Annotated in this window: 73 protein-coding genes, 2 tRNA genes and 1 pseudogene (1 of these 76 cut by a window edge); 28 read left to right on the forward strand and 48 right to left on the reverse strand. The window is 40.1% G+C overall.

Annotated elements, in window-relative coordinates; genetic code table 11:
• Together FTU34_RS09985 and FTU34_RS09990 are read left to right on the forward strand one after the other, a co-directional pair.
• Positions 1-215, forward strand: partial view of an Arc family DNA-binding protein gene (locus FTU34_RS09985; RefSeq protein ID WP_180035596.1) — the 3' portion only. It extends 121 nt beyond the left edge of the window; 215 of the gene's 336 nt are visible here — the last part of the coding sequence; the start codon falls outside the window, past its left edge; its stop codon occupies positions 213-215.
• 107 nt (positions 216-322) lie between these two features.
• Positions 323-1,189, forward strand: a complete 867-nt coding sequence (locus FTU34_RS09990) for a hypothetical protein (protein ID WP_180035595.1) — start codon at positions 323-325, stop codon at positions 1,187-1,189.
• Positions 1,190-1,228: 39 nt separating this feature from the next.
• On the opposite strand, the gene FTU34_RS09995 is transcribed toward FTU34_RS09990, so the two are convergent.
• From FTU34_RS09995 to FTU34_RS10170, 37 genes are all read right to left on the reverse strand, one after another.
• Positions 1,229-1,879 (reverse strand): DUF4760 domain-containing protein, encoded by a 651-nt coding sequence (locus tag FTU34_RS09995; protein WP_180035594.1) that lies wholly within the window; start codon positions 1,877-1,879, stop codon positions 1,229-1,231.
• Between the two features lie 544 nt (positions 1,880-2,423).
• Complete coding sequence (locus tag FTU34_RS10000; protein WP_180035593.1) at positions 2,424-2,894, reverse strand: hypothetical protein; 471 nt, start codon at positions 2,892-2,894, stop codon at positions 2,424-2,426.
• 38 nt (positions 2,895-2,932) lie between these two features.
• Positions 2,933-3,868 carry a phage tail tube protein gene (locus FTU34_RS10005; RefSeq protein ID WP_180035592.1) on the reverse strand — a complete coding sequence of 312 codons (936 nt, stop codon included), beginning with the start codon at positions 3,866-3,868 and terminating at the stop codon, positions 2,933-2,935.
• A 65-nt stretch (positions 3,869-3,933) separates the two neighbouring features.
• Positions 3,934-4,347 (reverse strand): phage tail terminator-like protein, encoded by a 414-nt coding sequence (locus FTU34_RS10010; RefSeq protein ID WP_180035591.1) that lies wholly within the window; start codon positions 4,345-4,347, stop codon positions 3,934-3,936.
• Entirely contained in the window at positions 4,344-4,718 is a 375-nt protein-coding gene (locus FTU34_RS10015) for a hypothetical protein (protein WP_180035590.1), read from the reverse strand. Before FTU34_RS10015 ends, FTU34_RS10010 begins: the two co-directional genes overlap by 4 nt.
• Before the next feature lie 2 nt (positions 4,719-4,720).
• Entirely contained in the window at positions 4,721-4,978 is a 258-nt protein-coding gene (locus FTU34_RS10020) for a hypothetical protein (RefSeq protein ID WP_180035589.1), read from the reverse strand.
• Positions 4,965-5,351, reverse strand: coding sequence for a hypothetical protein (locus tag FTU34_RS10025; protein WP_180035588.1), 387 nt, complete (start codon positions 5,349-5,351; stop codon positions 4,965-4,967). The genes FTU34_RS10020 and FTU34_RS10025 overlap by 14 nt, the downstream gene beginning before the upstream one ends.
• The gene (locus tag FTU34_RS10030) at positions 5,348-5,725 is read right to left on the reverse strand and encodes a glutamate 5-kinase (protein WP_218950066.1); all 378 of its coding nucleotides are present in this window, start codon (positions 5,723-5,725) and stop codon (positions 5,348-5,350) included. Before FTU34_RS10030 ends, FTU34_RS10025 begins: the two co-directional genes overlap by 4 nt.
• Positions 5,722-6,096, reverse strand: coding sequence for a hypothetical protein (locus FTU34_RS10035; protein ID WP_180035587.1), 375 nt, complete (start codon positions 6,094-6,096; stop codon positions 5,722-5,724). Before FTU34_RS10035 ends, FTU34_RS10030 begins: the two co-directional genes overlap by 4 nt.
• 3 nt (positions 6,097-6,099) lie before the next feature.
• Positions 6,100-6,576 (reverse strand): hypothetical protein, encoded by a 477-nt coding sequence (locus FTU34_RS17880; protein ID WP_257226269.1) that lies wholly within the window; start codon positions 6,574-6,576, stop codon positions 6,100-6,102.
• Between the two features lie 50 nt (positions 6,577-6,626).
• Positions 6,627-7,583, reverse strand: coding sequence for a major capsid protein (locus FTU34_RS10045; protein ID WP_180035586.1), 957 nt, complete (start codon positions 7,581-7,583; stop codon positions 6,627-6,629).
• Between the two features lie 20 nt (positions 7,584-7,603).
• Complete coding sequence (locus FTU34_RS10050) at positions 7,604-8,356, reverse strand: DUF6651 domain-containing protein (RefSeq protein WP_180035585.1); 753 nt, start codon at positions 8,354-8,356, stop codon at positions 7,604-7,606.
• Between the two features lie 241 nt (positions 8,357-8,597).
• Positions 8,598-8,972, reverse strand: coding sequence for a hypothetical protein (locus tag FTU34_RS10055; protein WP_180035584.1), 375 nt, complete (start codon positions 8,970-8,972; stop codon positions 8,598-8,600).
• A gap of 41 nt (positions 8,973-9,013) precedes the next feature.
• Positions 9,014-10,138 carry a minor capsid protein gene (locus FTU34_RS10060; RefSeq protein ID WP_180035583.1) on the reverse strand — a complete coding sequence of 375 codons (1,125 nt, stop codon included), beginning with the start codon at positions 10,136-10,138 and terminating at the stop codon, positions 9,014-9,016.
• A 2-nt stretch (positions 10,139-10,140) separates the two neighbouring features.
• Positions 10,141-11,574, reverse strand: coding sequence for a DUF4055 domain-containing protein (locus FTU34_RS10065; RefSeq protein WP_180035582.1), 1,434 nt, complete (start codon positions 11,572-11,574; stop codon positions 10,141-10,143).
• Between the two features lies 1 nt (position 11,575).
• Positions 11,576-12,892, reverse strand: a complete 1,317-nt coding sequence (locus tag FTU34_RS10070; protein WP_180035581.1) for a terminase — start codon at positions 12,890-12,892, stop codon at positions 11,576-11,578.
• Entirely contained in the window at positions 12,876-13,403 is a 528-nt protein-coding gene (locus FTU34_RS10075; protein WP_180035580.1) for a DUF2280 domain-containing protein, read from the reverse strand. The genes FTU34_RS10070 and FTU34_RS10075 overlap by 17 nt, the downstream gene beginning before the upstream one ends.
• Positions 13,404-13,447: 44 nt before the next feature.
• Positions 13,448-14,071: a putative metallopeptidase gene (locus tag FTU34_RS10080; protein ID WP_180035579.1), complete on the reverse strand. Its 624-nt coding sequence runs from the start codon at positions 14,069-14,071 to the stop codon at positions 13,448-13,450.
• 52 nt (positions 14,072-14,123) lie between these two features.
• Positions 14,124-14,429, reverse strand: coding sequence for a hypothetical protein (locus FTU34_RS10085; RefSeq protein ID WP_180035578.1), 306 nt, complete (start codon positions 14,427-14,429; stop codon positions 14,124-14,126).
• 51 nt (positions 14,430-14,480) lie between these two features.
• Positions 14,481-14,990, reverse strand: a complete 510-nt coding sequence (locus FTU34_RS10090) for a hypothetical protein (protein ID WP_180035577.1) — start codon at positions 14,988-14,990, stop codon at positions 14,481-14,483.
• Positions 14,991-15,032: 42 nt separating this feature from the next.
• A complete protein-coding gene (locus tag FTU34_RS10095; protein ID WP_180035576.1) occupies positions 15,033-15,266 on the reverse strand; it encodes a hypothetical protein in 234 nt (77 codons plus the stop codon).
• A 65-nt stretch (positions 15,267-15,331) separates the two neighbouring features.
• A complete protein-coding gene (locus FTU34_RS17885; RefSeq protein ID WP_257226270.1) occupies positions 15,332-15,607 on the reverse strand; it encodes a hypothetical protein in 276 nt (91 codons plus the stop codon).
• Positions 15,600-15,773: a hypothetical protein gene (locus tag FTU34_RS10100; protein WP_180035575.1), complete on the reverse strand. Its 174-nt coding sequence runs from the start codon at positions 15,771-15,773 to the stop codon at positions 15,600-15,602. The genes FTU34_RS17885 and FTU34_RS10100 overlap by 8 nt, the downstream gene beginning before the upstream one ends.
• A gap of 385 nt (positions 15,774-16,158) precedes the next feature.
• Positions 16,159-16,234, reverse strand: a tRNA-Arg gene (locus FTU34_RS10105).
• Between the two features lie 362 nt (positions 16,235-16,596).
• Complete coding sequence (locus FTU34_RS10110; protein ID WP_180035574.1) at positions 16,597-16,770, reverse strand: hypothetical protein; 174 nt, start codon at positions 16,768-16,770, stop codon at positions 16,597-16,599.
• A 124-nt stretch (positions 16,771-16,894) separates the two neighbouring features.
• Complete coding sequence (locus FTU34_RS10115) at positions 16,895-17,590, reverse strand: hypothetical protein (RefSeq protein ID WP_180035573.1); 696 nt, start codon at positions 17,588-17,590, stop codon at positions 16,895-16,897.
• Between the two features lie 41 nt (positions 17,591-17,631).
• Positions 17,632-18,183 carry a hypothetical protein gene (locus FTU34_RS10120; RefSeq protein ID WP_180035572.1) on the reverse strand — a complete coding sequence of 184 codons (552 nt, stop codon included), beginning with the start codon at positions 18,181-18,183 and terminating at the stop codon, positions 17,632-17,634.
• A gap of 9 nt (positions 18,184-18,192) precedes the next feature.
• Positions 18,193-18,597 (reverse strand): DUF1064 domain-containing protein, encoded by a 405-nt coding sequence (locus FTU34_RS10125; protein ID WP_180035571.1) that lies wholly within the window; start codon positions 18,595-18,597, stop codon positions 18,193-18,195.
• Positions 18,575-18,892 carry a hypothetical protein gene (locus FTU34_RS10130; protein ID WP_180035570.1) on the reverse strand — a complete coding sequence of 106 codons (318 nt, stop codon included), beginning with the start codon at positions 18,890-18,892 and terminating at the stop codon, positions 18,575-18,577. Before FTU34_RS10130 ends, FTU34_RS10125 begins: the two co-directional genes overlap by 23 nt.
• Positions 18,885-19,283: an HNH endonuclease gene (locus tag FTU34_RS10135; protein ID WP_180035569.1), complete on the reverse strand. Its 399-nt coding sequence runs from the start codon at positions 19,281-19,283 to the stop codon at positions 18,885-18,887. The genes FTU34_RS10130 and FTU34_RS10135 overlap by 8 nt, the downstream gene beginning before the upstream one ends.
• A complete protein-coding gene (locus FTU34_RS10140; protein WP_180035568.1) occupies positions 19,280-19,525 on the reverse strand; it encodes a hypothetical protein in 246 nt (81 codons plus the stop codon). The genes FTU34_RS10135 and FTU34_RS10140 overlap by 4 nt, the downstream gene beginning before the upstream one ends.
• Positions 19,522-19,782 carry a hypothetical protein gene (locus tag FTU34_RS10145; RefSeq protein ID WP_180035567.1) on the reverse strand — a complete coding sequence of 87 codons (261 nt, stop codon included), beginning with the start codon at positions 19,780-19,782 and terminating at the stop codon, positions 19,522-19,524. The genes FTU34_RS10140 and FTU34_RS10145 overlap by 4 nt, the downstream gene beginning before the upstream one ends.
• Positions 19,779-20,414 carry a DNA cytosine methyltransferase gene (locus FTU34_RS10150; RefSeq protein ID WP_180035566.1) on the reverse strand — a complete coding sequence of 212 codons (636 nt, stop codon included), beginning with the start codon at positions 20,412-20,414 and terminating at the stop codon, positions 19,779-19,781. The genes FTU34_RS10145 and FTU34_RS10150 overlap by 4 nt, the downstream gene beginning before the upstream one ends.
• Positions 20,411-21,154, reverse strand: coding sequence for an ATP-binding protein (locus FTU34_RS10155; RefSeq protein ID WP_180035565.1), 744 nt, complete (start codon positions 21,152-21,154; stop codon positions 20,411-20,413). The genes FTU34_RS10150 and FTU34_RS10155 overlap by 4 nt, the downstream gene beginning before the upstream one ends.
• The gene (locus FTU34_RS10160; protein ID WP_180035564.1) at positions 21,151-22,044 is read right to left on the reverse strand and encodes a hypothetical protein; all 894 of its coding nucleotides are present in this window, start codon (positions 22,042-22,044) and stop codon (positions 21,151-21,153) included. The genes FTU34_RS10155 and FTU34_RS10160 overlap by 4 nt, the downstream gene beginning before the upstream one ends.
• Before the next feature lie 161 nt (positions 22,045-22,205).
• Positions 22,206-22,481, reverse strand: a complete 276-nt coding sequence (locus FTU34_RS10165) for a hypothetical protein (protein ID WP_078191951.1) — start codon at positions 22,479-22,481, stop codon at positions 22,206-22,208.
• Positions 22,478-22,666, reverse strand: a complete 189-nt coding sequence (locus FTU34_RS10170) for a Cro/CI family transcriptional regulator (protein ID WP_180004867.1) — start codon at positions 22,664-22,666, stop codon at positions 22,478-22,480. Before FTU34_RS10170 ends, FTU34_RS10165 begins: the two co-directional genes overlap by 4 nt.
• Positions 22,667-22,743: 77 nt before the next feature.
• Between FTU34_RS10170 and FTU34_RS10175 the strand changes: the two genes are divergently transcribed.
• From FTU34_RS10175 to FTU34_RS10285, 24 genes are all read left to right on the forward strand, one after another.
• The gene (locus tag FTU34_RS10175) at positions 22,744-23,412 is read left to right on the forward strand and encodes a LexA family transcriptional regulator (protein WP_180035563.1); all 669 of its coding nucleotides are present in this window, start codon (positions 22,744-22,746) and stop codon (positions 23,410-23,412) included.
• Positions 23,413-23,650: 238 nt separating this feature from the next.
• Positions 23,651-24,628, forward strand: a complete 978-nt coding sequence (locus FTU34_RS10180; RefSeq protein WP_180035562.1) for a hypothetical protein — start codon at positions 23,651-23,653, stop codon at positions 24,626-24,628.
• Between the two features lie 14 nt (positions 24,629-24,642).
• Positions 24,643-25,224, forward strand: a complete 582-nt coding sequence (locus FTU34_RS10185) for a hypothetical protein (protein ID WP_180035561.1) — start codon at positions 24,643-24,645, stop codon at positions 25,222-25,224.
• A 213-nt stretch (positions 25,225-25,437) separates the two neighbouring features.
• Positions 25,438-25,686: a hypothetical protein gene (locus FTU34_RS10190; protein WP_180035560.1), complete on the forward strand. Its 249-nt coding sequence runs from the start codon at positions 25,438-25,440 to the stop codon at positions 25,684-25,686.
• Entirely contained in the window at positions 25,686-26,237 is a 552-nt protein-coding gene (locus tag FTU34_RS10195) for an Nmad5 family putative nucleotide modification protein (protein ID WP_180035559.1), read from the forward strand. Before FTU34_RS10190 ends, FTU34_RS10195 begins: the two co-directional genes overlap by 1 nt.
• On the forward strand, positions 26,234-26,668 hold the full coding sequence (locus FTU34_RS10200; RefSeq protein ID WP_180035558.1) for a hypothetical protein: 435 nt from the start codon (positions 26,234-26,236) through the stop codon (positions 26,666-26,668). The genes FTU34_RS10195 and FTU34_RS10200 overlap by 4 nt, the downstream gene beginning before the upstream one ends.
• Positions 26,665-27,600, forward strand: coding sequence for a hypothetical protein (locus tag FTU34_RS10205; RefSeq protein WP_180035557.1), 936 nt, complete (start codon positions 26,665-26,667; stop codon positions 27,598-27,600). Before FTU34_RS10200 ends, FTU34_RS10205 begins: the two co-directional genes overlap by 4 nt.
• Positions 27,600-27,803 carry a hypothetical protein gene (locus tag FTU34_RS10210; protein ID WP_180035556.1) on the forward strand — a complete coding sequence of 68 codons (204 nt, stop codon included), beginning with the start codon at positions 27,600-27,602 and terminating at the stop codon, positions 27,801-27,803. The genes FTU34_RS10205 and FTU34_RS10210 overlap by 1 nt, the downstream gene beginning before the upstream one ends.
• Positions 27,800-28,585, forward strand: a complete 786-nt coding sequence (locus tag FTU34_RS10215) for a hypothetical protein (protein WP_218950064.1) — start codon at positions 27,800-27,802, stop codon at positions 28,583-28,585. The genes FTU34_RS10210 and FTU34_RS10215 overlap by 4 nt, the downstream gene beginning before the upstream one ends.
• A complete protein-coding gene (locus tag FTU34_RS10220) occupies positions 28,582-28,896 on the forward strand; it encodes a hypothetical protein (RefSeq protein WP_180035555.1) in 315 nt (104 codons plus the stop codon). Before FTU34_RS10215 ends, FTU34_RS10220 begins: the two co-directional genes overlap by 4 nt.
• On the forward strand, positions 28,896-29,339 hold the full coding sequence (locus tag FTU34_RS10225; protein ID WP_180035554.1) for a hypothetical protein: 444 nt from the start codon (positions 28,896-28,898) through the stop codon (positions 29,337-29,339). The genes FTU34_RS10220 and FTU34_RS10225 overlap by 1 nt, the downstream gene beginning before the upstream one ends.
• The gene (locus tag FTU34_RS10230; protein WP_180035553.1) at positions 29,339-29,785 is read left to right on the forward strand and encodes a hypothetical protein; all 447 of its coding nucleotides are present in this window, start codon (positions 29,339-29,341) and stop codon (positions 29,783-29,785) included. Before FTU34_RS10225 ends, FTU34_RS10230 begins: the two co-directional genes overlap by 1 nt.
• Complete coding sequence (locus FTU34_RS10235) at positions 29,778-30,092, forward strand: hypothetical protein (RefSeq protein WP_180035552.1); 315 nt, start codon at positions 29,778-29,780, stop codon at positions 30,090-30,092. The genes FTU34_RS10230 and FTU34_RS10235 overlap by 8 nt, the downstream gene beginning before the upstream one ends.
• Complete coding sequence (locus FTU34_RS10240) at positions 30,092-30,361, forward strand: hypothetical protein (protein ID WP_078191966.1); 270 nt, start codon at positions 30,092-30,094, stop codon at positions 30,359-30,361. The genes FTU34_RS10235 and FTU34_RS10240 overlap by 1 nt, the downstream gene beginning before the upstream one ends.
• A gap of 119 nt (positions 30,362-30,480) precedes the next feature.
• Complete coding sequence (locus FTU34_RS10245; RefSeq protein ID WP_218945341.1) at positions 30,481-31,065, forward strand: aminodeoxychorismate/anthranilate synthase component II; 585 nt, start codon at positions 30,481-30,483, stop codon at positions 31,063-31,065.
• An 18-nt stretch (positions 31,066-31,083) separates the two neighbouring features.
• Positions 31,084-32,130 carry an anthranilate phosphoribosyltransferase gene (gene trpD, locus FTU34_RS10250; RefSeq protein ID WP_168379163.1) on the forward strand — a complete coding sequence of 349 codons (1,047 nt, stop codon included), beginning with the start codon at positions 31,084-31,086 and terminating at the stop codon, positions 32,128-32,130.
• A gap of 16 nt (positions 32,131-32,146) precedes the next feature.
• Entirely contained in the window at positions 32,147-32,953 is an 807-nt protein-coding gene (gene trpC / locus FTU34_RS10255) for an indole-3-glycerol phosphate synthase TrpC (protein WP_180035551.1), read from the forward strand.
• Between the two features lie 106 nt (positions 32,954-33,059).
• A complete protein-coding gene (locus FTU34_RS10260) occupies positions 33,060-33,806 on the forward strand; it encodes a hypothetical protein (protein WP_257226271.1) in 747 nt (248 codons plus the stop codon).
• Complete coding sequence (locus FTU34_RS17890) at positions 33,784-34,044, forward strand: ankyrin repeat domain-containing protein (RefSeq protein ID WP_257226272.1); 261 nt, start codon at positions 33,784-33,786, stop codon at positions 34,042-34,044. The genes FTU34_RS10260 and FTU34_RS17890 overlap by 23 nt, the downstream gene beginning before the upstream one ends.
• Positions 34,045-34,155: 111 nt before the next feature.
• Complete coding sequence (locus FTU34_RS10265; RefSeq protein WP_078191970.1) at positions 34,156-34,845, forward strand: Smr/MutS family protein; 690 nt, start codon at positions 34,156-34,158, stop codon at positions 34,843-34,845.
• A gap of 95 nt (positions 34,846-34,940) precedes the next feature.
• Complete coding sequence (gene folE, locus FTU34_RS10270) at positions 34,941-35,489, forward strand: GTP cyclohydrolase I FolE (protein ID WP_180035634.1); 549 nt, start codon at positions 34,941-34,943, stop codon at positions 35,487-35,489.
• Between the two features lie 119 nt (positions 35,490-35,608).
• Positions 35,609-35,965 (forward strand): cupin domain-containing protein, encoded by a 357-nt coding sequence (locus FTU34_RS10275; protein ID WP_180035550.1) that lies wholly within the window; start codon positions 35,609-35,611, stop codon positions 35,963-35,965.
• Between the two features lie 248 nt (positions 35,966-36,213).
• Positions 36,214-36,663 (forward strand): hypothetical protein, encoded by a 450-nt coding sequence (locus FTU34_RS10280; protein WP_180035549.1) that lies wholly within the window; start codon positions 36,214-36,216, stop codon positions 36,661-36,663.
• A 70-nt stretch (positions 36,664-36,733) separates the two neighbouring features.
• On the forward strand, positions 36,734-37,282 hold the full coding sequence (locus FTU34_RS10285) for a DUF4385 domain-containing protein (protein ID WP_180035548.1): 549 nt from the start codon (positions 36,734-36,736) through the stop codon (positions 37,280-37,282).
• Between the two features lie 8 nt (positions 37,283-37,290).
• On the opposite strand, the gene FTU34_RS10290 is transcribed toward FTU34_RS10285, so the two are convergent.
• The 5 genes from FTU34_RS10290 to hemE form a co-directional block, all read right to left on the reverse strand.
• Positions 37,291-38,682 carry a diguanylate cyclase gene (locus FTU34_RS10290; RefSeq protein ID WP_180035547.1) on the reverse strand — a complete coding sequence of 464 codons (1,392 nt, stop codon included), beginning with the start codon at positions 38,680-38,682 and terminating at the stop codon, positions 37,291-37,293.
• A gap of 106 nt (positions 38,683-38,788) precedes the next feature.
• Entirely contained in the window at positions 38,789-40,663 is a 1,875-nt protein-coding gene (locus FTU34_RS10295; protein ID WP_373686494.1) for a DUF4105 domain-containing protein, read from the reverse strand.
• A 109-nt stretch (positions 40,664-40,772) separates the two neighbouring features.
• Entirely contained in the window at positions 40,773-41,243 is a 471-nt protein-coding gene (locus FTU34_RS10300; protein WP_180035545.1) for a DUF3015 family protein, read from the reverse strand.
• Between the two features lie 150 nt (positions 41,244-41,393).
• Positions 41,394-42,185, reverse strand: a complete 792-nt coding sequence (locus tag FTU34_RS10305; protein ID WP_373686495.1) for a DUF817 domain-containing protein — start codon at positions 42,183-42,185, stop codon at positions 41,394-41,396.
• Between the two features lie 40 nt (positions 42,186-42,225).
• Positions 42,226-43,296 carry a uroporphyrinogen decarboxylase gene (gene hemE, locus FTU34_RS10310; protein WP_180035543.1) on the reverse strand — a complete coding sequence of 357 codons (1,071 nt, stop codon included), beginning with the start codon at positions 43,294-43,296 and terminating at the stop codon, positions 42,226-42,228.
• 205 nt (positions 43,297-43,501) lie between these two features.
• Here hemE and FTU34_RS10315 point away from each other — a divergent pair, with 205 nt between their 5' ends.
• Both FTU34_RS10315 and FTU34_RS10320 read left to right on the forward strand, forming a co-directional pair.
• On the forward strand, positions 43,502-44,722 hold the full coding sequence (locus FTU34_RS10315; protein WP_180035542.1) for a L,D-transpeptidase: 1,221 nt from the start codon (positions 43,502-43,504) through the stop codon (positions 44,720-44,722).
• A gap of 193 nt (positions 44,723-44,915) precedes the next feature.
• Positions 44,916-45,611 (forward strand): pirin-like bicupin family protein, encoded by a 696-nt coding sequence (locus FTU34_RS10320; RefSeq protein WP_180035541.1) that lies wholly within the window; start codon positions 44,916-44,918, stop codon positions 45,609-45,611.
• A gap of 28 nt (positions 45,612-45,639) precedes the next feature.
• Here FTU34_RS10320 and FTU34_RS10325 read toward each other — a convergent pair whose 3' ends face one another.
• From FTU34_RS10325 to FTU34_RS10350, 6 genes and pseudogenes are all read right to left on the reverse strand, one after another.
• On the reverse strand, positions 45,640-45,777 hold the full coding sequence (locus tag FTU34_RS10325; protein WP_180035540.1) for a hypothetical protein: 138 nt from the start codon (positions 45,775-45,777) through the stop codon (positions 45,640-45,642).
• A 527-nt stretch (positions 45,778-46,304) separates the two neighbouring features.
• Positions 46,305-46,715, reverse strand: a pseudogene (locus FTU34_RS10330) (guanosine-3',5'-bis(diphosphate) 3'-pyrophosphohydrolase); the annotation flags it as partial.
• Between the two features lie 159 nt (positions 46,716-46,874).
• Complete coding sequence (locus FTU34_RS10335) at positions 46,875-47,564, reverse strand: GntR family transcriptional regulator (protein ID WP_180035539.1); 690 nt, start codon at positions 47,562-47,564, stop codon at positions 46,875-46,877.
• Between the two features lie 2 nt (positions 47,565-47,566).
• On the reverse strand, positions 47,567-51,166 hold the full coding sequence (gene uca, locus FTU34_RS10340) for an urea carboxylase (protein WP_180035538.1): 3,600 nt from the start codon (positions 51,164-51,166) through the stop codon (positions 47,567-47,569).
• 19 nt (positions 51,167-51,185) lie between these two features.
• The gene (gene atzF, locus FTU34_RS10345) at positions 51,186-53,000 is read right to left on the reverse strand and encodes an allophanate hydrolase (protein WP_180035633.1); all 1,815 of its coding nucleotides are present in this window, start codon (positions 52,998-53,000) and stop codon (positions 51,186-51,188) included.
• A gap of 453 nt (positions 53,001-53,453) precedes the next feature.
• Positions 53,454-53,529, reverse strand: a tRNA-Arg gene (locus FTU34_RS10350).
• Positions 53,530-53,556 lie beyond the last annotated feature (27 nt).

The following is a 53,556-nucleotide window of genomic DNA, read 5'->3' on the forward strand; positions in this document are numbered from 1 at the left end:
CATTTGAGCTTGATAATCTTCCTGAGCCAACCAACCCAAAGAACATCACTGATCCTGATAAATTGGAGGCTTGGGCTAAATCGATACTCAATGAACTCTTGAAGCTTAAAGACATGCCAGAACGCGTTGCAAAGATTGAAGATGAAGTTGCAGCACTGGAACAAGATCAGTTTGAGAATGACCGCAGACTAAATGGTCTTGAAGGTCGTTATTAAACCAAGAAAAGTAAGTCAGTGCTGACTAAGTACCATATCTGGTGCTTTCTTCCACAGCCTCAATCCGAGGTTGTGTAATTTCTAAAATCTATCTACTTAATAAAAATATGAAATTTTCTTTTAATATTGATCTTGCTTTAATTATCACCGTTTTTACCGCTTTTTTATTTTGGTGTGGTTATTGGTACAACTTTGGGTATGCAGAATACTTTGGCGTGCCCATAAGTTTCTTTGAGTTATCCTTATCTACAACATTAGTCGATGGCATTGTTGTTGCACCTGACAGATTTTTAACGCTTCTAACTGCAATTCTCGTAATCTCTTTTTTTGCGGGCTACTCTCGTAAAGATGCAGAGTTTATTACGGGTGTTATTTTCACCACCTTTTTGTTTATATTATATTTAGTAAGATTTAAATTTTATGATCAACATAAAAAGTTAAAGTATTTTCCAATTACGAGTCTGCAAATCACCCCCTACCAAATAGAATATATTTTTAAAAAAAGGAAGCGTCGCCCACCGTTCTCTAATTGCGATTCAGTCAAATTTTCTCTAAAAAAACTTAATAAAAATAAAATCACATATCAGCATATAGCTCATTCCGCATACGGGGCCAACAGTCAAATTAGTGGAGATGAAACCATCCTTCGGATTATTGCCCACTATTTTGTACTTCTAATAATTGTACTCGCTATATTTGCAGTATTTAGTGCCGGAAAGAACTTGCAAAGCGAGGGATTTAAAATTGCTGAACACAACCATAAAACAAATTTTAGTACAAATATTCCTAAGGAAACCAACTACACTATATTTCCCGCATTCATCGAAAAAGGACAAAATAAGCCCTCAACCTACAAACTAACAAATGTTTGCAATAAAACCTCATGCTTTGTAGTTGATGCAGAGAGGAATGTAAAACTCGTAGAAATTAAAGACATAGTTATTCAAAATGGCCCAATAAAAAAAGCACCCTAGGGTGCTTTTCTTTTGGCATTAAAAAGCTCCCGAAGGAGGTTATTTGATATCTTCTGATTTGAGTGGATTGGCTTTCCAGCGTAAGGCTAAAATTTCAAGATCTTTGAAAATCGTATCTTTTTTTGCAACCTGTCTAATCTGATTAATAGTCGGGTAAAGCTTGTCCCATATTTTCAAAATATTTGAGCAGTGAACCCGCTTGAATAGTGTTTCGTCCAGTAATCCAGTATTAATAGCACTCGCATAAAACTCATTTCTATTCAGAACCAACATTAGATGTCTTTTTAAAATTCTATCACCGTCACTTAGCTCAGAATCATGTGCCCTGCAAATTTCTACCAAGGCATCCTTAGACACATCAGAGTTTTTCTTTTTATATTCATCCTTATTGTCAATAAAGTCATAAATATTTGTTTTGGCCTCAAACAGGTTTGTATCTCTGTAATCATCAATAATGATATCTAGAGTAGCTCGCTCCCTAGATGTTTTTTTGGAAGCATTAATAGTAAGAAATGCAATTACTGCTGATATTGCAATAACAATAGTTTGAATAAATAAGAATAAGTCTGCTCGCACCCAACTATTGAAATTTGCAAAGTCCACCACAATTGGAACTTTAGGAATTAAAAGCACAAAAAAAGCAGAGACTGCTAATATAATTGCAACTCTGCTCTCATTTAATTTAAACATTCTTACAAGTCCCAGCCCTCTGAGCATACAACTAAAGCCACTACGTTTAACAAATTTAAGTGTAATTTTTTCATAGCTTTATTCCTTAGACAAAAATACCCTAACTATCAAATAATACTAGGGTTATATGCAACTATATTCGATTGCTATTTTTCGGTCAATGTTTTTCGGTTACCACATGTAAGTCTAAATGGGTACTCTTTTCCATAATAAGTGTGTTAAATGTTGTCGCGGAGCATCATCAAACTGGCTATTTATCAACAAAAGAAGCCAACTCACGTTGATTTCCCCCTCACCCCATCCAAAAACAAATTATCCAAAGCAAATACACACTCAACAAAGATATGCAGCTCACACGGTGACTCATATAACTCAAGATACGCATTGATATGACTACCATCTAGCGGCATAGTTACAGGATGATATGAACGCCCCCGTGCAATCACATTGAAAGCACTCAAAATAGCGTGGGCTGTATAACTAAACTCAGGCGCATCATCTAGCTTGCGCCCTTGCTTTTCACGGATCTTCTTTTGAAACTCCGTTAGTCCACCGTCTCCTGCATGCCATTCGTAGAGCTTTGTGACTTTCCCAAAGTATCAGCTTTAACCGCATCTGCTTCTAATTGAATTTGCTCTGCATGAGATTTCACAAAAGCCCAGATCGCCACCCCAACATCACCCATGTTTAACAACTTAGTGGCGTTCTCAGGTGTATAAGGCTGCTCAGTTTCTTTGCCATTTTCACGGAAAGATACACCATCCCAGTCTTCAATAAGGTGGCAAGCAGCGGCTTCAAGTAATAATTCATGATAAAGCTTATCTTCACCACTGGCCGTAGATACTACATAACCTTTAGATGCGACCTGATTCTGTGCTCGTTCTAATGCAACACGATATGGTTTATATGCCTCACCACGAATCTTGAAGCGAGCTAATACGTTACCTTCAGCATCTTTGTATTCTTTCCAAAGAGATGTTTCTTTGCTTTTTTCAATTTCTACAACTAAGGTCATTTTCTTTTCCAAAATAGAAGCCCCTTATGGGGCCATTGTTAAGCTGTTGTGCGTGTAATCGTTGGCGCTTCTTTCACATGACGGAATTCCATCGCCATAGTGTGGTCATCATTTTTATTGGTATCTGAAAGCCCTTCGTTATCAAGCTCCAGCTTCGTGAAATTAAAACCGTAGGCATTACCTTTTGAATCTTCCATGCCAATTTCAGCTGTCATAGTTTCACGTGATTCAACGTAAGGAATCCAAGCTTTAGATGTGGTTGTAAGTGCCAAAGTCACGTTTAGAGTAATGGTGACATTACCTTCTGTGTAGCGGTTTGGAATCAAACTACCGTTACCCAAACATGGCTTAGCAGTCAGATTGTTATTGATAGTAATTGTGAAGGACTCGGCACAAGCCGTTCCAACTGTGGACACACCACTAATTTTAAACTCATTCACGTTGATTGATGACATAAATGGAGTATCTGTGGCTGCAACAGGATTTACTACTGGTGTTGCTGTTGGATTGCTATAGCCGGTTGCACTAATTGAAGCTGTGCCTGTGATTTTCCCTTCTGTGTCGCCTTGAATGGTCAGCTCACCAATTCGACAACCCGTGAAAACTTGAATAAACCCGACTTTTTTGTCGTGCTTAACAATTGTGTATGTTGGTAGTGTGTCACCACCAATTTCCAAAGTAGAAACACTTGGTGTGCCTGAGTCAACAAATAAATTACCAGCAACACCTTCAAAAAACATATCTTGGCTTAAAGCTGATAATTCAAATTCGATACTACCAGTTGCTTCAGCTGAACTTGCCACAGAACCTTGCTCAAAACGCGAATCTACAATCTCATCAGATTGTGTCATTGATACCGTCTTTTTGAGTGAGTCTGAATTTCGACGCAACGTATGCCACACTGGCACCGCAGGCAAAGTATTAGGTGTTTCTTCTTTCGCAATGTGGATTACCACATCAGTGCCCTTTGACATAGTTGTCTCCTGAATTTAGGCATAAAAAAACCGCCCTAAAAGGACGGCTAAATAAGAATTTGGGTTTAGCTCACTACGTACGAAATATTCACGTTGTACTGGTAATAAAGTTCACCATAAGTGCTTACATCAATAATAGAAGCTTCACGCAACTCCAACTCATCCTTTTTATGGAACTGCATATGTTCAGCCCACTTGTCAGCCATCTGAGATATCAAATCTGTGCCTGTATTTAGCGGTGCAAACAATTGGATATAAACAATACCGGTAGTGCGCGTACTTGGCTTAGATCCTATTTCTGCAATAAAACTCCCTGCATTTTTAACGGTGATCTTGGCCCATAACTCATTTGCTGGCGGCTCAAAAGGTTTACCATCAACAAGCGGATTATTTGCTAATTGGATGTTTGGTTTAGGCATTCCAGTGAATGTACCCACACGTGCCAAAATAGCCCGCAAGGCTTGAGTATTTGTCATCATTTGTATTTCTCACATACATACTGAAATGAAAGTGCATAAACACCATTTGGCGCTTGTTGAGAGTGACCATTTTCTAAACGAATGCCATACGGACTATTACTTTGGATATAGACTAGGCCGCCAAACTTAGCCGAGGCAGCCACTTTAAGACCTTGATTTAATGTTTCTGAGCCTGATTCGTCATAATTTTTTTGGTATGAGTTATCTGGTGAATCAAGCGTAACTTTGTGTGATGCTCTAAATTCACCATCCATTACAGGGGAACGCACAATGACTTGCTGAAGTGTTTCGCCCACAATCTTTTTGAGATGGTCGTCTGCATTCTTCACCACCTCAAGCGCAAAATTAGTCGGTTTGTTTTTCCACCCCATAGCTATTCTCGATATTCAACAGTCACATCACCAAATAAAATTTCATGCGCCAATTCACCACTAATCATAACTGGCCGACATTCAATATCAGTCTTGATTCGAATTAAGAAGCCTTTTTCCAAATCCACATAAAAGGCATCTCGAATCTGCTCGCCATTTAAAAACACCGATTTAATGTTAGTAGCGCGAACATCAACATGAAACGCCTGATCTGAATCAACTGCACGTTGAATTAGGTTTAAATCATCAATGTAAATCATCAGTTTCACTCTCCTGAAACATTGAAAATAGATCCTGAGCAATACGCTGTATTGAATAGGCTTCAAATTCAGTGCTGGGCTTTTTCTCACCCATCAGCTTTATAATCCTCTGCCAAATATGTACAGCTTCATGCAGCAAAAGCCCATGTACCTCAATCAATGTTGTTTCGCTGCAATCACCAAGCTGAACAATGCAGTGTTTGCCACCATCGTAATAATCAACCTGAGCACCTGCGCCCAAATGCATGAACTCTTGCGTATCAGTCACATCATCAAACAACAAATCAAATTGATCTTGATTGCGGACTAGAGTGTATTTCGAGTGTTCAAAAGGTGAGATATGCCATTCAGGTACATAGTTGTTGTTGATCATGCGCCCACCTTTCTCAATTGAAGCGTATAGGTCGCTGCCACTGGGTCTGCCCCAATATTCACGACTTTGAAATCGCCTTTATTGGTTACCCAAACATCATTAATCTGTGGCACAGCGGTCACTTCATTTTGCAGAACAATCGCTTTTGCATCTTCGGCTTGATAATCAGTCGGCTTCACCAAGTCTTTTTGATAAGAGCCAAACAGAACGCCACGCCCTGAATAGGATTCATCGCCAACAATCGGATAAGTCTGCGTTTCAAAATCAAACTCGCCTGAGTAAATCAACTTTTCACAAGTGAAGGTATCGACAGCATCGGCCAATTTTGTACTGAATGCTTGCGCAACCTTGGCTTGGATTTTGTTTTTAATCATGCCCGAAACACCTCAAACCCGAAGCCTTTTGGCTTTAAATCTAGAGAGCCAATAAAGGCTCGCGCAATCTGCTCGAACTCGGACACCTCAACGCTACCTTCAGCAAAGCTTTCAGTGACCTGCACTGTGTCTGCTTTTACGCTTTCACTGGTAGTTTGACGAGCAATGCCCGCGTAAATCACACCAGCTTGAATGCCTTTAATAATTTCACATGCGGCATCAATCAGGATTGGATCAATTGGATCAGGAACAGATCCGACTTCGTTACGCATCCATGTGTTGGCTAATTTAATGAGGCGAGCTTTATCACCAGCTGGTGCAAAGTCTGCTCCCATAATCTGCTCAGCCTGTTCTTGGGTAATAAAGCTCATGGGTTATTCCTTTGGTTGTTCTACTTTAGCCGCCTCTTCTGCGGCTTTAGCTGCTTTCAATTCCGCAGCAGTTGGCTTTTTGGTAGGTGGCTGTAATTCATCAATACGCGCCTGCATAGCAGCAACATCATTTTTGAATGCAATGAATTCACCTTGGGCTGTGGCTAGTTGTTCTTTCAACTCCACATTTTCAGCAACAACCTTTTCATATTCAGCTTTCGCATCATCAATCGTGGCTTGAAGTTCTGGTGTGATGCCAACTTTTGCTTCAATGGTGACAATATTGGAATTATTGCGCTTAATCAGATCTAGATAAGCCTTAGGAACATCACCAGCCACTTCTGAGCACGGTTCCAAAGTATCAGCTTCGTGATAAGCACTAGCTTTGCGGAGGATATAACCTTCACCTTGAAGTTTTGCCACATTTTCGGGAGAGAAGTCATCCGTGAAATATAGGCGTTTATTAGATTCTTTTTTCATGTTTTCTATTTCCAATCAGGCAAAGAAAAGCCCCTTTCGGGGCACTTCATTTAAGCAGACTTAATTAGGACGCCAGCTGTATCTTTCACGCTTGATGCGATCAGATCCCAGTTAGTTGGAGTGCCAATTGCTGCATCAGTTGGAGATTTGCCACCAGTAGCGGTATCCCATGCGTAACCTTTCACACCTGCACCAAATGTCCACTCAGCTTGGTAGGTGTACTTGATATTCTCACCACCGGTGCCCGGCACCAATTCAGCATTGAAGTCATTGTTGTCATTCACGACAACAGCACCTTCTACGAGGCCTAGCGAGTTGTAGAATGCAGTGCCAGCATTATCACCTACCAAGGCAGGCGCATCGGTCACCACAAACACACGACCAAACGGATCACGAACCACATTCACACCATCATAACGGAACAGGTTTTCTGAGTTGGCCAGAGCATTGTCAAACAGGTTGTGCATTGTTGTAGAGTGAACAATCCAAGCACGAATTGCGCTTGAACGATCACCAAGTTTCGCAGCACCTTTGTTAAGCAAGCGGAATGATGCAGCATCAGTACCGTCACCATGCACGGCATTGGTATTTCCTGAAATTGCTGTAGATGCACCCAAAATTCCCGCATTCAGCATGTCAGCTAAACGCGCTTTGGCCAACTGCTCACCAATTGTTAAGGCAGCAAGTTCAGGGTTTTGAAGAATCCAAGAATACTGCTGTTTTTCATACTCAATCGGCGGAGTGCCTGCAGCAACCTTTACAGCCACATCAAGTAATTGTTCTAAACGTTTTGCGGTAACTGTACCTGTACCATAAGCATTACGACGACGCACAATTCCAGCAATTGCCTTGAACGATGCTTCGATGTTGAAATCACCACCGAAAGGCTCATTGATCAATTGGATTGCACCCTGTGATGCTTCGTTGAATTTATTAATGTCCTGTGCCACCGTTTCTGTCATTGCGGCATAGGTTTGCTTGTTAAATACCTGTAAATCAAAAGGCATATGCCTCTCCTTAAATTAATTTATGCTTTTTCGCCCACTTGCTTCATGTAAGCAATCTTTTCTTCTTTGGTTTTGCATTCAGCCAAAGATTTAGGGCCCGATTTGTTTCCATCACCACCCTGAAAACCCGCACCACCAGCTTGAGAACCTTTTAAAATTGAATCCTTATGTTGGTATCCGCCAACCAAAGTTTCTAAAGCTTCATCAAAGTCTGCGATTTCACCCGGGCGAGTGCGTGAAAAGATTTTTTGACCATCGGCACCAACTGCCACGACCTTGCCATTTTCGATCTGGAAGTTCTTTCCAAACGTGGCTTGAATCATGTCTACCGGTACAGCGATGTTGTCTTGAATGAACTTAGAACGAGCAAAACCACCGCCAATAAGTTCGTTATGCAGTTGGGTTTGGAAGGCATCACGCTCCTGGACAATAGGTGCGTATTTTTCTTCAACCGCCTTAATCGCTTCCAGTTTAATTTTTTCGACTTCACCAGCATCCACCAGTTTTTTATCGTCGAAGTTTTTCAAAGTTTCTAAAGCTTTTTTAGCAGCTGCTGGATCTTCAATGCCTTCGAATGCTTTAAGCGTAGATTCAGCCTTTTCATAGCGTTCACGGTTTGTTTTAGCTTCACCATTCAAACGTGAAATGGTAGCTATGGTTTGGGCAGCATCATGTGCTACTTCTTTGCCATCATCGTGAATATACAAAGGCAAGCCTTGCTCATTTACTTCCGCATATGTCTTACCGTCGATTGTTTGTGTTTTAAGTTTCATAAGTCATCCGACCCTATTTCTAAAATGAGCATCCGCTCGTTACGCTGTCCGCATCCGCTTTCAGCAGGCAATAAAAAAGCACCTCGGGAGGTGCTCTATTTGAATTTAGTTTTTTTGGGTAATTGCAAAAAAGCAATATCCTTCGAATTTCTAAAGTTTGTTTTCTGCAAGTTAAACTTCTGTTACTGCTTTTGAGATGTCCTTATGACCTAAAGAAAGCCCTTTCGGGTCATGATTTGGATTATTTGCATTTGTTCTCTGGTTGGTTTAATTGCTCACGCAACCATTCAGACTCATCTTGCAGGCTTTCTTTGGTGTATCCCATTGCTCGGACACCTTCTGAAGCTCCCTCATACTCCTTAAATCTACTTAAGACAAAATCATAAAGTTCAATATTCTCTTTCCAACCTTTGCAATCTAGAGCTTTAAGTTTATAGGACCTAGCTAGATCCTCTTGCTCATTCTTTGCCTCTGTAGAAATCACTTGATTTCTGTCCGATTGTGTTTGAACGTATCGCTCCATTAACTTGTAATATTTAAGTTCAAAGTCTTTTTGAGTTGAAGCAAAAGAGGTGCTTGATACAATTACACAAAATAGAAATGCGAAAAGCTTCATTGTTGTTATCTGCCTAGTTAAAATAGTGATGACTATTATATTTAAACACCTAACAATTCAAAGGTTTTTTTATCTAAAACCTTCAACTCATCCAACGTATAACCACGCTTATTCAGCGGATCAGCAAACTTATCAATGCTGTACTCACCTTTTTTATAAAGCTCATACTTAGATTTACCCAGCCAAGTGCGCTGAAAGAACTCATCCGACTGCTCGAAAAACTCTTTAAATGATGTATTGGCATCAAGCTGGCCAATAATATGTTTGCGCTCATCCTTGGGAATATCTTTGACTTTACGCTCATCCATAACAAAAGGCCGTAATCCACCAATCTCACCATCCTTATTGCAAGGCATATATGTTGTGCGGTTATTTGGATGCACTGGAAATCTTGGCCGCAATGGATCATCGATAGAAAATACGTCACCGTCGATTGATGCGCAGTACTTACAAGTGCGCCCATCCAAAGTGGCTACAACTTTTACATACTCATACCCAAGCGTCTTGTACGTATCGATATAAGTTGCAGTACTAATGTGACTGCGGGCTGTTCTTACTTGATGTTCAATTGATTCACGTGACGACTTAAGTAAGCCATCTTTATAATCTAAAGCCTTTCGCCCCTTGATTCGTTGCACAATCTGCTGATTGGTCTGCCCTTGTGAAATACCATCGCGAATTGCACTTTCAACTTTCTTTCGTAGTGTTGCTGCGATATCTGCAAATAGATAATCAACCAAAGCACCACCTGAAAAAGGTGCTTTCTTTGCGGCCTTATATATCTTTTCAGCATTGACTACCGCAGCAGTACCAGCAACCAACTTCGCAGAATATGAAGCCTCATAAACGGCCAACTGCAATGCTGATTTATCGAACTGCTCAAACAAGTCCACATCAATTGATTTGAACCACTCATTCAGAATGGTCTTAATATCTTCAATGTTTTTACTTGATTTAGCCTTACTCGAAAAGTTTAGGCTTTTAAGTGCATTTCGCTCTGAGTCTGACAGCTCGTTTAAGATATCTACTAAGCGGTTTAACTGGCTATTGGAAAGATTATTAAACTGAGCTGTAAGTTCATTTACTGCTTGAGATGATGCGCGGTAGAGATAAGCTGAATGTTGGCTCAGCGCATCAACCAAGGCTTTCTGCGCTGAAATGTTCATTTTTAATCCTTATCATCTAGTGAATCAATTCCACCATCTTCACGCTTTTCAATTTTCTTCACGATGTCTTCCCATTTATCTTCAGGGAAGGTGCCGGTCTGCTCGTAGTGGTACCAAACATACATCGGCAAATCACCTGCAAGACAAACTTCATAAATCAATTTTGAGCGTGTTGGGTCATATTTTGGTTTATTAAAATCCTGAGCAATAGTGAAACTCAGTTCATCCACCTTTAGATCATGTTCAGGCATCACAAATTTGGCACACCAGCGCAGTGCATTGGTAAATGCTTCAGATACATTGGCTACAACGAGTGACAAAACTGAATGTTGGACTGAGCTATCATTGTCTGCCTGAGTCGCTGTCTTATTAGCGGAACCGACTTCAATTAATCGAGCGCCAAGCTCTTTCATTTGATCCCACTTATCATTCATACGCTCATAAGCCAGTCCATTTTTTTCCGCTTGGATCATCTTTGCATCTGTAGGAATACCTGAGCGACTACCAACACTAGCTCCTGACTCCTTTACCATGGCGTACTGTTCTTGAGTAATATTCGGGAAACACAAAGTTGGCTGACCAACAATGAATGCTGACTCTTCAACATCAGCGGTACTGGTGTAATAAGACAGCTCCATCGTTGCCAACTCATACAGTGGTGCTGTACCAATTTCATCTGAGTTATCTACCGCGCCGCAGAATGTGAATGGAATATAATCCCAAGGCTGACCATGGTAATCAGTTGGAATGTACTTCTCTCCTTCTACCCATTCGCCTTTATCGTTCTTCGTATAAATTTGAACTGTGTAAACAAAGCCGCTACCACCTTCTTCAAGCGCCAAAATTCGATACTGATCTTTAGTTTCAACCTTAAATCCATTGCGGGTTTTTACCGTCTCAAGCAGCTTCACAAAACTTAGCTTTTTCTGGTTGCCAACAATGATGTAATCCCAATCCTTGATTGCACCCGCCTTAATGATATGAATCATCGGAAAAGCACCTTTAGACTTTTCCTCTGCCTTACTACGACTTGGAGCAACATTTGGGAAATCAACATAAACTCCACAGCGGTAATTTCGGTTGATCAAGCGTGTTGCACGTTGGGCACTTTGATAAATAGATCGACCCGCACCATCAGCATTGCGCTCTAAATATTCCAATTCATCTGGTTTATTGAATATTGGTGATTTGCCATAAGCCAAGCCAATATGACTCGCCAAAGTACGGCTTGTCACACCGGGGAAAATTGCACGCATCAAATATTCGTTATAGCGATTTGAGCCATCTGGATCATTCTTTGAATTAAACAGAGAGGGCTTAGGCAGGTACTTCTCTTTTGCTGCCTTAATAACTTCCTGACCACCACAAACATCATCCAACTTATTCCAAGTCGCAATGTGCTTATCATAGTCGGCATGTGTTGCTGTAATGCTCATATTAGAATCCAAACATTGGTATATCGATGCTCTTCACTTGCTCATTGATTGGGAACAAGTATGCAATCGGGTATGTTCCTGCATCGTTCATATGGTCAAAGCCTGATTTTTTATCCGGCTGTCCATTTTCATCATAGATTTGACGCTCTTGGCATTTAGCAAAGTGTGGACACTTAGAAGCATTCACAAATAACCGGCGCTCACTGAACGTATTGCAAAGCATTCCATTCATAGAGTTAATGCGATCTTTTACAGCTGGGTTTCTTGAATTAACAAATACTTTAAACCCTGCTTTTCGCAGTAGTGCTAAATCTGTTTCACTTGCATTATTTGATTTGCGATTTTCCCCAGAAGCATCAGGATAAATCCCGATTTCATGTTTTGGATAACGCTCTTTGATCGCCTCAATCATTGCTGGCGTATCAAACAGATTCACAAATTCATCTACCGCATGCATGGTTTCACCACGACGTACATAAACCACAGCAGCCATTTTGGTGACGTTGAAGTCCATGCCTATGTGAAGTGTGTCGTCATCCTGAACTGTTTCATTTGAGCTATTGAGCACCCTGTTAAAGCAGTAATAAATAACGCCCTGATAACTTTCAAAGCTGGCTTCATATTCCTGACTGAATGTCTTTGGATCCATCTTACGTTTAGCAACAATGATTTCCGATTCAGGAATATTTCCACCTTGTAATGAGGTATAGGAAAAGCTTCGGCAATCAGGCTCATGTCCAGGCTGACCATCCATGAAGGTGTCATAGCAATGGTTAAAGCCTTTAGGTGTACCAATCCTTAAGACATGACCACCGACACGCTGTTCACCATGCACAATGTACTTACAGGTTGAAAGCATTGGGCGCAGTACTTCTTCCCATGCGGCCCACTTACAGTCTGCCCATTCGTCAATAATCAAAAAGAACAAACCAGATCCACGAAGGTCATCATAGTTATCCAGACCAACCACACGCATGACATGACCACTTTTTAGCGTGATCGTACATTCAGTTTCGTTTGGTTTTCCTGCTCGCCATGATGGTGGAATAGCTTGTTTTAATCGTTTCCAAAAGACACGCTTTGCCTGCTTGAATGTTGGTGCTGCATACCAGATCTCATCCTCGACCGACACATTCCACTTAGCAGCCAGTCGTGCAGCTCGTCGCATTTCAGCTTTTGCCAAAAAGGTTTTACCAAAACGTCGACCACATACAGCATCACGAAAGCGCGCTTCTTTCTGCCAGCCCCATAGGTAGATATTGGCCTGTTTCGGTGTAAGTTGTACTGCGCCCTCTGGGGGCTCAAAGAATTGGCTCATGTGGAATTTCCTCATCAGGGTTCAGGCTGATTTTGTAATCTTCCTCAGGAGGTCGTGATTCAGGTGGATTTACTTCACGCTTGAGTTTTTCAAGTTCTAGGCGCTTCATTTCAATTTCAATTTGCTCTTTTTCAGATAAACCACTTGGACCAGCACTTTTACCTGACTGAAGCAGCCCTTGCGCCTGTTTAAGCACGTTCTGCCGCATGACCTTGTTCTTACCCCAATCGTCATACATTTTTTGGAGTTCTTTAAAGTGGAAGGCTTTGTTAGCCACGGGAATATCTTCGATATTGGTCTTAAAATCCTTTCGAGTTTTTTCAAAAAGGTCTTTTAATTTCTTACTTAGATTACGGCCAGAGTATTTTGTTGGATCATAGTTTTCACATTGCTGCCTTTCAATTTTGATGCCAAATCTTTGCTTGACAGCATCCGCTACCTGTTGAGGGGTTTCAAAGCAAGCAAGAGACTGAACTATAAAGATTTTTACAGGCTCTTTAAGTGCCGCCATACCTACCCCTTTGTCATGCTACGTCCTGCTAAAAGGTTAAAAAATTAAGCCAACTTCAATAAACACGTACCGCATGCATGAGCAATATTTGCCTTAGAAATTGTTGGGCCGCTATTAACAAGCTCTGCCATTTTATGAATTCCTGAATGCCCACCATAACGCTGCACCACACCAAAGAACTCTTCCACATCATGCCCACGTATTTGCAGTATCGCGTGTCCTGATTGACTGTCATAACATGGCCCACCATTAGGACTAATCTTCTGCTTTAAGTGATAAAGCTCATGTTCAACCAAGGCCATGAATGATGAATCAGAACAGTCAGAACAATAACGTGCGTCCAATGTGATTAACGCTTTTGGTAAAAATCCAAACCATCGAATCAGTTGAGCTTCTTGTCTGTATTTCTTCCATCCACTTGCTTGGAATTGAACAATCTCAGCCTGTCCCAAAACCACTCGACCTTGTTTTTCGAATGCACTTTCGGCCCATAGGAAGCAAATACCAGAATGACCAATCAAATGCTCATGGTCTTTGTTATATAGCTTGCTGTTTGGATTGAGAATAGTTTCTTGCAGCCAATCATGAATATCTGCAGCTGGTTCAAATAGAAATTCTTCCGACCAGTCTTTATCAATAAGATGTTCAGGCGGGTAAGGTCTTTTCATAGTTAGCGCCCACTAAAAAACCCGCACTGCGCGGGTTATAGTTTCTTAAGTCTTAGTGTCGGTAATGTCGTTTTAGCTTTTTCTGGTAAAGATCATCAATAAACCCCCACCCAATAAAAGCCACTATTAATGGAACCACAATAATGCCCCACTTTAATGTGTTCAAATTATCCATAATCACTAAATAGAAAGGCTTCATATGTAAAATTTCAAAGTTTGCAATCTTAGATATCAATGGGAAGTAGAATACTGCGGAAGCTACAACCAATAATATCAAAATATAACCACTCCAAAAAACACTTGGAAATGCTTGCCTAAAATCATCCAATTGCCAAAGCTTTTCTTTAACCCACTCCATACACTTCCCCCAAAATATTATTCATTATTTTAGTTATATAGGGATATGTGCTTAATTTTCAATAGCAAACATCAAGTCATCAGGCGTATTCAACCAACACCCATGTTTATTACAAAACGCATGAATGTCATTTAAATACTCAGTGAATTGATCTACCGTTGCATCCATCGTACTAATTAATTCATTCAACCCATCCGCCACCTGCTGATACATCGGATGACTTTGCTCTTTTAAAACTTTGACTGCTTCAAACGTCTTTCGATATTGACCAACATCATCACGCGCATAAATCCGAGCAAGCATGCGCTTCTTAAAATACAAGTGCTCGTATTCTTTATCTGTGCCTTGACGCTTGGCCCACTGACTCATCCACATCCAATACAAGCGATTCTGAGCCCTACTTCGATCTTCTTGCTTCTGATCAATCCGAACGACTAAAGGCTTACCATCACTTAACGCATTCGCATGATGCTTGTGCATGTAGGCGATTGCCTTACCCACTTCCTCAAATGACTTAATGACGAATGTTGCGGGTTCGAGTTTTGGAGTAGGATTTTTCATTTCTTACTCCAAAAAAAACCACCCGAAGGTGGCATATTAATACTATCGAGAACAGTAACGCTCCCAGTCTGATCTCATTAACAATTTTTCATCTTCAGTTAATGAAGTTAGACTAAAAATTGAAAAGATCGCATCATCATATTCAATTCTATCTACGCGATGATATGTTCCCATTGAGGATTCATAATTTTTGACATGCCCAGGTACCAAGGCAGGATCAAAACGGTATTCGCCTAATTCATCCTTTAGGGTTTCAAATGATTGTTCTGATTTCATAGTTCATCCATAAAATATTTAGATAACCACTTTACTGTAAAATTTAGAACAATACCTAATTGGGTTTAAAAAACCTCTCTGTCTTCCATATTCATCACCAACTCTGTCTTAATCAACCACTGCTCAAACAGCCTTTCGCTTTCTTCGCGATTGCCTAACTTGAACTGATCAAATTGACTGTGGCAAGAGTGGCAGAGTGGTACCGTGAACTCATCACTGGCTTTGATTGATCTACCCTTACCATGCTTTGCTGAATTACTGTGGGCCGCTTGTGAGTCTGGATTACCGCACCGAATGCATGGCAGCTTTCTAATTTCAGCGAGTCGTTTTGGGCTACGCATATAAAGCTTCACGCAAATTCTTAATCCGCTCTTTCAGCTTAATCATGATTCCATCAATTGCCAGCATCTCATTTCGCGTCAAACCAGTGCGACTCAGATTCTGATATTTCGACAGCTCAGCACTGCAAAATTCTAAGTCGTGTTTTGCATGTACTTTGTCTGTCATAGGTACCACCAATAAGAAAAGAAAAACCCCTCAACATCTAGAATGCGAGGGGCTTTGCGTGCCGTAATACGTTCGGCAATTTTCAATCAAAAAAAATGCCCACATCATTGGGGTCGACGTGGGCGAAACTTAAAATCCAAAATGTGGAGGTTTTCAATAATCGGTAAAATAGTATGTATTTTATTTGAGATCTAACTCATTTTAAAAATAAACTATTAATTACTAAGTGATTTTAACGATTAAGTTGAATTAAGTCACTTTAATTCCTTCAAACAACTACGACAAACTTTTATCTCATCACCATCGATCGTGTGATCAATTTCAATCGCACCATGAAAACCGAATAAGCATTTTAAAAATTGGAGCATGTGAATCTCCTGAATATTGGCGCGCCCAGTAGGATTCGAACCCACATAAGTCGGAATAGAAGTCCGATTCATAATCCTTTCTGCCATGAGCGCATTGGGTGGCGGTAATCAATTTAAAAACCACTAGAAATTAATAGGAACCGCCATAGGTGCCCCGATATTGCTTACACAAAAAACATTTCTCAGGGCATTAAAAAGGGCGTGGCAAATTACCACACCCTTGCCTTAGATTACGATATTGATCAGCTCGGCAACTGATCTACCGCTACTCACAATCACACACACCTAACATGCACGGCCTGCTTTACTTGCTTTCAATCCTCTTTAGGTCGGGTTGCCACACCCTAGCTCAAGCCCCATTTTGGGAAGTTTCTCGAAGGCATGTTCTATGAATTGGCTTTTCACAGGCAACAAAAAAAGCCCACCGTTTGGCGAGCTTTTAATATCAAACTAAATCAGAGTTGTTGGATTTCAGTCTTTAAAAACCTATACCCTTTTTCAACAAATATATTGGCTATTTCAGAACCAATATTTTTCTCTTGATTTAATTCGGTTTGGATAGCCTCATAAACACTATCAACACCAAGGTTGAGACCGTATTTGATGATACTTTCAATAAATTTTTCCATTAAAATTCCTTTTTAAATGGTACTTAAAATTACTGCACATCCTGTGCAAAACACACTTGGTCTCGGATAACCGTAATACGACCAGTATAGTGAAACTATAGCTTAGATTCCGTTAAAATGGAAACTATTTATTATTTAACTCCATCCATTTCTCCATAGCTTCTAGAATTTCAGTTAAGTTAAGCCATAAAGTACCTTTAGAATAATCAAATCCCGCCTTTATCCCGTCTTTAGATCTATCTTCAACCCACTGTTCATATAGGCGACCAATAACAGTAATATTTCTTGTTAAAGAATCCCATAGTGCACCATGTTCAGGAGATATTTCATTGGCAGCAATACTTAAAAATTTGAATAAATCATAACTTTCACTACATATTTCAAAAAAGCATTTTTCCCCCATGCTTCCATAAATTTTCTTACTATCTAGAAGTTCTTTTATATGCTCAATTGTTGATAGATCATTAATATTCAATTCTCGGCAATTAATATAATGCTTATCGTGATGAAAAGGGTTGCCATTGAAGGATTCTAATATTAAATAAAGAGCCCTATTTAGTCTCCCAATCTTTTGATTAATTAATTTTTTACTCGGCAAGTAGTTGTTAAATGTCCAAAAAATCGTGCTAACCAGGATTCCTATACTTAAATCCTTCAAAAGGCTATTTCCTATTTCTAATTTTAGAAACAAGCTTTCAATACATGATCCATTTAGAAAATCAATTAGAGGATCATCACTTGTCTTAACATATAAAAATAAAGCAAATGTACAAAGAATAATTACTAGAATTAATTGCCGATCAATAATGTCTTTTCTCATATAAATTATCGATTTAAATAAAATCCAATCCTACAGGATTTCTAACTATTAATCGCATTGTAAGTATTTTTTTTATACACTTTAATTGCATTTGATGCTTCATCAATCGCAGACTCTAGAGCCAAACACATCAGGTTTTCGTATGGCTTCCACGTCTTACGATAAAGTTCGGCTTGCATCTGCATCGAATTAATACCCGCATAATACAATCGACCTTGCGCTGTAAAATTCCCCTCAAGCTCAGGATTTAATGCAAAGTCTATTACCATACGGGCAATCAAGTAAGCCAAATGATTCATGGTGATATGCTCAGGCTCCCGCTTCTTATCATCCTTAGCATTGACTAACATAATTTTAACCAAGTGATTACGCACATACTCATAATCACTTTCGCACTTCCCATCAAAGACAATAAGCGCTGTAACTGACTTTGCGAGCTGTGTCTCCATACTCGCAATCGCACCCAAACGATCTTCATAATTTAAAGGTTTCTCCCCAGTGCCATGTGCCTGTGGCTCAAAGTTTGGTGACTTCGCCGTAATACCTTTGGTCAACCACTCAAACGGTTCAAATTTTTCTGCTACTGCATTCATCCCAATCCCTCAAACTTCTTTAATATCGATATCGTGTACTGTTTTCATAAGGTGTTTCTTGTTGCGATAACTCGGTAAATTTCTCGTTCCCGGCGACTTCACATCTTCAACAATGAATTTCCCGTTTTCGATGTATGTAAAATCCGCGTAATACCTCAATTCGGGTTTTGCTCTTTTCTCGCCTTCCAATCTCACTTTGGGTGCCAAGACAAATTTGACCTGACACCGTAACTCTGAAATTTCACCCCTTTGCATTCGCGCTGTAAGCTCGATATAGCGCTTGTACTCTTTGACGCTATCGAACTTCATTCCATCCTTTTCAATGCGCTGTGAGTTAAATTTGCTGCGCCCTGACTTGGGTTTAGTCTTGGGCGCATATTGTTTATGGTATTCAGTGAGTGAGATGCTGGTCACTGTCACCTCGCTTGTTATGCAAACAGGTCATGCGATCCATACACTCCTGAACAGCCTTTTTTCTTTTTTCCTCAGCATCGCGCTCCCACTTCAAACGCAACCATGTAGCCAGTGGCAAAATGCAGATCAAAGCAAGACCGAATAACCAAACAACAAACACAAAAACCACAAAACCAATTTTCTTGAATGCACTTAAAAGTTCATCCCATGCATCCCAAAGATCATAAAAACAATCTTTAAAAATCTTCTTAGTTCCATTTTTAAAGCCAACCAATGTTTGAAAGTGCTTATTCATGCTCACCTCGCCAAGTCTCAAAAAAGAACACCACTGGATCAGATTTAATTTCAATCAATCCAAAACGATGCAGATGACGAGCATGAGTGCTGTCCCTTAGCAACTGAACATCACGATAGTGAGTTAAAAGACTGCGCCACGACTTCAAAGACATTGATGATTTATTGGAGTTGCAAGGCACACATGCTGGATTCATGTTTTCAATCGTGTCTAGGTGTGGTCGAGTCATTTCTCCTGAAATTAACTTCCCACCACCAACGTGGATAATGTCCCGCTTAACTGCCTCAATATGATCCGCATGCCACTTGTCACCCAACTCACAGCCACAATAAGCACAATGACCACCAAATTTCATCTTGAGTTCTGCACGTTGTTTTTTGTTTAAAGTCATCCCTCAATCACCCTCGTCGTCGGCGCAATATGATTGCGAATGTCTGATACATGGTCCGTGCGGTCGTGGTCAGCGATGGCAGTACTAAGATCATCGTACGTAAACCCCTCACTTGATCTGTGCCACATCCCATTTATGACTGTGAACTTCATATCATTAGGACAGCCAAGATTTTTAAGCATCCCTAGTAAATTGCGTGCCTGCTCTAATCCATGGTCTTCAATAAATTGCTGTGCTTTCATCCCTTCACCCCAAATAGTTGTTTGCATTGCTCTGTGGCTTGATACGCATAGATCGTTGTTTTAACCAAGTAGCCGCATTCAACCAGATCATTTAGACAAGCCCTTGCTGTCATTCTTGATGTCTCCAATGCGGCCTCAAGCACATCAGTCACGGTAATTTCACATCCTGCATGCGCCGCAAGAATCAAAATATCTAGACGCTTTTCAAATGCGCTGCGTGCACGGTCTCTGCTAGGTGATGCTGTTTTGAATGTCATGCCACACCTCCAAATAGGTCGCCCTGGTCACCTTGACGCATATCCCCACCCCACTGCATCGCCATGGCATCCGCAATCCCCTGAAATGTTTTACTTCTTATATTTGATCTCTCAGAGCTTCCTCTTGCATCTGCATACCATTTAGCCATGCGTTTACCGCTTGCAAACTCAACCATCTCCCCTTTATCAACAATATTTGTTGGTTTAAGCGATGGCAGCCCCTTCAACCAAAGGCATGTTGTTTTTTGAGCCTCATCCCCAAACTGCCAAGGCTGAATGATTTGGTCGGGTTTACGCCACACGCTCGACATAATGCAGACAGGGTTTTCAATAGCAATCCGCGGAATATTGCTTTTTGCCAACATCATAAAAAAACTAACTGCTGCATGTTGGCGTCCATCTAAAACTTTATCCTTGAACCAGGCAGCACCGCTCACAGCAATATGTGTGCATGGAGGGTGTGCAATCATCATGTCAAACGGATAATCAAGAAGGTCGCGCACATCACCCTGGTAGTGTGGGCCAAAGTTCGAATCGCTTGGCTGAATGTCGCAAGAAATAGCATCGTGACCAAGTTTGATAAATGCATCTCGCACCGCACCTGATTTTTCACAAGCAATCAAAATCTTCACACCCCACCTCCTACACGCTGATCCGCCCAATTACATTCCACAATCACCAGGCCATCATGCTGAAACCGCGACCAAAGACGATCACCCAAATCTTTTTGCAGTTCAGCCATAGTCATGTTTGAGATCAACATGGTTGGCTTTGCTGCGTCATAACGCGCATATAAAACTTTGTGTACAAGCTGCAACCGATTTTCGTGACGGTCATGCAAGCCGTACTCATCAAGAATTAACAGGTCATATTCGGTGAATCGGTGAATTGCGTTTGATTCTGTGTCATCAGGCTTTTTCCACGCATTTGCAATCTCATTACCCATATCTTCCGAAGTGATGTAACGAGCATATTTGCGTGATTTCAAGATGTTCCGAGCTACAGCGCATGCCAGATGTGTTTTGCCTGTGCCTGTACGACCCACCATAATCAAATTGCGGTTAACGCCTTGCTTGAAATCTTTTGTGAATGCAGTGCAGTGTTGCTTGGCGTTCTGCTGACCAATGTTTTTTACGATGTAATCTTTGAAGCCGCTATTCGCATGACGAGCTGGTAGCTTAGCCCCCTCAAAATGCTTTTCACGAACCATGCGATTTACTTCGACCTCGTGATCCTTGTGAGCTTTGCTTAAAATCTCTGAAGCACATTGCTTGCAAATTGCAGATTGCCCTACTCGAACTTTTTGAACCTTGTGAGCTTCACAGAACTCAGCACTCATTTGGATTTTTGTATTCAGGATTGATGCGTTCATACCAAATCCTCCAATTCAATGTTGTCACTGGCAGGTGCATACTGCTGAACTTCACCCCATGCATCGTTTACGTTGCGAGAGTTTTGTTTTTCGGGAATACGGCCTGTAGATTTTTTAGCTTCACGCTCAGTCTTAGCCAGTTGTTTTTCAAACTCCTGAAAAATCCACTGTGCAAACTTTCGAAGTTTTTGGTTATCAGTGAGCTGGTGATTGTTTTCATGGTGAGTATTAAAATTCCCAAGATGGAATTGAAAATCTTCCATGCTTAGGATTTCAGAAACTCGTTGAGAATATTTTGTGGTTCTTAAGGCAATCGCCAGTTGTTCAAGATCTGGTTTCCAATGATCGCTTTCTGAAAAATCTGCTTGCGCGTTTGTGTGTGTATTCTCTTGTTCCTGCTCCTGTTCCTGCTCTTGGCTTGCAAGGGGCTTCGAAGGGGCTTCGTTTTTAACTACTTTTTTAACTGTATTTTGACGTTTTTCAGTCATACAAAATGCTTGACTGTATTTATCGTAAAAGCTTGCTAGATAAGGGTTTGAAGGTAATGAGTTGTATTCGTTTTGAACACCAATACTGCGCTTATCAGTACTCTTTAATTTGTCAGCAATTTGGAAGCGAGCCATTTCATGAACCCACACCATTTCAGAAGCGTGATCATAACTGCAAAAACCTGCTTCGCAAGCCCATTGAAGCCCCTTCGAAGCCCCTTCCATGCCTAAGCCTGTTTCATGAGCCACATATAAAAGTGGCATGTAGTAAAGCCCCAACATATTGGCGTGAGGGCTAGTCATTAAATACATAGATACCACTAAAGACTCAGGACATTGTCTCAACTGTTTACCAGTCGATCCTGTCCAAAAGTGTGGTGATACTTTTCCATATTCGCGCATAGCTTCTAAGCTCCTTCAAAGGGGCTTGTAAGGGTTAAACCACTGATGAAATGAATATTTTTAGGGCTTAGACATTTGCCCCATTGGGGCTGTTGTGCTAAATTAGTTTTCATATTCAATGACTCCTGTTATTTGAATTACTAAAAGCCTGATCTTGACCATCAGGCTTTTTCTTTGCCTAAATCCCTGCAAATCCCTTCCGATCCCTCATGAAATTGAACCTCGGTACTTAAATCCCGCAACAAAGCTGATACTCCCAAGCGCTCGAATGATTTTGCTTGTAAATTAAGTACATGCCACTCACCTGCTATTTCTTTTTCAAGTAAATAAGCAAGGTACTGTGCAAGATCTTTTCCTTTGATATTTGAGAGAACCTTTGCGCGTTCATGGTTCTCAGGAGATAAACGAACATGTGTAGATTTTTTATCAAGACTCATAAGCACACCTCTGTTTGGCGCTTAAGTGGAACTTTCCCGCTTGCTAAGTCGCGAATCTGATATTCACGTGCAAGTGGTATTTTATTTTCTGGCCATTGGTAAACAGCTGGCGGCTTAATTCCAAGCATCTCAGCCAACTCAACACCATTAACGCCAAGTAGCTCAAAAGCTTCTTGTCTGGTCATTTCGCACACCTTAAAAATAAGATTTCTTAGTATTTAATCAAAGAAAACTTATAAAAGCAATATGTAAGATAACTTATATGGAAAATCAAACTATTGGTCAGCGTATACGTGCGCTTAGACGCTCAAAAAAATTAACTCAAGCACAATTAGCTAAGATTGCAGGTGTAAGTTCGCCTGCTGTCACGGAATGGGAAAAGGATAGTTATTTGCCTAAAGCAGCTTCACTTGATGCAATAGCAAATGAATTAGGTGTTTCTACTGAGTACATTCTTACTGGTAAAGGCGAGCCTAGTAGCACTTTTGGAAATGTAACACCTGTAGTGTCAAAGATGGCCCCAGTACTTTCATGGGTTCAAGCTGGCGTATTCACCAGTGTTCAAGCTGTGGATATGTCGCAAGTAGAGGAATGGCTTCCACTTCCTGAAGAATGTACAAATTGTTTTTACTTAAAGGTTCAAGGTATTAGTAATAATCCTGATTTCCTTGAAGGTGACTATATTCTTGTTGATCCTGATGTTTATTACAGTGATATGCAGTCTGGTGACATGATTGTTGTAAGAAGACTTGAAGACGCTACATTTAAAAAATTGGTAATTGAGACTGATGGATCTCGCTACCTTCAGGCGCTAAATCCAAACTTCCAACCCAACATCATTCCTTTAGATGAGGATTGCCATTTTGTAGGTCAAGTTGTTGACTGTATTCGCTATACATATCGCGCTAAGCGCAGAACAAGAATGAATTAAGATAATTTACCCAAGCATGGGGGTGCTTGGGGTTTATTGAAACTGCGAACCCGACGCGACCCTTGGATCGGGTGATAGCAGACATCACTCCACTTTGTGGGGTTTTGGTTTATTTAAAGTTTAATTTCAAGAATCAAATACTGATTTTAATTTTGAGAAATTCTTTAAAAAACTTAATTTTATTTAGCTACACGTTAAAACTTTAACCTATAACTTTAACCTATAAGGGGGTTACATAATGTCGGATAAAATCATAGTGCAGTATTATGAGTTCTGCTTAAAAACAAGAGGTGAAAAATCAAAATTACCTCCAATAGATCATGTAAATATCTATGATACCTTCACTTTAATCAAAAAAAACTTAAATAATTTGACTCAGGAATATAGTTATAAAAATGGTACATATAGCACGACTATAGAATATTTAGAAATCACCTCAACTAAAATTGATATTGTATTTGGTTATTATGATGGTTTAGCTCCTGATCGTACGCTTCGAGATAAGGTAACTGGCGCTAATGCTGTTCAGAGAAGAGGTAAGAACCAAAGTGTTAAGCACCTATGTCATTGCGTAATTAAATTAGATCCAAACCACCCACTTTTAGCTGTAATGGGTGTGGAACATGTGGTCGGAATGCCAACATCAATTTTGGGGAAAACCTTAAATTGGTATTTGCGACAACTTAAAAAAGTATCTCCAAACTCAGAAGGTGTTTTCCAAGTAACTAATCCTGATAATGCAAACAATCCAGATGGCTCACCTGATATCTATAAATTCAATGTAATATCTAGCTTTTATCCAATTGCAGGTGAGTTATTAACTGAGGCAATCAAGTCTGGACGTCTCAATAAAATTAGATTGAAAGGCAAGGTTACATCAAATCTTAATGATCCAAATCAACGCTTAACGCGCTTAAGTGCTGCTTTGGATTTTGGTATCACCCCTTTAACAGCTAATGATACACCCCAAGGCTATATGCGCTCATTAATTGATACAGCCATGCGAAATAAACTAAATCTTGATGATATAACTACTTTTGCTATTATTGAAAATGAAGCAGGTGGAGAACAAACTATCCCATTGGATAATGCTAATAGCTTAAATTCGGCCTTTGTATTGAAGAAGGCTTTTGATCCAACTAACGGGCGAATTGCCCACTCAGATAATACTCAAATTAATCATGTCTTCCTGAGTGAGGTGTGGCGACTATTCTAAACAATAGGTGATTTATGTTCGGTTACGCATTGAAAGCTTTTGATTTTTTAAAAGTTCAATACCCAAATAGTGGGGATAACTTGCGCTCACTGCTATATATTTTACCTTGTACGCTAGCTATTGTTTTTTGCTCAATTTTTGCCTTAATTGACTTTAATAGTGCAGAAGGGGTTAATATTTTTGATCACGATGCCTTTGACAATATATCTACTTTTGTGCAGATATTACCAGGTTTCTATATTGGCTCATTAGCAGCGATTGCTTCGTATAATTACGCGCCTATGGACAATGTAATGTCTCTTCCTGCACCTTTTTTGCGCGAACCGGTTGCAGGAGGACTAAGAGAGTCGAAATTAAGTCGTCGTCGTTACTTAACTCTCTTATTTGGCTATCTATCAGCAATCAGCATTCTAAGCGCAGTTTTTATATTTATTGTCCGTTTGGTTTATTCTGTCGATATTTTTGCGGTTTCCGCGGTAATTTATAATAGTATTTACTATGTAGTGGCACTCATATTCTTTTTCGTTTTTTGGCAGATGATTATGGTGACTTTATTTGGTATTTATTATTTAGCCGATAGAATGCATCGCCCTTAATCTTCTCTTGGTATCTTCTACAACCCACCTCAGCGGTGGGTTTTCTTTTGTCTGTTACATCTCTAAAAATAAGTTTCAAAAGAATTAAAAATAAGATTTCTTATAAAAACTATTGACTATAAAACTAAGTTTTCTTATATTTATCTCACAGACAATAAAAAAGCACATCAATCCTCTTACCTACTGATGTGCTTTGCAAACTGCGAGGTCATTATGGAACAACAATTTTCACATAGCAATACACCAGAGTTTACTTCTAACAAAAGCCAAACATCTGCGCGTCTTTACCAACACCCTACAGCTGAAGAAATGAAGCCCGCTAAAGCTAAAAAACGCATTGGTGATTTCTTTGCTATCGCCCTGCTCATTTCAATCTTCTTTGGATTGGCACTAATGGCTTTTTATAAGCACGCTGAGCAAATGGATCGTCAGACTGTTTTGGCAATTAAGGGAGGTGTGTGATGAGTCGTTTAACAAAACAAATTCGTCAGTCAATGCTTAAAACTGTTTTAGATCATGCATTTTCTGAAAAACAGTCTAAAGCCGAAGCTGAACTTATTGCTGCTGGTGATGCTCTCTACATGGATCACCATGGTGAGCACCTCAAAACTATGAAGAAATTACCAGCTAGTTTCCTTTACAAGCAAAGTCGCATGGATACAAACATTGGTGGTCAGCGACACATTGTATCTCTTAGTGAATCAAAACCCATGTCATACGAAAGTAATTATTCACGAATTGCTTTTCTTGCTGACAACCCGGTTGCAATTGCTTGGCTGCAAGCTAATGACAAAGTGAATGACACAAAGAATCAGCGCAATGTTATGTCGCGTGAAATTAATGCTGTTCTTGAAAGTGTTCATACCTTTAAAAAGCTTTGGGAAGTTTGGCCTGAATCAAAATCATTGCTTGAAAAGTTTGAACAAAAACCAGCAATAGCAATTCTTCCTGCTGTTCAAGTTAATCGCTTGAATGCGGCCTTGGGGTTGCCTGCAGATGAGGTGCCATCATGAACATCAAAGCTAACACCTTAATCCTTGCTCCTGTCTTCCCTGATTTTGAAGTGGCTGAAGACATTGCTATTCAAGACGGTAAGGTTAAATTCACGCTCCAATATCGCTTCGACTTTATCAGTGATGCGTCTATCGAATGTAGCATGCCATTACTTGAGTGCACACAAGGTTTTGCAGTTGGTGATTCAGATCCACAGAACTGTCATGAAATTGATATCCCTGCTTTTAAAGCAATTGAAAACACACTGGTAACTGTAATGAAAACTGATGCTGTGGTAACTAAAGAAGGTAATGAATTTGTCTTACTTCCTGAGCAGTTACGTGCGTTGAATGTGTTGATTGTGGATTGGTGTGAAGAACAGTTTTTAAAAGAATCTGAACAGCAAGCTACTTATGTTGCTGAGGATATGGCAGAGGAGATTTACGGATGAATGCACCAGTACATGTAAATCAAAATCCGTTTGCGGTTTCTGCGCCACAAACTCAAGCAATGTCTACTGTTCAGGCTGATAGTCAGCGTGCAGTTGCTGAGGTTCAAGCTGCCCTTGTGATTGCAAAGCAGTTTCCACGTAATCCAATTGAAGCTTACGACCGCGTGATGAATGCTTGTCAGCGTCCAGGATTAGCCCAGTCCGCTGTGTATTCCTATGCACGCGGTGGTAGTTCAATCTCTGGCCCATCAATTCGCTTGGCTGAAATGCTTGCTCAGAACTGGGGGAATATTCAGTACGGAATTCGCGAGCTTTCATCTGAAAACGGTGAATCTACTGTTGAAGCCTTTGCTTGGGATGTTGAAACCAATACTCGTCAAACCAAGGTTTTTCAGGTTCCACATATTCGCTTCACACGCAGTGGATCTAAAAAACTGACCGATCCGCGCGATATTTATGAGCTGGTTGCAAACAATGGCGCACGTCGACTTCGTGCCTGCATCTTGGGCGTAATTCCAGGTGATGTTGTGGATGCTGCTGTGGATCAGTGTGAAAAAACCATCCATGCAAATGCAGATACATCACCAGAAGGCGTGCAGAAACTAGTTAAAGCTTTCGAGCAGTTTGGTGTTACTAAAGAAGATATTGAGGGCTTCATTCAGCGCCGACTTGAAGCCATTACCCCTGCAAACGTGGTGTCACTTCGCAAGATTTTTACCAGCCTTCGTGATGGTATGAGCTCAGCAAAAGATTGGTTTAAGAATGCTAAAGCTGTGGAGGTAGCAGCGGTTGAGGCACCTAAACCATCCCTGTCTGATGATGAATTTAATGCAGCACTTGAACAGTTGAATGCTGGCGCGATTGATAAGGCTTACATCCTTGATGGATACGGTTTGACAGATGCTCAGCGCATTGCAGTGGAGGCTCAGTGATGCAATTGAGAGTAGGTTGCACAGTGGAAACCATAAACATTCCCGAACCTGATGAGATTTGCTATGACGGCATGATCGGTAAGGTTATTGCTTACAACCCAAGTCAGTACAATGGCGAGTATCCATGGGTTGTTGAATTTGATGTAGGTACAGGATTTTTTCCAGCTTCTGAATTAAAAGTTTTATCGGAGGTGCAATCATGAAACTATTTCGCTGCTCATCTCTACATAAACTTATTGGTGATGCTCAAAGCATTGCCAGTGAGTTGCGAAATGATGAAATTAACACTCTCATTCGTAAGAAAAAGCGCACCGAAGAGGAAAATGCTTTAGTTCAAAAACTCAAAGATGCATCACTTTCTGATACTGCGAAAAATGCGATTCGCGATGTGGTGAAAGAGGATTTATATACATTCCGCTCATTCAAAGGGAATCAATTCACAGCTAAAGGCAACATGCTAGAAGACTTGGCGATTGAAATGTCTGGGAGGATGCGCTTCAAAAAGTTTAAAAAGCATGAAGGTCGTGTGAATACAGATTTGATCACTGGTGAGTGCGACATTCTTGAATTAAATACCCCGACCATTGGTGATACCAAGTGTACTTGGGATATTGGCACCCATCCTTTCTTTGCAGATGAGGCTATGGAGAAGGTTAAAAAAGCAGGTTATGACGTGCAGCTTCATGGTTATTTTATGGCTTATGAAGACTGGCATCTAAAAACTTTTGGCAAAGAAATTAAGTTCGAGAGTGGCTTTATTGATTTTTGGCTATTCCCTTGCCCTGTCGAGCTCACAAAAGATTGGGATGATCGGGAGCAATTGATTGATCTTGTTGAAAAGATTGATATTCGTGAGCGTCTTACAACTGTTGTGATTGAGCGCGATGAAACAATCATTCAAAAAATCAAAGACAAGATCCCGCACTGCCAAGCGTACTACGAAAAGTTATTTACTGAACGTAGCAAAGGGAGGATTGCAGCATGAAACTACCAAACAGCATTTCACCTGCTTTTATCGAATGGCTAGATCGTGGCGGTCACAAAATTGAACTCAAGAAAAACGCCATGATTGTGAAAACACAATTTAGCGATGGTGTGAAACGCAGCGTGATTCCTTTCGAGCGTCACGAAATTAAAGAGTTTTACGAATTGGATGAATACCTATCTCAGCGTTATGAGATTTTTCTAAAGCAGTATTTCAACAATGGGAAAAGCTTTGTTGATGACTTGAAATGGGCCATGGCTGGAAAGTATCGCAAGGCTGTGATGATGAATAATTTGGCGAAGGTGGCGTGATGGAATTAAAAACATCTCCATGCGGTAAAAAGTATTTTACTGACAATCGACCTGAAATTAATTGCTTTGAAGTTTATGGTGATGATTATAAAAAGTTTCTAACTGATTTTATCCCGTACCTTGAAGCGACAGATGAAGACTCTTGGATTGATATTATTTTTGCAAATACTGATACGTCAAAGCGCTGTGTAATTTGGCATTTTATTGGCTTTGTTGGGCAAGATAATCCTGATGCAAAAAGCTCAAGTAATTTAGATTGGTATGAAGCAAATGTTTGCTTTATTCAGCGTGCGGGTTGCGAAGTGAATGACGGCAACCATCCTGACTATCAGCAAGCAACTCCAAAGCAAAGATCGGTCGCGTACCTAAAAAACTTACTTGCGGGAAAAGAATTAACACCGATACAGATGTTAGATCAGTTTATGAATAAAAAGGTGGCGTGATGGATATTCAGAAAGAAAGAGAAGCGTTTGAAAGCCATTTAAAAAAAATGGGAAAAACCGACAATGAAACATTTTCCAAGAATGAAGATGATTCTTATCAAATGGATATTATCCATTTTGGCTGGAAGATATGGCAAGCAGCCAAAGCCCAAGCGGTGCTGGAAGTGGCACAACGTCAAGGTGGTTATTACATCCGCGACTTACGCAGTCAACCAGGTAACTGTATGAAGTTCTGGTATCAAGCAGGCTATGGCACGAAACATAAAAACTTTTTTTGGTGTGCGACGCTAGAAGAAGCAAAAGAATACAAGGGTGGCTGTGACTGGTTTGAAATTTGGCATGCACCTTATATTGATTCGCTTGTTGAATACACTGTTGATTTTCAATTAGCAGATCGAGGTGTTGGTTTAGTTGATTTAAAAGCACAGGAGCCAGCCAATGACTAAAATTCAATTAACAAAACCTCAATTCGCCCAGCTCCAAATTGACAACTTAACTTCTAAAGACATGCCCTACTTTGAAAATTGGGATGCACAAGAAATTGGACTGTTTAATGCGATTGTTAATGCAGTCGATTACGACAATGAGTTCACTTTCAATATGCGTGGGTGGTCAAGCCAGCGTGTTGTAAATGGCACAGGTGGCATGATCGAAGTAAATGAAATGAACGCGGATGAGCTTTACCACTTGTTTAGTTGTTATTTGAGTGGGTTGCCTAGAAATGTTGTGGAAAGTTTGAAGGAGGTGTCTTGATGAAATCTAATGCTGAACATGAATTGCTTCAAGCTATCTTTAATGAAATGCAAGAGCTAAAAAAAGCTATTCAAAAAAAGGATGAGCGTCGAGTAAATGTGAGAGAGTTTTCCCAACGATTAAATATCTCAATCCCCTCTCTTTATTCTCGTATTAATGATGGTGTGATCCAAAAACCAAATAAGGATGGAAAACTAAGTTACTGGCTGAATAGCTATGTAAATGAAGTTGTCACACAACCCTCAAACTCTGATAAAGTAGCCGCTTAAATTAGCGGCTTTTTTAATTGCGCTAAATTTAAGCAAAAATTCTAATGTGAGTAACATTGTGAGTAACAATTAGATAAATTAATTATTACCACAATAAAAATCAGAGGTTTACATCCAAAATGCTTCTAATGATCGACAATTATGACTCTTTTACCTACAACATCGTCCAATATTTTGGCGAGTTAAATCAGGAAGTAAAAGTTGTACGTAACGATGCCGTGACATTGGAAGATATCGAGCGATGGCAACCGAAGTATTTAGTCATTGGTCCTGGCCCTTGTTCGCCAAGTGAAGCAGGTATTTCAATTCCTGCGATTCAACACTTTGCGGGAAAAATTCCCTTACTGGGTGTGTGTTTAGGCCACCAAGCCATAGGACAAGCTTTTGGCGGCGATATTATTCGCGCTAAAAAAGTGATGCACGGACGTTTATCTGACATGTATCACAGCGATCAAGGCATTTTCAGCAACCTCCCTTCTCCTTTTGCCGCTACTCGCTATCACTCTTTGGTGATTGATCAAGCGACTTTGCCAGAATGTTTAGAAGTGACCTGCTGGACCAATGAAGAAGATGGCACGATGGAAGAAATCATGGGAGTCAAACATAAGACATTGCCTGTCGAAGGCGTGCAGTTTCACCCTGAATCAATTCTTAGTGAACATGGCCATCAAATCTTTAAAAACTTCTTAGAAATTTACGCATAATCGAGTGCAAAAAATATTATGAATATTCAACAAGCTTTAAATAACATCACGAAAAATATTGAACTCACTCAACCTCAAATGGAAGAAGTGATGCGCACCATCATGCAAGGTGAAGCAACCGATGCTCAAATTGGCGCACTGATGATGGGCTTACGCCAAAAAGGTGAAAGTATTGATGAAATCACTGCCGCAGCACGTGTAATGCGTGAATTTGCGATCAAAATTGATGTCAGTGATCTGCCACATTTGGTAGATATCGTTGGCACGGGTGGTGATGGTCAAAACTTATTTAACGTCTCTACTGCGTCTAGTTTTGTTATTGCAGCAGCAGGTGCAACTATTGCTAAACATGGTGGTCGTGGTGTTTCATCAAAATCAGGCTCTTCTGATCTTTTAGAACAAGCAGGAATCAACCTTGACCTGAACATGCAGCAAACTGAACGCTGTATTCGTGAAATGGGCGTGGGTTTCCTCTTTGCACCTAATCATCATAAAGCCATGAAATATGCTGCTGGTCCACGTAAAGAATTGGGCTTCCGTAGTATTTTCAACCTACTTGGCCCGCTTACGAATCCGGCCGGCGTAAAACGTTTTGTGATTGGTGTTTTCTCTACAGAATTATGTCGTCCTATGGCTGAAGTTTTAAAACAACTCGGTGCAGAACATGTCTTGGTGGTGCATTCAAAAGACGGTTTAGATGAAATTAGCCTTGCATCAAGTACTTATGTTGCTGAACTCAAGGATGGCGAAGTCACTGAATGGGAAATTCAGCCGGAAGCTGTAGATATCGAGTCGCAAACCTTAACGGGTCTATCTGTAGATAGTGCTGCTGAAAGTCTAAAATTGATCAAAGATGCTTTAGGTAAAAATAAATCTGCACTCGGTGATAAAGCCGCGAATATGATTGCCCTAAATGCAGGCGCAGGCATTTATGTTTCAGGCTTAACCAAAAGCTATAAACAAGGTGTTGCATTAGCACATGACATTATCTATGGCGGTCAAGCCTTAGAAAAAATGGGCATTTTGTCTGAATTTACGAAAACTTTAAAAGAATACGAAGCTTAAGATTAGGACACAGATCATGGTAGATATCGCCAATACAATTTTGGGTAAAATTGTTGAACGTAAAAAAGAAGAATTTGCAGCCCGTCTTAAACAACATAGCTATAAAGATGTCGAAGAGCTAGCTCAAGCAGCTACACCCATTCGAGGTTTTGCACAAAACCTCGGCTCTAAACGTCCGGGGGTGATTGCTGAAATTAAAAAAGCATCACCATCGAAAGGCATCATTCGTGAAAACTTTAACCCTGCTGAAATTGCGCAGCAATATCAAGATGCTGGTGCGGCATGTTTGTCTGTTTTAACTGATGTCGACTTTTTCCAAGGTGCCGATGAAAACATTCAGATTGCACGTACGAACTGTGACTTACCTGCGCTACGTAAAGATTTTTTAATTGACCCTTATGGTGTGATTGAAGCACGTGCTTTACATGCGGACTGTATTTTATTAATCGTGGCTTGTTTGTCTGATCAACAACTCGAAGAAATGTCGAAAACTGCTTTTGAGCACAATCTCGACGTATTGGTTGAAGTACATGACGAAGAAGAACTTGAGCGTGCAATGCGTCTTTCTGACAACTGTCTACTAGGCGTCAATAACCGTAATTTAAAAACCTTTGATGTTGACCTCAATACATCATTACGTTTGAAGAAGTTACTTGAACCTTCTCGCCTACTTGTGACAGAAAGCGGTATTGCAACACCTGCTGATGTCGCGATGATGCAAGAACATGATATTCATGCATTCTTGGTCGGTGAAAGTTTTATGAAGCAGCCACGCCCTGATCAGGCGTTTAAGGAGCTGTTTGGTGTGCCTGATAAAATATAAATGAAATATGTAGGGTGAGTTCGCTCACCCTTTTTCTACTTTGCATCCATATTAAAAAAATTACACATCCTTTTTATAATTTTTATTCAATTGAGAATTAAAAATAATGAAGTCGATTATTTCTTCTACTCTTCTATTCATTTCATTAATCTTGGTTTCACTACACCAGATAAGTTGGGCAAAAAATATAACTCTTTATACTGGCTCACCGTATCATATTGGCCAAAATCATATCCTCTACTTTAATATTTCCACTATGCCCGAAGGCATCATTGCTGCGCAGATTGACCTAAATCAAATTTTTCCAAATATAAATACTAACGTGCTAAAGGGCAAAAATTATGATTTCAATAATAATCAAATTGAAATCATTAGTTATCAAGGCTTACCAATAGTCATTAATTACTCAATCAATACTAAAAACAAGAATATTGAAAATTCAACCTATTTTTCTATTTCTAAAGGACATAAAAATTCTTTATCAAAACCAATCAATATTAAATCTCACCCTATTTCCATGGAAAAATTAAATCATTTTGAACAGATTTTTTATAAAGATATCCCTCATTTATTGAAAAAGAATTTAGCTGATGAGCCATATTTAATAAATATATTCATGTTCCATGCAGCAATAAATGATTTTGATGATATGAATGATTTTTTCCAAAATGCGATAAAGAACCTGACACAGAAAAATGATATTGATAATTATGAAAAAGCCAAAAATTTGTATCTTGAATATTTAAATTTTGGTGAAAACAATGAATTTTATGATACCACCTTAATTATGGCGGCTATCGAGCACACAGATATTTCTTTCATCAAAAAAAATGAAGCTGAGAAAAATAAATGAACTTGTAGTAGATGAAGTTGAACCACAAACATATTATTTCACTAGATGCTCCCCATTAGGTAAAGCTATCCGCCTAAATCAATATCAGATAATTTCTTATTTACTTGAAAAAGGCGCTTCAACCGAAATCGTGTGTATTTCTAAATTTAATGAAGAACAATCAGCATTAGCTCTTGCAGAACAATATAAAAATAAAAAAGTTATTAAATTAATTAATTCAACTTTGAAGCCTAAATAGGACTTGTAATGAATTAAGAGATCTTCTTTATATAAAGTCTTTCCAGTTCAAATCAGTGCCATTTAAGGCTATAATTGCACTAAATTTTTGTATATTTCCCGTTTTTTCATTATGAGCAAACACGATTCTTCGCTTTCAAAAGATCAGTACAACCTACTGAAATCTTTTAAAAAGCAAATTACGAATCCACATTCCTCAACGATTGCTAAACAGCCTGAGCCAACGCCAAAGACTGTTGAACAAGAGCAGGAAGAAGACTTCGCGCTTTTCCAAAAGCAAATGCAAGGTGTTCAAAAAATGAATGCAGGAAATATTGCAAAAATGGAAAAAGTGGGTCGTAAAAAACCTGATGCGCAAACGTTGGCTAAACGTGCTGCTGCAATTGGTCCTATGGAAACAGATGATGCATTACTTTCTGATACGCAAGCGATGCTCAACCCTGTTGCCAGTCAAGCTGCTTTAAGCTATCGCATTGCAACCTTACAACATAAAGTTTTTGAAGATTTGAAAGCTGGTAATCTACGTTGGTTTGAAGCTGTCGACTTACACGGTTGCACTGTTGAAGAAGCCCGTTCTGCCGTGCTGCAAATTATTCAAATGGCGAAAGATGACAATCAAAACGTCATTAAAATTGTGCATGGCAAAGGTCCAGAAGCAATCTTAAAAACTTATGTAAATAGTTGGTTACGTCAACATCGTGATGTATTGGCATTCGTGAGCGCCCCAGAAAAACAAGGCGGCACAGGTGCTGTACTGGTTCTGCTTAAACGTGCAGAAAAGAACCCACAGTTTAAACAATAATCGGATTTAACTCCAAAAGAAGGCATTGTAATAGTTTTCTGCTACAATGCCGTCCTTGTTCAATCTCTCAGTGTAAGTGAACACGTCTTATGTCTATGCAGCAATCCTACGCAAATATCCTAACTGCCGTTGGTGAAGATCTGAATCGCCCGGGTCTTAAAGATACGCCTATGCGTGCTGCTAAAGCTTTTTCATATCTTACTTCTGGTTATAGCCAGACACTTGAAGAAGTGACCAACAATGCGGTTTTCCCATCCGATAACCGTGAAATGGTCTTAGTTAAGAATATCGAATTCTATTCTTTGTGTGAGCACCATTTATTACCTTTTTATGGTCGCGTACATATTGCTTATCTCCCAGAAGGCAATGTTTTAGGTTTATCAAAATTCGCACGTATTACAGAAATGTTTGCCCGTCGCTTACAAATTCAGGAAAACCTCACTCAGCAGATCGCTGAAGCTGTGGCTGAAGTGACTGGTGCACGTGGTGTAGCTGTGGTGATTGATTCAGCTCACATGTGCATGATGATGCGTGGTGTAGGTAAACAAGAGTCTACAACACGTACCGTTTCTTTTATCGGTGACTTTAAAACCAATAAAGAAGAACGTCGTGAATTTTTAAGTGCTGTGCCTGAAAGCTATTAATAGAACATTCAGCGTAAGCTCTTCAAAAAATGCCTCAAACTCTTGAGGCTTTTTTTATTTGTGCTTTAATGTCGAAAATCGTTTGCTTTGATAGCAAAGCACTATTTTCAGGATGAATCATGTCAGATGTATATATTGCCGGTCAGGGTTTAGCACAAGCCGAACACAGCATAGACTTCCCTCGCCCAGACCGTTTGGTTCAAGGCAATCCTAAACGTGAAACCGCAAGCCTGTATGTACACCCCAATATGGACTGCGGGATCTGGCAATGTGAAGTTGGTGCATGGAATATTGTCTTTGCACCGAACAAACAAGAGTTTTTTACAATCCTTGAAGGTTTAGTACGTATTCATGATCAACAAGGCGGATATATCGAAGTTTCTGCTGGCCATGCGGGCATTATTCCCCCATCGTTTCAGGGCAAGTTTGAAGTTGTCGAAGCCGTCAAAAAATACTATGTGGTTGTAGAAGTTTAATCGCCCAAAATATTTATTTTGAAAAAATATCTTTTAAAAATATTGTTTGTAACCGTGCTGTAAGACTTGTAACTCAAAACTACGGCATAAAATTAATATCAATTACTTAATATATTTCTGTTCATAAATTAAACATTTCATAACACGATTTCACCCCCCATATTCAAGATTAGTCCGTACATTGAAAACAAAATGAATCCTTTAGATTCATTGCTATTTTCTTTTTTTACTAACTAAGGGTGATCACTATGGTAGCCGCAAAAAAGACAACTGAAAAAGATGAGAAAAAAACAGCGAAAACTACGACAAAAACTGCAAAAAAAAATGAGGATAAAGTAAAAAAATCGGCTAAAGCATCCAGTCAAGATTCAAACAAAGCAACAAAGAAAACTGCTGAAAAAAAATCTAAGGACAGCACTTCTAAAAAAGAAGCTGCAACTAAAGATGAAAAAGTAAAAGCTAAAAAATCTGCGTCAACTAAAAGTTCGCCGAAATCTAAAGCTGACAAAAAAGAGGCCCCTAAAAAAGCCAGCACATCAAAAACAAGCACTAAAGTTAAAGATGAAAAGCCAAAAGCTGAGAAGAAAGCAACAAAAAAATCTTCAACAGCAAAGAAAACGGATGCTAAGGCAAGCAAGTCTAAGGGAGAAAGAACCAAGACGACCAAAGCCAAATCTACCAGCAAAAAGACAAAATAAAAAGTAGCCCCAACTGGGGCTACTTTTTTAGCTTAAGCTTGAAATAGAGTAAGGTTGTAATGGAGTGAATATGAATAATAAATCCATCCCCACACCTAAGCGTGTATCACGCGTTCATTCCAATAGTTTTGATTACAGTTTAGATTTTAAAAAGATAAATTTTCGCGAACACCCTGAACTTTATAGAATTGGACGTGGTGAACAAGGTGTATTACTCGTAGAGCCTTATAAATCTGAAATTTTGCCTTATTGGCGATTTGCTAATGAAGAAAAAGCCATCGAAAGCAGCACCAAAATTTGGCAACTTTTTGAAGAGTATTTAGACGCTGAAGATTTTGTCGGTGCAGATATGGCACGTAAATTTTTGCAGATGGGTTTCACACGTGCACGTCGCTATGCCAACCATAAAGGTGGTAAAAAATATGAGGGTCCAGTCCCTAATGATAAAAAAGGATTAAGTGGTGCACATGGACGCGAAGAGCTTCCAAGACAAAAAGAGGATCCCGTCAAAGCTGCTGCACGAGTATTTAAACAAAAATGGGATGAAGCTAAAGTTCATCCCAAGTATGTAGAGCAAAAAGCAAAATTTTTAGATTTTCTACAAAGCAAAATTAAGTGAATATCCATTTAGGATGAAGATGATCTTGTTTGCTGATCAGTTTTAGCAACGTAAATACGGTTACGACCAGTATTCTTGGCAGCATAGAGTGCTATATCGGCAGCATCTAGTAAACGTTGATAGTCAGGATGACCGTTATACTGCACACAACCAACGCTAACAGTTAAACTAAATTGCTGACCTTGTACTGTTCGGATCACTCCATTTTCAATATATTGGCGAATATTTTCTGCAACTTTCATCGCACGGTTTACATTGGTGTCCACCAAGAGTAACAAGAACTCTTCGCCACCAATACGGAATGCATAATCGCTACCTTGGCTGTAACGCTGCAAAGCTTCGGCAATAAATTTCAGTGCAAGATCACCTGCCGCATGACCAAACTTATCATTGATCATTTTAAAGTAATCCGCGTCAAAGGCTAGCAAAGACAAAGGCGTTTGATTTTGACGTGCAAAAGTAATTTCACGTGAAATAATAGTACTAAGATAACGACGGTTTAGGAGTTGCGTCAAAGAATCATTGCCTGACTCAATATATTCAGCCACCTGAAATAATTGATCGACTAAATGCTGAATTTCACGATTTAAGTCTCGAATCTGTTGAATCAAATGTTGTAGTTGATCTTTATCCATTATTTGTGTGGTTTGCTGCGTTAGCTCATCCACTTGATAAATTCGATCAATAATTAATTGAACCTGATCTGAACCCGAAAAAGCATATGCCGCTTTATGAATAAACCACAATCCAAATTCTGATTTTGAAAGTAAGGAATGATAAAAACTGACATTTCCCGAAAAGATTTTAAACATCAATTCATTTTCCCAATTGAGCAATGAACCCCGTTGTTTATCTTTATGCACTGCCACATCTTGCATCGCTGAAAATAAGCGATAATTATGCCTGGTTTCTTGCTTTTTTTCCGTATTGATCTCATAAGATCTGCACATAATTTCTGTGCTAAATCCGATAATTTGTACAATATAACTGCACATATGGAGAATATTTTGCGTATGGTTTAGCTCTAAAATTTCAAATATTTTACGTTCTATTTCACGTACACCACGCATGATAAACCATGACGGAATGCCGACACGCGCATGCACCATTCCAACTTTTTGCTGCCTTTTAACCGAAATTTCAAAATCATTATTTAGTGCAACATTAAATGTTTCTAATAACCATTTTCTTAAGGTGTCGATCAGCCTTTTTTGAATAATATCGTCTTTAAAAAATTCAGCTGACGCTGGTTCTCGCGACATTTGTTCATAAAAAACAGTAACTAAATGCTCAACATGCTTCTGGATAAATTGCAAAGCTGCAAGATGTTCATTTTCAGTATATTGATCACAAATATCTTTCCAAGTCTGACTTAGACCTGTAATACATTCTTGATTCATTCGGTGACACAAACCACAGCTATTACAAAGCTAGCAATCATACCTCGCTTTACTTACATAAAAAAACAAATTTATTTGATATTTCACATTTTATCTATCTTAAAAATTAATAGAAAAATACATAACTCAATTTCAATTTATTCCAATCTTGATCATCTTGTTGCTGGTATTCGTATCCTAGTCTTAAAGCATTTTGTTGGTTGACGATATATTGTAATTCAGCATCGAGTTTCAGATTCCATTGATGTGTATCTTCCCAATACGGAAGCTCTGCCTGAACCAAACTGTTGAGTTTTTCTGACCAAATATTTTGGCAACCCAGTGTCGGCCCAAGGCCCACTCGCCATCCATCATCTAGAGACTTACCGCCCTGCACCTGCATTTGAGACTGCACATAACACAAATGTGTACGTTCCTGATTGGCCCAGCTATATCCAGATTGTGCTTTGAATTCAGCAACGCCATGTTGTTTCGTTTCGCTAAATTGACCTGCATCTACAGACACTTGCTGCCAGCCAAAATTGAAACCCCAGCTTAGCGGTGTTTTAAATGGCGTAATGGGGTTGTAAGAATTGACCGATAAAAAATCAAAATGATTGAGTTTGAGTTGGTCGTCTCGATATTGGATCGAGCCATCCCAAAACATCAACTGCGTACCAATCCGAAAGCCACCTTGCGGATCGATCAAATCATGATAAGCCTGACGATGACCAAGTTCGATATACTTTTCACCTTGAACTTCACCTAATGTAGCTGAAAAATTTCGCGCATGATGTCCATTGACTGGGTCTAGACTTGGCTGCTTAGGTTCAGTCCGTTGTTTTGGTTGCGAAGATTGACTACGTAAGGCCAAGATTTTACGTAATTTAGGCTGCGTTTCTTCCGCACTCACCTTTCTTCCAATCAGTAATAAATACAGATGGTCATACGCCATTTCTAATATTTTCGCTTGCTCTACTTCATTAAACTGAGCGAGTGCTGTCGACATGTTATCAGGTTCAATTTCAGCGACCTTATGCGCTTCGCGTGCTAAACGATATCCATGTTGCTGCGCTTGTGACAAAAGCTGCGTTTCTAATGCAGGACGATAAACCGCTGCTTGAATCAGTTGTTCATCATTGATCGCTTTGATCGTTTCAACAGGAATGGAAGCTACTTTAAATTTCTGGGTTAAATTCAGTGTCGGGCGAACCAAATCCATTAAGCCCAATAATCGATATGCACAGTTATCACTGGCGAAATAATAGGGAAAACTTACATTTTGCATTTCCCAAATATGTTTAACCAAATAACTGGTTTCTTGCTCGGTCAGTGCTAGCTCATATTCCCACAAATCACGACTTTCAAAATCACCATATTCTTTCACTTTACGGTAGTACGGCATCAATGAATATTCACCAGGATACTGCCCTGTTAAGCCTTTCCATGCATAAGACCAGTTATCTTCACCTGCAACTGTCGCTGCATAGTTAATGGCATAGGACACCAAATTTAGTTCTTTTTGATCTTTCGGATCGAGACGCAATAAGGTATGTCCAAACATAGAACTTGGATTACCCATAAAGTCTGTGGCGTAGATTAATGTTGCTTTATACGGCTTAATTTTTCCAAACCATTCATCAAACTCAGAGCAGCTCACCACAGGTAACTGCTCTGAACGGATGGATAACTCTTGCATCAGCCACTGACTACGCGCAGGGAAACGACAACGAAAGGCTTGATTAGGTTCGGCGGTTTGAAATAGTGCAGCGACATCTGCCTCTAATTCGGCTTGGGCATTTTGACGGCCATTTTCAGCCAGAAAGTAACCTGAAAAAGCAACTTCACTTTGTCCTTTATGATCTGTATATAAAAGTCGCTGCCAACTGATGTGTTCAGACAGTTTTTTTGATTGTGCAAGTTCAATATATCGTTGTACCTCAGCGGTTTTAGAGAGGTTTGGATCTACAATTTGCTGCGCATATAAGATGCTCGGAATCATAAAGGTACAAAATAAAGCAATTGATTTCATTCAGTTATATTCAAATCCATTTTTAGATATTTTAGATAATAAAAAACCCTGCCGAGAGACAGGGTTTTGAAAGCATCGATTAAACGTAAGCTTTAAGTACTTCGTCTTTCGCCATTACGCTTTGTAATGAAGCAAGTACTTGTAGAGAAGACTGGTTTTCAGCTGAATAGATTTCAACAAAATTTGCTTTAGACACAGCAAAGAAACGTGCTTTATCTGTTGATTGGATGTTTAAAAGCTCAGCCAAAACATTCAGGCTCTCACCTTGACCAACCGCCATATCACGAGCAAGTGATTCAGCATTTTCATTGGTAAATGTTACTGCCTGAGCAGTCACTGTACCTGTACCGCTACAACCTAAAGTACCAAAGGTGATACCAAGTAACTGGTTAGTAAAAATACCGTTGGTAGTCGCAGCTAAAATTTTAGGAATTTTACCTGATTGACCAGCCCAAACTTGAGAACCAACACCACAACCTACGTCACGGTCAGCAAAAGCAGCTGTAGAACCTAGTGCAACGACTGCAACTAAAGCTAATTTTTTTAACATAGCACTTCTCCAGGGAATTTTATTCCATTGTTTTTAATTATTAAAACATGTGTAATTTTGATTACACACCTGTAGATTAACTTGATCTTTCAGATAAGGCAAAACATTTTCATCTAAAACTTTTGGCTAAAAATAATATGTTCTTTTTCACTATTTTTTGAGCAACCAATTACCATTTTCATCACGTTTTCCAAGAATTTTGAGCACTAAAACCAAACTGAGTAATAGCAACAAATACCAAGAACCGAGTTTCCCCCAACCGACCATATGCCATGCATCGACCTGACTTGGATATAACCAAATTTGATAGAAAGTACTGATATTTTCTGCGATCCAAATCAAGAATGCCAAAATCAACAGTACTGGTAACATGGGCAACTGAATCACATGATTTTGTAATTGAAAACTGAGCTTGGTTTTCCAAAAGATCACCACACTCCAAGCAAACAAAAGCATACGAATATCTGGCACAAAAAATTTGGTCATAAAATTAAGATATGACAAAACGGCTAAGCACAGCATATTGCAAAAACGCGGTAAGTTACTGAACGACACTTGATATAGACGTAGCGAACGTGCAAAGAAACTCCCCACCGCCGAATACATGAAACCTGCAAACAATGGCACAGTCAGCAGTTTAAAAACCGCAGGCTGCGGATATTGCCATGAGGCAATTTGTGGATGGGTCAGAAATATTTCCATCCCCATTGCAAGGATATGAAACAGTGCTATGACTTTGGCTTCCGCCCAAGACTCGAGTTTCAGGTAGAGTAAACACACTTGAATAATCAGTGCATAAAACAATAAATAATCATAACGGAAAAAGCCAAAATATTCCTGACTTCCCATTGCTGCAGTTAATGCAAAAGCGATCAGCAGTAATATCCCAAATAAGGCAGCCGAAGCTGCCTTATAAGAGAACTCAAAACATGATTTTATTATCTTGACCACGGTTGAATCCTAAACCAATTTCCTTAAAGCCTTATAAATACTTGGCGCTATATTCGTGTACAGTATCAATAAAGGCTTTTGGATTGGTAGGATCTACCCACTGGGTAATACCATGACCTAAGTTCGCCACATAACCGGTTTTTTCACCATTGGCATATGCGTCATCTAACATATCACGCGTCGCTTTCGCGATTGCTTCAGGCGAACCATATAATGTTGCTGGGTCTAAGTTACCTTGCAAAGCTGCACGGCCTGCGACTGTTTGACGTGCTACATTTAATGGCGTAGTCCAATCCAAACCAAAGGCATCTGCACCCGTTGCAATCATTGGCTCTAACCATTGACCACCACCTTTGGTAAACAAAATCACAGGGACTTTGCGTCCATCTTTTTCACGCTGTAAACCTGCCACGATTTTTTGCATGTAGTTCAGTGAAAATTCAATGTATTCACGGTGTGCTAATGCCCCACCCCAACTATCAAAGATTTGTACGGCTTGGGCACCTGCATCAATCTGCGCATTGAGATATTCAGTCACTGCCACAGCCAAACGGTCTAATAAAGTATGCAGCACTTCAGGTTGTGCATACATCATTTGTTTCGTAAAACGAAAATCTTTGCTTGAACCGCCTTCCACCATATAAGTTGCCAGTGTCCAAGGACTGCCTGAGAAACCAATCAATGGGACTTGTCCGCCCAATGCTGAACGAATCGTAGTCACTGCATTCATGACATAATCTAGGTCAGATTTGGCATTAAACTTAGGTAAATTCAGTACATCTTGTTCGGTACGTACAGTTTTATGAAACTTCGGACCTTCACCTGCCTCAAAATACAGTCCCAAACCCAACGCATCAGGTACTGTCAAAATGTCTGAAAATAAAATGGCTGCGTCTAAGTCATAACGACGCAAAGGTTGTAAAGTAACTTCACAAGCAAATTCTGTATTTTTACAAAGGGATAGGAAATCACCCGCTTTTGCACGTGTTTCACGATACTCTGGTAAATAACGGCCAGCCTGACGCATCATCCAAACCGGAGTGGCATCTACCGGTTCACGTAATAAGGCACGCAAGAAACGATCATTTTTTAAGGTCGTCATTCACTTTCCCAACTTAATTCGATATTCGCATCATCATATCAAAAAGGTTGTAAATATAATAACTTCTCAAGCATTTAAAAACCGATCATGTTGAGTGCCAAAAATGATATTTACACAAAACAACTACTGCATCTCCACTTTTTTTCTGTAATACTTAGCCAGTTTTTAATACACAGTAAATGAATAATTCTTAAGGTTGAATTACATGTTCGTTCGCACCATGCTCGCACTGAGCCTAAGTTGCATATTTGCTGGTACAGCTATTGCCGCATCTACTGCTGAACAACCATTAACGCCAAAAAAAGTGACTAATGTTGCAGTTCAGGATCCCATTGATCCGCTAGCGACTGAAGCTTCATCTGCAACTAGCCAGATTAGCGCTCAAGAACAAGAAGATCTGAACCAAGCATCGAAAACTTTAGACAGCTTGCAACAATCAGAAGATGTTAAAGCCGACATCGGTGCTGCACCTGCTACAGCGACTGCTACAACTCCAACATCAACTTCGCCTGCTGCCAAAGTTGCTTGGGGTTTAAATGACCTAAATAATGCTCAGTGGTATGACAACATTGGTAAAGGTCAATTCCCTGTTTATGCACGTGCGCATGTCATGCTCAATAATGCACATGCTTCACCGGGTGCAATTGATGGTACCAGTGGTAAAAATACCCTAAAGGCGATCGCTTCATTCCAACAAATGAATGGGTTGAAACCTACAGGGACTTTAACTAAAGAAACTTGGGATGCGCTGATTGCGAAACAAGGTTCTAAACCTGCATTTATTGAATACACATTGACTGATGCAGACTTGAAAGGTCCTTATGCAGCATCGATTCCACACGACTATGCATTACAAGCAAAAATGAAAGGCTTGTATTACACTCGTGTGACTGAAATGTTGGGTGAAAAATTCCACATGGACGAAGACTTTTTGAAAAAGTTGAATCCAAAAGCGACATTTAAAAAAGTTGGTGAAAAAATCTTAGTAGCGAATATTCGTAACGAAGTTCCTGAAGATATTCACTTAATCGTTGCACATAAAGGCGCGAAACAACTTTACTTGTTTAATAGCCGCAACCAAATGATCGGTTCATTCCCGGCAACGATTGGTAGTTCAGATACACCATCGCCTACAGGTACATATAAAGTAACAGGTGTTGCACCAAACCCTTGGTACAGCTACTCACCGTCTAACTTTGTTCAAGGCAACAACAGAAAACCATTGTCTTTACCACCTGGTCCAAATGGCCCTGTTGGTAATATCTGGATTGGCTTGAGCAAGAAATCATTCGGTATTCACGGTACACCGAACCCATCTGCTATCTCTAAAACAGCATCACACGGTTGTATTCGTTTGACCAACTGGGATGCAAATGACTTAGGTAAGAAAGTCAAATCTGGTGTGACTGTTAAATTCTTAGAATAATTTTAGTTACATTTAAAAAAAGCCTGCATCATGCAGGCTTTTTTTATAGCTGTGCTTTCATGCATAACAAAAGACTCAATCATGAATGATCGTTGCAAAAATAGGATGAATTGTCGCTAAAAAACTATATATCCCTATTTAGTTCAATCCTAAAATAGGCATATGTTCAATAATTAAGATAAGGATGAATGCCATGAATGCTTTTTTACATCCAAGTGAAAACCGTGGTCACGTAAAAATGGGCTGGCTTGAGTCTAAACACAGCTTTTCTTTTGGTAACTGGTATGACCCGAAATACATGGGCGTTAGTGCGCTTCGTGTAATTAATGATGACTTAATTGCAGCCCATGAAGGTTTTGGTCAACACCCACATGACAACATGGAAATTTTAACGTGTGTGTTAAAAGGCACCATTACACATAAAGACAGCATGGGCAACCATGGTGGCATTTCTGCGGGTGAATGGCAGCTCATGAGCGCAGGTACAGGTGTGCGCCATAGCGAAATGAACCAAGGTGATGAAGATGTACACTTACTACAAATTTGGATCATTCCAAACGAACGTGATGCTGAACCGACCTATCAACAAATTAAATGTGATCCACGTGATCAACCCAATCAATGGCATTTAATTGTCGGTCCAAATGACAATGCAGCTATGCATATTCGTCAGCAGGCGGAAGTTAAATCTGCATTTTTGACGAATGGTCAATCTTTAGACATCCATGCAACACAGCATATCAATTATATCCATGTTATTTCAGGTTCAGTTCAAATTGCTGAACATAAAGTTGAAGCTGGTGGTGCAATTGCCTTCTTAGAAGATAGCAAAATTGAAGCGCTTGAAGATGCTCAAGTGATTTGGTTTGATTTACCCGAAGTAAAATAATTAAAAGCCCTCAAATGTGAGGGCTTTTTTATCCAGCTTGGCTAAGGCGTTCACTGCGTTTATATAACCACATCAACACCAAAGTTGGAATGATAAATCCTGCAGCCACCATGATGCCATGTAGGATTGAGGCATAAGGTTCAGCAAGCATGGCCAAATGTTTCATTGGAGATGTCAATGGATGGAATCACTTTAAAAGTCTCGAAATCAAGCATTTCGAGATATTCTTAAATGACACTCAGCATCTAATTATCTAGATAAGATTCATCAATCAAAGGTGATTTTATTCTATTGCTGATGCAATCTATCTAATCAGCCTTCAGTTTCCACGCAATAAAAATGATTTTGCATAAAGACGCCAAACATAGAGGCAAATAATTGCCGATCTTGTTCAGCTTGAAAGATGCCCCCGAAATAGTCCCGATCTGTGGTTAAAATTAAATCTAAGAATGTTGCCTGCTTGGGAACGGCACCCTTTCTTTGGCAATATGCAAAATATGCACTGACATCTTCAAATAAAATCCACCACTCATGTGGACTTCCAATCTGAACGCCACCTAATGAATGCTCTAGATCAAACATCGCATTAAGCAGATATTGAAAATTTTGCTTTGAACTTTGAAATTGAAATCTCGGATAATCTGTTGTTAGATTTAAATCGATCAAATGTAAATGGACGCTCCGAGCACGCTCTAATCTACTTTTAACTTTTAAATATTGTTGATAACGACGTCGATCTTTTGCTGTGACCAAAGTTAAGCGAGACAAATCCATATTGTCGTGTAAATCACTGAGTTTTACTTCACACGCAATTGCATTTTTAGCAGTACGCTGCGCAGCTTGAAATCGGTTCTCACCGGCTGTTTTAGTCAGTGCTAGTATCGCGTCGATAATATGGGCTTGAAAACCCATAGCACGAAGCTCATCCGTCGTTGTCGCAGTATCTTCTAAAATGTCATGTAATACAGCGACGATTTTAGCATCGGGATGTTGCACATTTTGCATCACACGAAGTGGATGCTGAATATAAGCTTGACCCGCTTTATCGACTTGTCCGAAATGGCGTTCAGTCGCCAATGAAATCGCGTTTTCTAAAGTTGAAATAAAGAATCTCCCCTTCGTGGTCTTTTTTATTTTTCTCCATCATATTAACCAATGAATACATCTATTTATAGCTCTAAGTACGCCCCTAACGACACAGATTGACTCGTAAAATACATATCTACCGTGAATTATCGTGAGCTAGATCTTTTGCAAATAGTTCTATGCCATTCGCGCCAACATTTCCAAAGTAATTTTTTTCACCTCTTCTTTACTTTGCTGAATATGGCTGCGCATTTTCTCCAATGCCGCTGTAACATTATGTCCAAGGATCAATTGTAAAATCTGTTGATGCTCTGCATAAGTGGCTTCAATTCGATAATCTTTAGAAAAATCTAAGCGACGAATAATACGGATTTTTTCACTCACATCCCGATGCACCTTTGCCATTTCACTATTAGCGATTGCTTCAAGCAATTGGCAGTGAAATGCTTCATCTTGCATCGATAAAGTTTTTAAATCATGCAAAAACTGCTCAGGCGGAATACACCACACATTTACTAAGTCCTGTAAAGCCTGTTTGAGTTGTTCTGGTTCCATTTTGCAGAGCTGCTCAATGGCATAGCACTCCAGCAAAATCCGTAAATCATAGAGTTCTTCGTAGGCTTTAAAATTGAGTGGCTTCACTTCCCAACCGCTACGAAAATGTACTCTTACATAGCCATCTTGCTGTAAACGGTATAAAGCCTGACGTACGGGTGTACGGCTCACTTCATACAACTCGGCAATTTCAGATTCGGTAAAACGTGCGCCCGGTTTGAGCTGAAAATCAAAAATATCGTTTTTTATTTTTTGGAAAACCAGCTCAGACAAATTGTCTGAGCTTTTCCCAACAATGGTGGTTGTGGTCATGTTTATTCCATATAAACCAGCGGCTCACCGCTATGTACCGTTTGTCCTGCACGGCAGATAATCGCTTTCACGATACCATCATCATCGGCATAGACTGGAAGCTCCATTTTCATCGCTTCAATAATGGCTACAGTCTCACCTTTCTTCACAGACTGTCCAGCTTCGACAAAAATTTTCCAAATGTTGCCGGTCATCGATGCATTTAAAGCTGCATACTGGCTATAGTCGGTATCATCTTGCAGGATTTCCATTTCCGCAGGTGCATCAAACTCATCTTTCCAGCGTTCAACTTCAGTTGTAAATGCCTGCTGCTGCTGTGCTTTAAATTCGGCAATACTGTCCTTCTCTGTTTCCAAAAAGGCTTGATAGGCTGCAAAATCAAATTCAGTTTCTTCAATTTTGATTTCCGCCACACCATTGGCAAAGTCAGCACGGAATTGATCCAGTTCAGCTTCAGTTACTTCATAATATTTAATTTGATCAAAGAAGCGTAAGAACCATTGCTGATCGCCAAACTGCTTGTTCTTTTTAAACTTATTCCAAATGGGCAATGTACGACCAATCAACTGATAACCGCCCGGTGAGTCCATGCCATAAATACACATGTACATACCGCCAATACCCACTGTGCCTTCTGCGGTAAAGGTACGTGCAGGGTTATATTTCGAGCTGAGTAAACGATGACGTGGATCAATTGGCACGGCACAAGGTGCGGTTAAATACACATCGCCCAAACCTAAAATTAAGTAATTTGCATCAAAAATAATGTCTTTGACTTGCTCACGGCTGTCTAATCCATTAATGCGCTGAATGAAATCGACGTTATTTGGCAACCAAGGCGCTTTAGCACAAACACTTTCTTGATAACGTTCCACAGCACCTAAAGTGGCCGAGTCCTCAAATGCCATCGGCAAGTGAATAATACGGGATGGAATCTTGATTTGGCTCAAATCTCCCATCTCATTTTCGAGTCCTAATAAGAACTGAATTAAATTCGCTTGGCTGAAACACAATCCATCATATTTAATTTGCAGTGAACGCACACCCGGTGAAAGCTCTAAGATTCCATCAATATTCGCTTCACGAATGAGCTGCATCAGTCGATAAACACGTAAGCGTAATGCAAGGTCGAGAACGTTTTCGCCATATTCAAGCAAGATGTAACTGTCACCTGCCTGACGATAGACTGCTTTTGGCGCATGTGCATCTGCTTCACGAACCGCCAATATGCCTTCAGGCTTACATTCAAAAGTTGCCACCTCTGACTTTTCAGGTGCTTGAGCAAAGTTTTGAATATCGGCAATTTGCTGAACTTCCAAGGCATTGGCTTGCTCAACACTCATTGGATAGAAACTGATGCTGTCATCTGCCTTAAGTTGACCAATCTTCCAAAGTTCTGCTTTGGCAATCGTCACTGGGCAAACAAAGCCACCGAGGCTTGGGCCATCTTTAGCCAAAATCACGGGGAAATCACCAGTGAAGTTAATTGCCCCAATAGCATATTCACAGTCATGCACATTGGATGGATGCAAACCAGCTTCACCGCCATTTTCACGTGCCCAGCTTGGTGTTGGGCCTGTTAGGCGAATACCTAAACGGTTTGAGTTAAAGTGTACATTCCATGTTGAAGCAAAAAATTCTTCAATATATTCAGGTTTAAAGAAATCTGGTGCGCCATGCGGGCCATAGAGCACACCAATTTTCCATTCTTTGCCATAGCTTGGAATACGTTCTGCAGCTAAAGCTTGCGGTGCTGCTGTTGCAATTTCCAATCCATCTAAAGGCAAGCTTGGATTGACCATTTTAATCATGTCACCTGCACGCAGCACTCGCCCTGCATGACCGCCAAAATTACCCAATGCAAAGGTTGAGCGGCTGCCTAGATATTCAGGTACATTTAGTCCGTTGCGGATTGCAAGATACGTACGGCAACCCGACTCAACTTGTCCAAGTACTAATGTTTGCCCTGCTTTGATGCTGATCGGTTGCCAAAAATCGACATTCACACCATCTAGAGTCGCGCTACATGGCGCACCTGCAATGGCTACAATGTTGTCTGCATGAAATTTCAGGCTTGGTCCTTGTAAGGTAAACTCAAAACCTGCTGCCGATTTTGGATTACCGACAATTTGATTGGCCAACTGAAATGCATAATCATCCATCGGGCCTGATGGCGGTACACCAATATCCCAATATCCCACACGCCCCGGATAGTCTTGAATCGTACTTTGCGTTCCCGGTTGCAGCACTTCAATTACATTTGGCACGTATTTAAAATCATCCAGTAGACGTGTCCAGATTTGCATATTTTCAAAGCGTGCATCTGATACTACGGTATGTGCATAGTCTAAGTTGGTACTGATACCATTCAGGCGGGTTTCAGCCAAGGCTGTTTTTAGCTTAGCAATCGCACTGTCTCGGTCTGCCGCATGCACAATAATTTTGGCAATCATCGGGTCAAAATATTGTGAAATTTCAGTGCCTGTAGATACCCAGGTATCTACACGAACGTCTTCTGGAAAATATACATCCGTGAGTACACCCGGACTTGGCTGGAAGTTTTTCACTGGATCTTCCGCATAGATTCGCACTTCAATGGCAGCGCCATTGGGCTGAATATTGCTGAGTTTTTCCCAATCTAAAGCATCACCTGCCGCCACTTTGAGCATGCATTCAATCAGATCTAAGCCAGTCACCATTTCAGTGACTGGATGTTCAACCTGCAAACGGGTATTCACTTCAAGGAAATACACTTCATCACGGGCAGCATCATAGATAAACTCAACTGTACCTGCACTGCGGTATTTCACCAATTGACCGAGCTCTACAGCAGCACGGTGCAATTTTTGACGGGTCGCTTCAGGTAAATGTGGTGCCGGTGTTTCCTCCACCACTTTTTGGTTACGGCGCTGCAATGAACAATCACGCTCACCAAAGGCAACGACTTGACCTAAACCATCACCAAAAATTTGTACTTCTACATGACGGGCTTTATCGACAAAACGTTCGAGAAACACGCCCGCATCTTTAAAGAACTGCTCGCCTAGACGCTTTACACTTTCATACGCATCTTTTAATGATTGCTCATCATCACAGTGGGTTAAACCAATCCCGCCACCACCTGCGGTACTTTTCAACATGATTGGATAGCCAATCTCTGCAGCAGATGCGAGTGCTTCATCCAAACTTGCCAATAAACCTGTGCCCGGTGTCATCGGCACATTGGCTGCCGCAGCCAATTCACGTGCACGATGCTTCAAACCAAACTCTAAAATTTGTTCAGCCGTTGGCCCCATAAAGGCAATGTTATTTTCTTCACATGCACGGGCAAAGTCGGCACTCTCAGATAGAAAACCATAACCGGGAAATATTGCTTCAGCGCCAGTTTGTTTGGCTGCTTGAATCAATTTTTCAATACTTAAATAAGTCTCTGCAGGCTTAACACCTTCAAGCGACACCGCCACATCTGCATCTAAGACATGTTGTGCATAACGGTCTGTCTCTGAATATACGGCAACCGACTGAACACCGAGTTTCTTTAATGTACGAATCGCACGAACAGCAATTTCACCACGGTTTGCAATTAAAACTGTTTTAAACATAATTATTTCCCCCGAATTTTTAATTTAATTTTGCTGTTGTTGCTTGCAGTGATTGGATATAGGCGCGCCAGCCACCGAATTCACTGATATTTTTTGCACCGTTTAAGCCATAAGGTTCACAAATAAAGCCTTTCACCCAACGTCCATCGGCAAGCTCGACATTGCCCATCCCTAGTGGTGTTGGAATTTCAGCAACAAATTCACCAAAGCGTGCTTTTGGAATATCCCAAAGCTCGACAATAATTTTTTGACCCGATTCCTGACGTGCTAAACCTGGTTTTGGCGGTACTGTGCCCGGCAGTGCATAGAGGGCATAATCAGCAGAAGTGGTTGTGGTTTCGACATGCACGGCTTGACGTGTTGTCAGTTGGAAATTGAGTGGCATACCTGTGAGATGTGCGCCTACCACTGCAACTCGAAAATGCTGTGCAGATGGTGCAGAAATGACTGAAGCTACTTCAGGCAATGTTTTAGCTACTGCACCGAGTGGTAATTTCAGATGGTTTTGCCATTTTTCTGCAAAGTCAGCTAAAGCCATATCATGCCAAGCAGGCGCAATGAATGTGATACCAAATGGCAAGCTGTCGGCTCGAAAGCCTGCAGGAACAGCGATGGCACTGAGGTCAGCCAAATTGGTGAAGTTGGTATAGGTACCAAAGTGGCTATTATTATCAATTGGCGCTTCGGCCATTTCAGCCAGTGTATGAATGGTTGGTGAGCTTGGCACCACCAAGGCATCAAATTGCGCTAAGGTTTGCTGAATGTCTCGAGCCAATTCTTGCTTTAAATATTCGGCGTTATAAGCATCCACCGCAGTGTACTGCTGACCTTTTTGAATAATTTCTAAAACCGTTGGATCAAAGTCTTGTACCGATGTTTCTAATAAGTCTGCAACTGCAGCTGTTCGCTCCGCGACCCATGACCCTTGATAGAGTTGGCTCGCCAATTGACTAAAAGCACTGAAATCAATTTCAGTCAATTCTGCGCCTAAGTTTTTTAATTCAGTCAGTGCTTGCTGAAATGCATCCGCCGATTGAGCATCACCAAAAAATTCTAATTGTTTTGGAATGGCTAATTTTAATTGTGCGCTGAACTTTGCAGGCGCTGTAGCAGGATTCACACGTGAATAACTGTCGGTTACATCAAAACCTTCCATAACTTCTGCCACTGCAGTTGCATCAGCGACGGTTAAGGCAAAAATTGAAATGCAATCTAAGCTTTTACACGCAGGCAATAAGCCTGTATTTGAAAAGCGACCTTTGGTTGGCTTTAAACCAACAATATTATTAAATGCTGCGGGTATACGCCCAGAGCCTGCTGTATCTGTACCAAGCGCAATCGGGACTAAACCACGCGCCACCACACTGCCTGAACCTGAACTTGAACCACCGCTTACAAAGTCAGAATTAAAAGTATTCGGCACAGCACCAAATGGCGAACGTGTACCCACTAAACCAGTAGCGAATTGATCTAAATTGGTTTTGCCTACAATAATCGCACCCGCTTGTTTTAAGCGTTGCACCACATAGGCATCTTCAGTTTTTATGTCCGTAAATAATTTAAACGCAGCCGTTGACGCAAAGCCCACCACATCAATATTGTCTTTCACTGCAATAGGCACACCAAATAAAGGTAAGGCCCCAGCATTTTCGATTTGTTTTAAAGCGTCAATCTGTGCAGTTAATTGTTCTATAGAGGCAATTGAAATCCATGCTGGATCTGCATGGTCAAATTGCTCAACCAAGGCATATAAGTCTTCCAATTGAATTGTGTTATTCGCGTAGCCCGCTTTCCATTCTGCTAAAGTCCAACCTAAAGTTTTTATTGGGTTCATTGATGTGCTCATTCTTGTATCCAAGTTTGAATACTGTATTGCACACATCATGCCAAAATTAATTTTTTATTATTTTTCAATATCTTATTATAAAAATACCAATCATTCCCCTATTTTATTTAGGCAATATAAAACGATAAGTGTTCTATTAAGTTTCCAAGCTCCACTATTTTGGTGCATGACTTTTATAATCGTGTTTTCAATAGATTCTTTTCATTTAGATGCAGATATAAATACAGTGAAATTACTATTGCCACTATTTATAAGCTTTCAATTTAAAGTTTTGTATCACTTTTAACTTTCAATATAAAGATTGAGAAATATTTTGAAATTTATGTGTTTGGAAAAAGATACATCAATATTGTTTTTTGAAATTGATTGGGATGAATAGAAATAGAGATATAAAAAAGCTATTGATTCGCAAAATTTAGTTAAACAGTCAAAACTAAAAAATGGTGCGCTCAGCGGGACTCGAACCCACGCCACAGGCTTCGGAGACCTGTACTCTATCCAGTTGAGCTATGAGCGCTTATTTTGGATTGCGCACATCATAACA

Origin of the sequence: Acinetobacter sp. YH12094 (assembly GCF_013419295.1) — a bacterium.
Classification (GTDB): Bacteria; Pseudomonadota; Gammaproteobacteria; order Pseudomonadales; family Moraxellaceae; genus Acinetobacter; species Acinetobacter amyesii.

What these genes read in the sequence shown, in the direction of transcription:
- FTU34_RS09990 (WP_180035595.1), top strand. Translation starts at nt 323, where the DNA reads ATGAAATTTTCTTTTAATATTGATCTTGCTTTAATTATCACCGTTTTT.
- FTU34_RS09995 (WP_180035594.1), bottom strand. Translation starts at nt 1,879, where the DNA reads ATGTTTAAATTAAATGAGAGCAGAGTTGCAATTATATTAGCAGTCTCT.
- FTU34_RS10000 (WP_180035593.1), bottom strand. Translation starts at nt 2,894, where the DNA reads ATGACCTTAGTTGTAGAAATTGAAAAAAGCAAAGAAACATCTCTTTGG.
- FTU34_RS10005 (WP_180035592.1), bottom strand. Translation starts at nt 3,868, where the DNA reads ATGTCAAAGGGCACTGATGTGGTAATCCACATTGCGAAAGAAGAAACA.
- FTU34_RS10010 (WP_180035591.1), bottom strand. Translation starts at nt 4,347, where the DNA reads ATGATGACAAATACTCAAGCCTTGCGGGCTATTTTGGCACGTGTGGGT.
- FTU34_RS10015 (WP_180035590.1), bottom strand. Translation starts at nt 4,718, where the DNA reads ATGGGGTGGAAAAACAAACCGACTAATTTTGCGCTTGAGGTGGTGAAG.
- FTU34_RS10020 (WP_180035589.1), bottom strand. Translation starts at nt 4,978, where the DNA reads ATGATTTACATTGATGATTTAAACCTAATTCAACGTGCAGTTGATTCA.
- FTU34_RS10025 (WP_180035588.1), bottom strand. Translation starts at nt 5,351, where the DNA reads ATGATCAACAACAACTATGTACCTGAATGGCATATCTCACCTTTTGAA.
- FTU34_RS10030 (WP_218950066.1), bottom strand. Translation starts at nt 5,725, where the DNA reads ATGATTAAAAACAAAATCCAAGCCAAGGTTGCGCAAGCATTCAGTACA.
- FTU34_RS10035 (WP_180035587.1), bottom strand. Translation starts at nt 6,096, where the DNA reads ATGAGCTTTATTACCCAAGAACAGGCTGAGCAGATTATGGGAGCAGAC.
- FTU34_RS17880 (WP_257226269.1), bottom strand. Translation starts at nt 6,576, where the DNA reads ATGAAAAAAGAATCTAATAAACGCCTATATTTCACGGATGACTTCTCT.
- FTU34_RS10045 (WP_180035586.1), bottom strand. Translation starts at nt 7,583, where the DNA reads ATGCCTTTTGATTTACAGGTATTTAACAAGCAAACCTATGCCGCAATG.
- FTU34_RS10050 (WP_180035585.1), bottom strand. Translation starts at nt 8,356, where the DNA reads ATGAAACTTAAAACACAAACAATCGACGGTAAGACATATGCGGAAGTA.
- FTU34_RS10055 (WP_180035584.1), bottom strand. Translation starts at nt 8,972, where the DNA reads ATGAAGCTTTTCGCATTTCTATTTTGTGTAATTGTATCAAGCACCTCT.
- FTU34_RS10060 (WP_180035583.1), bottom strand. Translation starts at nt 10,138, where the DNA reads ATGAACATTTCAGCGCAGAAAGCCTTGGTTGATGCGCTGAGCCAACAT.
- FTU34_RS10065 (WP_180035582.1), bottom strand. Translation starts at nt 11,574, where the DNA reads ATGAGCATTACAGCAACACATGCCGACTATGATAAGCACATTGCGACT.
- FTU34_RS10070 (WP_180035581.1), bottom strand. Translation starts at nt 12,892, where the DNA reads ATGAGCCAATTCTTTGAGCCCCCAGAGGGCGCAGTACAACTTACACCG.
- FTU34_RS10075 (WP_180035580.1), bottom strand. Translation starts at nt 13,403, where the DNA reads ATGGCGGCACTTAAAGAGCCTGTAAAAATCTTTATAGTTCAGTCTCTT.
- FTU34_RS10080 (WP_180035579.1), bottom strand. Translation starts at nt 14,071, where the DNA reads ATGAAAAGACCTTACCCGCCTGAACATCTTATTGATAAAGACTGGTCG.
- FTU34_RS10085 (WP_180035578.1), bottom strand. Translation starts at nt 14,429, where the DNA reads ATGGAGTGGGTTAAAGAAAAGCTTTGGCAATTGGATGATTTTAGGCAA.
- FTU34_RS10090 (WP_180035577.1), bottom strand. Translation starts at nt 14,990, where the DNA reads ATGAAAAATCCTACTCCAAAACTCGAACCCGCAACATTCGTCATTAAG.
- FTU34_RS10095 (WP_180035576.1), bottom strand. Translation starts at nt 15,266, where the DNA reads ATGAAATCAGAACAATCATTTGAAACCCTAAAGGATGAATTAGGCGAA.
- FTU34_RS17885 (WP_257226270.1), bottom strand. Translation starts at nt 15,607, where the DNA reads ATGCGTAGCCCAAAACGACTCGCTGAAATTAGAAAGCTGCCATGCATT.
- FTU34_RS10100 (WP_180035575.1), bottom strand. Translation starts at nt 15,773, where the DNA reads ATGACAGACAAAGTACATGCAAAACACGACTTAGAATTTTGCAGTGCT.
- FTU34_RS10110 (WP_180035574.1), bottom strand. Translation starts at nt 16,770, where the DNA reads ATGGAAAAATTTATTGAAAGTATCATCAAATACGGTCTCAACCTTGGT.
- FTU34_RS10115 (WP_180035573.1), bottom strand. Translation starts at nt 17,590, where the DNA reads ATGAGAAAAGACATTATTGATCGGCAATTAATTCTAGTAATTATTCTT.
- FTU34_RS10120 (WP_180035572.1), bottom strand. Translation starts at nt 18,183, where the DNA reads ATGAATGCAGTAGCAGAAAAATTTGAACCGTTTGAGTGGTTGACCAAA.
- FTU34_RS10130 (WP_180035570.1), bottom strand. Translation starts at nt 18,892, where the DNA reads ATGAATAAGCACTTTCAAACATTGGTTGGCTTTAAAAATGGAACTAAG.
- FTU34_RS10135 (WP_180035569.1), bottom strand. Translation starts at nt 19,283, where the DNA reads ATGACTTTAAACAAAAAACAACGTGCAGAACTCAAGATGAAATTTGGT.
- FTU34_RS10140 (WP_180035568.1), bottom strand. Translation starts at nt 19,525, where the DNA reads ATGAAAGCACAGCAATTTATTGAAGACCATGGATTAGAGCAGGCACGC.
- FTU34_RS10145 (WP_180035567.1), bottom strand. Translation starts at nt 19,782, where the DNA reads ATGACATTCAAAACAGCATCACCTAGCAGAGACCGTGCACGCAGCGCA.
- FTU34_RS10155 (WP_180035565.1), bottom strand. Translation starts at nt 21,154, where the DNA reads ATGAACGCATCAATCCTGAATACAAAAATCCAAATGAGTGCTGAGTTC.
- FTU34_RS10160 (WP_180035564.1), bottom strand. Translation starts at nt 22,044, where the DNA reads ATGCGCGAATATGGAAAAGTATCACCACACTTTTGGACAGGATCGACT.
- FTU34_RS10165 (WP_078191951.1), bottom strand. Translation starts at nt 22,481, where the DNA reads ATGAGTCTTGATAAAAAATCTACACATGTTCGTTTATCTCCTGAGAAC.
- FTU34_RS10170 (WP_180004867.1), bottom strand. Translation starts at nt 22,666, where the DNA reads ATGACCAGACAAGAAGCTTTTGAGCTACTTGGCGTTAATGGTGTTGAG.
- FTU34_RS10175 (WP_180035563.1), top strand. Translation starts at nt 22,744, where the DNA reads ATGGAAAATCAAACTATTGGTCAGCGTATACGTGCGCTTAGACGCTCA.
- FTU34_RS10180 (WP_180035562.1), top strand. Translation starts at nt 23,651, where the DNA reads ATGTCGGATAAAATCATAGTGCAGTATTATGAGTTCTGCTTAAAAACA.
- FTU34_RS10185 (WP_180035561.1), top strand. Translation starts at nt 24,643, where the DNA reads ATGTTCGGTTACGCATTGAAAGCTTTTGATTTTTTAAAAGTTCAATAC.
- FTU34_RS10190 (WP_180035560.1), top strand. Translation starts at nt 25,438, where the DNA reads ATGGAACAACAATTTTCACATAGCAATACACCAGAGTTTACTTCTAAC.
- FTU34_RS10195 (WP_180035559.1), top strand. Translation starts at nt 25,686, where the DNA reads ATGAGTCGTTTAACAAAACAAATTCGTCAGTCAATGCTTAAAACTGTT.
- FTU34_RS10200 (WP_180035558.1), top strand. Translation starts at nt 26,234, where the DNA reads ATGAACATCAAAGCTAACACCTTAATCCTTGCTCCTGTCTTCCCTGAT.
- FTU34_RS10205 (WP_180035557.1), top strand. Translation starts at nt 26,665, where the DNA reads ATGAATGCACCAGTACATGTAAATCAAAATCCGTTTGCGGTTTCTGCG.
- FTU34_RS10210 (WP_180035556.1), top strand. Translation starts at nt 27,600, where the DNA reads ATGCAATTGAGAGTAGGTTGCACAGTGGAAACCATAAACATTCCCGAA.
- FTU34_RS10215 (WP_218950064.1), top strand. Translation starts at nt 27,800, where the DNA reads ATGAAACTATTTCGCTGCTCATCTCTACATAAACTTATTGGTGATGCT.
- FTU34_RS10220 (WP_180035555.1), top strand. Translation starts at nt 28,582, where the DNA reads ATGAAACTACCAAACAGCATTTCACCTGCTTTTATCGAATGGCTAGAT.
- FTU34_RS10225 (WP_180035554.1), top strand. Translation starts at nt 28,896, where the DNA reads ATGGAATTAAAAACATCTCCATGCGGTAAAAAGTATTTTACTGACAAT.
- FTU34_RS10230 (WP_180035553.1), top strand. Translation starts at nt 29,339, where the DNA reads ATGGATATTCAGAAAGAAAGAGAAGCGTTTGAAAGCCATTTAAAAAAA.
- FTU34_RS10235 (WP_180035552.1), top strand. Translation starts at nt 29,778, where the DNA reads ATGACTAAAATTCAATTAACAAAACCTCAATTCGCCCAGCTCCAAATT.
- FTU34_RS10240 (WP_078191966.1), top strand. Translation starts at nt 30,092, where the DNA reads ATGAAATCTAATGCTGAACATGAATTGCTTCAAGCTATCTTTAATGAA.
- FTU34_RS10245 (WP_218945341.1), top strand. Translation starts at nt 30,481, where the DNA reads ATGCTTCTAATGATCGACAATTATGACTCTTTTACCTACAACATCGTC.
- trpD (WP_168379163.1), top strand. Translation starts at nt 31,084, where the DNA reads ATGAATATTCAACAAGCTTTAAATAACATCACGAAAAATATTGAACTC.
- trpC (WP_180035551.1), top strand. Translation starts at nt 32,147, where the DNA reads ATGGTAGATATCGCCAATACAATTTTGGGTAAAATTGTTGAACGTAAA.
- FTU34_RS10260 (WP_257226271.1), top strand. Translation starts at nt 33,060, where the DNA reads ATGAAGTCGATTATTTCTTCTACTCTTCTATTCATTTCATTAATCTTG.
- FTU34_RS17890 (WP_257226272.1), top strand. Translation starts at nt 33,784, where the DNA reads ATGAAGCTGAGAAAAATAAATGAACTTGTAGTAGATGAAGTTGAACCA.
- FTU34_RS10265 (WP_078191970.1), top strand. Translation starts at nt 34,156, where the DNA reads ATGAGCAAACACGATTCTTCGCTTTCAAAAGATCAGTACAACCTACTG.
- folE (WP_180035634.1), top strand. Translation starts at nt 34,941, where the DNA reads ATGCAGCAATCCTACGCAAATATCCTAACTGCCGTTGGTGAAGATCTG.
- FTU34_RS10275 (WP_180035550.1), top strand. Translation starts at nt 35,609, where the DNA reads ATGTCAGATGTATATATTGCCGGTCAGGGTTTAGCACAAGCCGAACAC.
- FTU34_RS10280 (WP_180035549.1), top strand. Translation starts at nt 36,214, where the DNA reads ATGGTAGCCGCAAAAAAGACAACTGAAAAAGATGAGAAAAAAACAGCG.
- FTU34_RS10285 (WP_180035548.1), top strand. Translation starts at nt 36,734, where the DNA reads ATGAATAATAAATCCATCCCCACACCTAAGCGTGTATCACGCGTTCAT.
- FTU34_RS10290 (WP_180035547.1), bottom strand. Translation starts at nt 38,682, where the DNA reads ATGAATCAAGAATGTATTACAGGTCTAAGTCAGACTTGGAAAGATATT.
- FTU34_RS10295 (WP_373686494.1), bottom strand. Translation starts at nt 40,663, where the DNA reads ATGATTCCGAGCATCTTATATGCGCAGCAAATTGTAGATCCAAACCTC.
- FTU34_RS10300 (WP_180035545.1), bottom strand. Translation starts at nt 41,243, where the DNA reads ATGTTAAAAAAATTAGCTTTAGTTGCAGTCGTTGCACTAGGTTCTACA.
- hemE (WP_180035543.1), bottom strand. Translation starts at nt 43,296, where the DNA reads ATGACGACCTTAAAAAATGATCGTTTCTTGCGTGCCTTATTACGTGAA.
- FTU34_RS10315 (WP_180035542.1), top strand. Translation starts at nt 43,502, where the DNA reads ATGTTCGTTCGCACCATGCTCGCACTGAGCCTAAGTTGCATATTTGCT.
- FTU34_RS10320 (WP_180035541.1), top strand. Translation starts at nt 44,916, where the DNA reads ATGAATGCTTTTTTACATCCAAGTGAAAACCGTGGTCACGTAAAAATG.
- FTU34_RS10325 (WP_180035540.1), bottom strand. Translation starts at nt 45,777, where the DNA reads ATGAAACATTTGGCCATGCTTGCTGAACCTTATGCCTCAATCCTACAT.
- FTU34_RS10335 (WP_180035539.1), bottom strand. Translation starts at nt 47,564, where the DNA reads ATGACCACAACCACCATTGTTGGGAAAAGCTCAGACAATTTGTCTGAG.
- uca (WP_180035538.1), bottom strand. Translation starts at nt 51,166, where the DNA reads ATGTTTAAAACAGTTTTAATTGCAAACCGTGGTGAAATTGCTGTTCGT.
- atzF (WP_180035633.1), bottom strand. Translation starts at nt 53,000, where the DNA reads ATGAACCCAATAAAAACTTTAGGTTGGACTTTAGCAGAATGGAAAGCG.